Source organism: Rhizobium sp. J15 (assembly GCF_002531825.1).
Taxonomy (GTDB): domain Bacteria; phylum Pseudomonadota; class Alphaproteobacteria; order Rhizobiales; family Rhizobiaceae; genus Rhizobium.
In genome coordinates this window covers 1-56666 of record NZ_NWSX01000014.1, presented here as the reverse complement: position 1 = coordinate 56666, position 56666 = coordinate 1, and the positions used below count along the sequence as shown (strand labels likewise).

The 56666-nt window shown below is 61.7% G+C and carries 52 protein-coding genes and 2 pseudogenes (1 of these 54 running past the window's edge); 23 read left to right on the top strand and 31 right to left on the bottom strand.

The window, feature by feature from the left end:
* From CO670_RS14660 to CO670_RS14630, 7 genes are all read left to right on the top strand, one after another.
* Positions 1-375, top strand: partial view of an exo-alpha-sialidase gene (locus tag CO670_RS14660; RefSeq protein ID WP_097590890.1) — the end only. It extends 813 nt beyond the left edge of the window; 375 of the gene's 1188 nt are visible here — the last part of the coding sequence; its start codon lies off the left edge, out of view; its stop codon occupies positions 373-375.
* A 357-nt stretch (positions 376-732) separates the two neighbouring features.
* A complete protein-coding gene (locus CO670_RS14655) occupies positions 733-1866 on the top strand; it encodes an iron-containing alcohol dehydrogenase (RefSeq protein ID WP_097590889.1) in 1134 nt (377 codons plus the stop codon).
* A 143-nt stretch (positions 1867-2009) separates the two neighbouring features.
* On the top strand, positions 2010-2996 hold the full coding sequence (gene pdxA, locus CO670_RS14650) for a 4-hydroxythreonine-4-phosphate dehydrogenase PdxA (RefSeq protein ID WP_097590961.1): 987 nt from the start codon (positions 2010-2012) through the stop codon (positions 2994-2996).
* Positions 2997-3320: 324 nt separating this feature from the next.
* A complete protein-coding gene (locus tag CO670_RS14645) occupies positions 3321-4334 on the top strand; it encodes a sugar ABC transporter substrate-binding protein (protein WP_097590888.1) in 1014 nt (337 codons plus the stop codon).
* Between the two features lie 62 nt (positions 4335-4396).
* A complete protein-coding gene (locus CO670_RS14640) occupies positions 4397-5947 on the top strand; it encodes a sugar ABC transporter ATP-binding protein (RefSeq protein ID WP_097590887.1) in 1551 nt (516 codons plus the stop codon).
* Positions 5937-6956 (top strand): ABC transporter permease, encoded by a 1020-nt coding sequence (locus tag CO670_RS14635; RefSeq protein WP_097590886.1) that lies wholly within the window; start codon positions 5937-5939, stop codon positions 6954-6956. The genes CO670_RS14640 and CO670_RS14635 overlap by 11 nt, the downstream gene beginning before the upstream one ends.
* Before the next feature lie 2 nt (positions 6957-6958).
* A complete protein-coding gene (locus CO670_RS14630; RefSeq protein ID WP_097590885.1) occupies positions 6959-7960 on the top strand; it encodes an ABC transporter permease in 1002 nt (333 codons plus the stop codon).
* A 24-nt stretch (positions 7961-7984) separates the two neighbouring features.
* Here the strand turns inward: CO670_RS14630 and glpK are convergent, their stop codons facing one another.
* The 10 genes from glpK to CO670_RS14580 all read right to left on the bottom strand — a co-directional run bounded on the left by glpK (position 7985) and on the right by CO670_RS14580 (position 19066).
* Positions 7985-9487: a glycerol kinase GlpK gene (glpK, locus tag CO670_RS14625; RefSeq protein WP_097590884.1), complete on the bottom strand. Its 1503-nt coding sequence runs from the start codon at positions 9485-9487 to the stop codon at positions 7985-7987.
* A gap of 149 nt (positions 9488-9636) precedes the next feature.
* Positions 9637-11358: an ABC transporter substrate-binding protein gene (locus CO670_RS14620; RefSeq protein ID WP_088678086.1), complete on the bottom strand. Its 1722-nt coding sequence runs from the start codon at positions 11356-11358 to the stop codon at positions 9637-9639.
* Positions 11359-11437: 79 nt separating this feature from the next.
* The gene (locus tag CO670_RS14615) at positions 11438-11719 is read right to left on the bottom strand and encodes a DUF2160 domain-containing protein (protein WP_097590883.1); all 282 of its coding nucleotides are present in this window, start codon (positions 11717-11719) and stop codon (positions 11438-11440) included.
* A gap of 13 nt (positions 11720-11732) precedes the next feature.
* A complete protein-coding gene (locus tag CO670_RS14610; RefSeq protein ID WP_010027958.1) occupies positions 11733-12554 on the bottom strand; it encodes a carbohydrate ABC transporter permease in 822 nt (273 codons plus the stop codon).
* A gap of 14 nt (positions 12555-12568) precedes the next feature.
* The gene (locus CO670_RS14605) at positions 12569-13432 is read right to left on the bottom strand and encodes a sugar ABC transporter permease (protein WP_088678084.1); all 864 of its coding nucleotides are present in this window, start codon (positions 13430-13432) and stop codon (positions 12569-12571) included.
* Between the two features lie 3 nt (positions 13433-13435).
* Positions 13436-14506, bottom strand: coding sequence for an ABC transporter ATP-binding protein (locus CO670_RS14600; protein WP_097590882.1), 1071 nt, complete (start codon positions 14504-14506; stop codon positions 13436-13438).
* Between the two features lie 9 nt (positions 14507-14515).
* Positions 14516-15595 carry an ABC transporter ATP-binding protein gene (locus CO670_RS14595; RefSeq protein WP_097590881.1) on the bottom strand — a complete coding sequence of 360 codons (1080 nt, stop codon included), beginning with the start codon at positions 15593-15595 and terminating at the stop codon, positions 14516-14518.
* Positions 15596-15637: 42 nt separating this feature from the next.
* On the bottom strand, positions 15638-17152 hold the full coding sequence (gene glpD / locus CO670_RS14590; protein ID WP_097590880.1) for a glycerol-3-phosphate dehydrogenase: 1515 nt from the start codon (positions 17150-17152) through the stop codon (positions 15638-15640).
* Positions 17153-17263: 111 nt separating this feature from the next.
* Positions 17264-18037 (bottom strand): DeoR/GlpR family DNA-binding transcription regulator, encoded by a 774-nt coding sequence (locus CO670_RS14585; protein WP_097590879.1) that lies wholly within the window; start codon positions 18035-18037, stop codon positions 17264-17266.
* 111 nt (positions 18038-18148) lie between these two features.
* A complete protein-coding gene (locus CO670_RS14580) occupies positions 18149-19066 on the bottom strand; it encodes a DMT family transporter (RefSeq protein ID WP_097590878.1) in 918 nt (305 codons plus the stop codon).
* 73 nt (positions 19067-19139) lie between these two features.
* Between CO670_RS14580 and CO670_RS14575 the strand changes: the two genes are divergently transcribed.
* A complete protein-coding gene (locus CO670_RS14575; RefSeq protein ID WP_097590877.1) occupies positions 19140-20069 on the top strand; it encodes a LysR substrate-binding domain-containing protein in 930 nt (309 codons plus the stop codon).
* 14 nt (positions 20070-20083) lie between these two features.
* Here the strand turns inward: CO670_RS14575 and CO670_RS14570 are convergent, their stop codons facing one another.
* On the bottom strand, positions 20084-20551 hold the full coding sequence (locus CO670_RS14570) for a GNAT family N-acetyltransferase (protein WP_097590876.1): 468 nt from the start codon (positions 20549-20551) through the stop codon (positions 20084-20086).
* Between the two features lie 87 nt (positions 20552-20638).
* The gene (locus CO670_RS14565; protein ID WP_097590875.1) at positions 20639-21160 is read right to left on the bottom strand and encodes a DUF992 domain-containing protein; all 522 of its coding nucleotides are present in this window, start codon (positions 21158-21160) and stop codon (positions 20639-20641) included.
* 551 nt (positions 21161-21711) lie between these two features.
* Between CO670_RS14565 and CO670_RS14560 the strand changes: the two genes are divergently transcribed.
* Complete coding sequence (locus CO670_RS14560; RefSeq protein ID WP_097590874.1) at positions 21712-21957, top strand: hypothetical protein; 246 nt, start codon at positions 21712-21714, stop codon at positions 21955-21957.
* 16 nt (positions 21958-21973) lie between these two features.
* On the top strand, positions 21974-22324 hold the full coding sequence (locus tag CO670_RS14555; protein WP_097590873.1) for a hypothetical protein: 351 nt from the start codon (positions 21974-21976) through the stop codon (positions 22322-22324).
* 51 nt (positions 22325-22375) lie between these two features.
* Here the strand turns inward: CO670_RS14555 and CO670_RS14550 are convergent, their stop codons facing one another.
* The 3 genes and pseudogenes from CO670_RS14550 to CO670_RS14540 form a co-directional block, all read right to left on the bottom strand.
* A complete protein-coding gene (locus CO670_RS14550; RefSeq protein WP_003571841.1) occupies positions 22376-22540 on the bottom strand; it encodes a DUF1328 domain-containing protein in 165 nt (54 codons plus the stop codon).
* Between the two features lie 100 nt (positions 22541-22640).
* Positions 22641-23227 (bottom strand): annotated as a pseudogene (locus tag CO670_RS14545) (hypothetical protein).
* A gap of 109 nt (positions 23228-23336) precedes the next feature.
* A complete protein-coding gene (locus CO670_RS14540) occupies positions 23337-24959 on the bottom strand; it encodes an ABC-F family ATP-binding cassette domain-containing protein (protein WP_097590960.1) in 1623 nt (540 codons plus the stop codon).
* A 139-nt stretch (positions 24960-25098) separates the two neighbouring features.
* Here CO670_RS14540 and CO670_RS14535 point away from each other — a divergent pair, with 139 nt between their 5' ends.
* Entirely contained in the window at positions 25099-25428 is a 330-nt protein-coding gene (locus tag CO670_RS14535) for a DUF6665 family protein (RefSeq protein WP_097590871.1), read from the top strand.
* A gap of 32 nt (positions 25429-25460) precedes the next feature.
* On the opposite strand, the gene CO670_RS14530 is transcribed toward CO670_RS14535, so the two are convergent.
* The 7 genes from CO670_RS14530 to CO670_RS14500 form a co-directional block, all read right to left on the bottom strand.
* Positions 25461-26915: a M20 family metallopeptidase gene (locus CO670_RS14530; RefSeq protein ID WP_097590959.1), complete on the bottom strand. Its 1455-nt coding sequence runs from the start codon at positions 26913-26915 to the stop codon at positions 25461-25463.
* A gap of 139 nt (positions 26916-27054) precedes the next feature.
* Positions 27055-28599, bottom strand: coding sequence for an ABC transporter substrate-binding protein (locus CO670_RS14525; RefSeq protein ID WP_097590870.1), 1545 nt, complete (start codon positions 28597-28599; stop codon positions 27055-27057).
* 29 nt (positions 28600-28628) lie between these two features.
* Positions 28629-29411, bottom strand: a complete 783-nt coding sequence (locus tag CO670_RS14520; RefSeq protein WP_097590958.1) for a serine hydrolase — start codon at positions 29409-29411, stop codon at positions 28629-28631.
* 82 nt (positions 29412-29493) lie between these two features.
* Positions 29494-31122: an ABC transporter ATP-binding protein gene (locus CO670_RS14515; RefSeq protein ID WP_097590869.1), complete on the bottom strand. Its 1629-nt coding sequence runs from the start codon at positions 31120-31122 to the stop codon at positions 29494-29496.
* Positions 31119-31937, bottom strand: a complete 819-nt coding sequence (locus CO670_RS14510) for an ABC transporter permease (RefSeq protein ID WP_097590868.1) — start codon at positions 31935-31937, stop codon at positions 31119-31121. Before CO670_RS14510 ends, CO670_RS14515 begins: the two co-directional genes overlap by 4 nt.
* Positions 31934-32878: an ABC transporter permease gene (locus CO670_RS14505; RefSeq protein WP_097590867.1), complete on the bottom strand. Its 945-nt coding sequence runs from the start codon at positions 32876-32878 to the stop codon at positions 31934-31936. The genes CO670_RS14510 and CO670_RS14505 overlap by 4 nt, the downstream gene beginning before the upstream one ends.
* 184 nt (positions 32879-33062) lie before the next feature.
* Entirely contained in the window at positions 33063-33965 is a 903-nt protein-coding gene (locus CO670_RS14500) for a LysR family transcriptional regulator (protein WP_088678067.1), read from the bottom strand.
* 214 nt (positions 33966-34179) lie between these two features.
* Here CO670_RS14500 and CO670_RS14495 point away from each other — a divergent pair, with 214 nt between their 5' ends.
* Positions 34180-35046 (top strand): aldose 1-epimerase family protein, encoded by an 867-nt coding sequence (locus CO670_RS14495; RefSeq protein ID WP_097590866.1) that lies wholly within the window; start codon positions 34180-34182, stop codon positions 35044-35046.
* Between the two features lie 36 nt (positions 35047-35082).
* Here the strand turns inward: CO670_RS14495 and uxuA are convergent, their stop codons facing one another.
* The gene (gene uxuA / locus CO670_RS14490) at positions 35083-36270 is read right to left on the bottom strand and encodes a mannonate dehydratase (protein ID WP_097590865.1); all 1188 of its coding nucleotides are present in this window, start codon (positions 36268-36270) and stop codon (positions 35083-35085) included.
* A gap of 42 nt (positions 36271-36312) precedes the next feature.
* Positions 36313-37035, bottom strand: coding sequence for a GntR family transcriptional regulator (locus tag CO670_RS14485; protein ID WP_097590864.1), 723 nt, complete (start codon positions 37033-37035; stop codon positions 36313-36315).
* 155 nt (positions 37036-37190) lie between these two features.
* Here CO670_RS14485 and CO670_RS14480 point away from each other — a divergent pair, with 155 nt between their 5' ends.
* From CO670_RS14480 to CO670_RS14470, 3 genes are all read left to right on the top strand, one after another.
* Positions 37191-37592: a DUF2934 domain-containing protein gene (locus CO670_RS14480; protein ID WP_097590957.1), complete on the top strand. Its 402-nt coding sequence runs from the start codon at positions 37191-37193 to the stop codon at positions 37590-37592.
* Positions 37593-37629: 37 nt separating this feature from the next.
* Entirely contained in the window at positions 37630-37881 is a 252-nt protein-coding gene (locus CO670_RS14475) for a hypothetical protein (protein WP_097590863.1), read from the top strand.
* 326 nt (positions 37882-38207) lie between these two features.
* Entirely contained in the window at positions 38208-39482 is a 1275-nt protein-coding gene (locus CO670_RS14470) for an O-antigen ligase family protein (RefSeq protein WP_097590862.1), read from the top strand.
* Positions 39483-39510: 28 nt separating this feature from the next.
* Here CO670_RS14470 and CO670_RS14465 read toward each other — a convergent pair whose 3' ends face one another.
* Both CO670_RS14465 and CO670_RS14460 read right to left on the bottom strand, forming a co-directional pair.
* A complete protein-coding gene (locus CO670_RS14465) occupies positions 39511-41505 on the bottom strand; it encodes a nucleoside-diphosphate sugar epimerase/dehydratase (protein WP_097590861.1) in 1995 nt (664 codons plus the stop codon).
* 121 nt (positions 41506-41626) lie between these two features.
* Positions 41627-42193: a sugar transferase gene (locus tag CO670_RS14460; protein ID WP_097590860.1), complete on the bottom strand. Its 567-nt coding sequence runs from the start codon at positions 42191-42193 to the stop codon at positions 41627-41629.
* A gap of 686 nt (positions 42194-42879) precedes the next feature.
* Between CO670_RS14460 and CO670_RS14450 the strand changes: the two genes are divergently transcribed.
* Entirely contained in the window at positions 42880-43383 is a 504-nt protein-coding gene (locus CO670_RS14450) for a GNAT family N-acetyltransferase (RefSeq protein WP_097590858.1), read from the top strand.
* Between the two features lie 117 nt (positions 43384-43500).
* Here CO670_RS14450 and repC read toward each other — a convergent pair whose 3' ends face one another.
* The 4 genes from repC to CO670_RS14430 all read right to left on the bottom strand — a co-directional run bounded on the left by repC (position 43501) and on the right by CO670_RS14430 (position 48079).
* A complete protein-coding gene (gene repC / locus CO670_RS14445) occupies positions 43501-44793 on the bottom strand; it encodes a plasmid replication protein RepC (protein WP_097590857.1) in 1293 nt (430 codons plus the stop codon).
* A gap of 149 nt (positions 44794-44942) precedes the next feature.
* Positions 44943-45992, bottom strand: coding sequence for a plasmid partitioning protein RepB (gene repB, locus CO670_RS14440; RefSeq protein ID WP_097590856.1), 1050 nt, complete (start codon positions 45990-45992; stop codon positions 44943-44945).
* 42 nt (positions 45993-46034) lie between these two features.
* Positions 46035-47249, bottom strand: a complete 1215-nt coding sequence (repA, locus tag CO670_RS14435) for a plasmid partitioning protein RepA (protein ID WP_097590855.1) — start codon at positions 47247-47249, stop codon at positions 46035-46037.
* Positions 47250-47620: 371 nt separating this feature from the next.
* Positions 47621-48079 (bottom strand): helix-turn-helix domain-containing protein, encoded by a 459-nt coding sequence (locus CO670_RS14430; protein WP_097590854.1) that lies wholly within the window; start codon positions 48077-48079, stop codon positions 47621-47623.
* A gap of 349 nt (positions 48080-48428) precedes the next feature.
* Between CO670_RS14430 and CO670_RS14425 the strand changes: the two genes are divergently transcribed.
* The 6 genes from CO670_RS14425 (at position 48429) to scpA (ending at position 55581) form a co-directional block, all read left to right on the top strand.
* Positions 48429-49631 carry an MFS transporter gene (locus CO670_RS14425; RefSeq protein WP_097590853.1) on the top strand — a complete coding sequence of 401 codons (1203 nt, stop codon included), beginning with the start codon at positions 48429-48431 and terminating at the stop codon, positions 49629-49631.
* A 223-nt stretch (positions 49632-49854) separates the two neighbouring features.
* Complete coding sequence (msuE, locus tag CO670_RS14420) at positions 49855-50415, top strand: FMN reductase (RefSeq protein ID WP_097590852.1); 561 nt, start codon at positions 49855-49857, stop codon at positions 50413-50415.
* 244 nt (positions 50416-50659) lie between these two features.
* The gene (locus tag CO670_RS14415; RefSeq protein ID WP_097590851.1) at positions 50660-51499 is read left to right on the top strand and encodes a MetQ/NlpA family lipoprotein; all 840 of its coding nucleotides are present in this window, start codon (positions 50660-50662) and stop codon (positions 51497-51499) included.
* Between the two features lie 89 nt (positions 51500-51588).
* Positions 51589-52677 (top strand): methionine ABC transporter ATP-binding protein, encoded by a 1089-nt coding sequence (locus CO670_RS14410; RefSeq protein ID WP_097590850.1) that lies wholly within the window; start codon positions 51589-51591, stop codon positions 52675-52677.
* Entirely contained in the window at positions 52658-53311 is a 654-nt protein-coding gene (locus CO670_RS14405; RefSeq protein ID WP_097590849.1) for a methionine ABC transporter permease, read from the top strand. Before CO670_RS14410 ends, CO670_RS14405 begins: the two co-directional genes overlap by 20 nt.
* 131 nt (positions 53312-53442) lie before the next feature.
* Positions 53443-55581: a methylmalonyl-CoA mutase gene (gene scpA / locus CO670_RS14400; protein ID WP_097590848.1), complete on the top strand. Its 2139-nt coding sequence runs from the start codon at positions 53443-53445 to the stop codon at positions 55579-55581.
* A gap of 59 nt (positions 55582-55640) precedes the next feature.
* Here scpA and CO670_RS14395 read toward each other — a convergent pair whose 3' ends face one another.
* Complete coding sequence (locus CO670_RS14395; RefSeq protein WP_245425820.1) at positions 55641-56222, bottom strand: hypothetical protein; 582 nt, start codon at positions 56220-56222, stop codon at positions 55641-55643.
* An 84-nt stretch (positions 56223-56306) separates the two neighbouring features.
* On the opposite strand from CO670_RS14395, the pseudogene CO670_RS14390 reads away from it, so the two are divergent.
* Positions 56307-56666 (top strand): annotated as a pseudogene (locus tag CO670_RS14390) (IS630 family transposase); the annotation flags it as partial.

Genomic DNA, 56666 nt, shown 5'->3' with positions numbered 1-56666 from the left:
GCAATGGTTTACAACCATTCGAACGCCGCTATGTCGGATGCGCGGCGCCTGTCTCTCTATGACGAAATCGAGGGCGACGACGCCGGCGAGACGGCTACCGCCGTTGCCGATATCCGCCGGAAAGCGATCTGGGGTGTTCCGCGTGCGCCGCTGAGCCTCGCAATATCGAGGGATGGCGGCAGGAGCTTCCCGTATCGGATCGATCTCGATACCGGCGACGGCCACTGCCTCAGCAACAATTCCAAGGATTCGCTGAACCGCGAATTCTCCTATCCCTCGGTCATCCAAAGCGGCGACGGCACGCTCCATGTCGCCTATACCTACTATCGGCGCGCCATCAAATATGTGCGCCTCGAACCGAACGCCCTGCCATAAGCAAGGCAGCGGCCAGCCAATTGTAAACCTGCGTCCGATCAAGACCGAAAGGACGCAGGTAGAGTGGTTTTGACCGACTGAACAGCTGGGAATTGACAACAGGCCCGGCTGGTTGACTGCCAGCGCGATGGACTCCGCTTTTCCTAGGCCAAATGCCCACCCCATTCGGCGAAATTCATATATCTCATTGTTTTATCTAAAAAATAATCGCTAAGACTTTATTTAAGAACTCGCTCAGACAGATATCGAGCGACAAAATTTCAGGCTCTCGGGAATGTCGGCTTGACTTTGACATTACAACTTTACAATAAAGAGAGCGACACTATTGCCGCAAGATCCTGCAGGGAGGACTGGTTCATGGCCAGCTTGGGTTCGCCAATCACGATAATTCGGCCGCATCAGATCGAATTCGGCATCGGCACGGCAGGGAAGCTCGGCAAATGGGCCAGCGAAAGAGGCTATCGCCGCACGCTTGTCATCTCGGATGCTTTCAACGCTTCGCGCATCGACGTGCTCGAACTCAAGGGCGAGGTGACGGTCTTCTCCGAAGTGACGCCGGAGCCGGATACGGCCAATCTCGACAAGGTGCTGGCTGCGGCCAATGCCGCCGATGCGGAGCTGATCGTCGGTTTCGGCGGCGGCAGCGCCATGGATCTGGCAAAGCTTGCCGCCGTTCTTGCCGGCTCGGCGCAGACGCTGCATGAGGTCGTCGGCCCCAACAAGGTGCATGGACCGCGCAAGGCCGGTCTCGCCCAGGTGCCGACAACCTCGGGCACCGGTAGCGAAGCCGGCATCCGCGCGCTGGTCACCGATCCCAAGACGATGGCGAAACTTGCCGTCGAAAGCCTGCATATGCTCGCCGACATCGCCGTCATCGATCCGGCCCTGACCTTCACCGTGCCGGCCCGCACCACGGCTGCCACCGGCGTCGATGCGATGGCCCATTGCGTCGAAGCCTTCACCAACCGCAAGGCCCACCCGATGGTCGATATCTATGCGATCGAGGGAACGCGGCTGGTCGGCAGATATCTCGCCCGCGCCGTCAAGGACGGCAGCGACGCGGAAGCGCGCGCCGGACTGTCGCTCGCCTCGCTTTACGGCGGCTTCTGTCTCGGCCCGGTCAACACCGCCGGCGGCCACGCGCTTGCCTATCCCCTCGGCACGCGCTGGCATGTGGCGCATGGCGCGGCAAATGCGCTGATCTTCCCGCATGTTCTCGCCTTCAACGCGCCCTCGGCTCCGGAGAAGACGAAGGCGGTGATGGCGGCGCTCGGTTATGAGGCTTCGGGCAATACGGCATCCGTCTTCGATGCGGCTTACGCTTTCTGCGCCGAACTCGGCATCGAGATGAAGCTCTCCGGCCTCGGCGTGCCGGAAAGCGATCTCGACGCCATGGCCGACGACGCCTTTGCCATTCGCCGGCTGCTCGATAACAATCCGCGCGATCTCACCCGCGCCGACATTCGCTCGATTTACGCGGCCGCCTTCTAGAACAGGATGATTTTAGGCCAGGTCGGCCTAAAATCTGAATCCTGTTCTAAATTAAAGAGTTAGAGCATGATGTCGCCCGAAAACCGCCTACACTTTTCGGCATCATGCTCTAGGCGACACGGTTTTCAGAAGGGACTTTGATGATGGACAGGAATGCAAAAGTCGCCGTGACGCTCGGTGATCCCTCTGGCGTCGGCCCCGAAGTGATCGTCAAGGCGCTGGCCGCCCTTCCGAACGAAGAGCGCGGCGATTTCGTCGTCGTTGGCAATGTGGAAGCGCTGGAGCGGGCCGACCGCGTCAGCGGCACGGGCCTGAAATTTGCGCCTGCCGACGCCGCCGGCGAGGGCAGGATCGCCGTCGACGAAGTTCTGCTGGGCGCGGCCCTCCCCGAGATCGGCAAGGTCAGCCCGGTCGCGGGCGACGCGTCGGTGCGCTATATCACCCGCGCCGTCGATCTCGCCATGTCTGGCGAAGCCGATGTCATCGTCACCGCGCCGATCAACAAGGAGGCGATGAACCTTGCCGGCCATCACCATGACGGCCATACCGGGCTTCTCGCGCATCTCACAGGCTCGAAAAGCTCCTTCATGCTGCTTGCCTCCGAACGGCTGAACACCATCCATGTCTCGACCCATATCTCGCTGAAGGGCGCGATCGAACGCGCCAAGACGGAGCGGGTGCTGGCGACCATCGAAGCCGGGCACAAGCATTTTCTGCGCCTCGGCAAGAAGGCCCGCATCGCCGTTGCCGGCCTTAACCCGCATTGTGGCGAAAACGGCCTGTTCGGCACCGAAGACACGGAATTCCTGGCGCCCGCCGTCGAGCAGGCGCAGGCCAAGGGCATCGACGTCGTCGGGCCGATCTCGGCCGATACCGTGTTCGCCCGCGCCTATAACGGCGCCTTCGATCTCGTCATCGCCCAATATCACGACCAGGGCCACATTCCGATCAAGCTCGTCGCCTTCGAAACGGCGGTCAACGTCTCGCTCGGTCTGCCGATCGACCGCGTATCGGTCGATCACGGCACCGCCTTCGACATAGCCGGCACCGGCAAGGCCAACCATGTCAACATGCTCTCGGCCATCGCCTATGCCCGGCTGATGGCCCGCTCGCCGCGCCAGAAGGCGTAATGCACAATCTGCGAGGAGCGACTAAAGCACGTCGCGACCTTCCAGATTCGCTTGCCGCGCTTTAAGTTTCGTTTTTACGCGTGTCGTTATCGCGACACGCTTTAGCCGCCGCTCCTCGCGGCAAATATCTTTGCCGCCGCCATGCACGCCGAACAGGCAATCTCTGACGGGCGGCGGGATGCTTCCGGGAAAACCGGCAGCCAGGAATGCGTTTTCGCTCCGTCCACTCTTTTCCTCTGACAGCATCTTTTTGGAAATTCATTTCTCCTCATTTCTATTAGTCCATTTAATTTATAGATATAAGTCAATTTTGAGAGAGCGGTCATGAGCATCGAAAAGTCCGGAAGCGGCCTCGGAAAACGGGATCTGCTGAAATTGTCCGTAGCGGCCGGGGTCGCCGTCGCCGGCGCTTCGCTGATCGGGCGGAAGCCTGTTTTGGCAGCCGATGAAGAATTGTCGCTGAAGGGCAAGCGCATCGCCATCAGCGCGACCGGCACCGATCATTTCTTCGACCTGCAGGCCTATAATGCCCAGATCGAAGAAGTGAAACGTCTCGGCGGCGAGCCGATCGCCGTCGATGCCGGACGCAATGACGGCAAGCTGGTCTCGCAGTTGCAGACCTTGATCGCGCAGAAGCCGGATGCGATCGTTCAAATCCTCGGCACGCTGAGCGTCATCGATCCCTGGCTGAAGAAGGCCCGCGATGCCGGTATTCCGGTCTTGACCGTCGATGTCGGCTCGACCAATTCGATCAACAACACGACGTCGGACAATTGGGGCATCGGTAAGGATCTCGCGCTCCAGCTCGTCTCGGATATCGGCGGCGAAGGCAATATCGTCGTCTTCAACGGCTTCTATGGCGTTACCCCCTGCGCCATCCGCTACGACCAGCTGGTCAACGTCGTCAAATATTTCCCGAAGGTGAAAATCCTCCAGCCGGAGCTGCGCGACGTCATCCCGAATACTGTGCAGGATGCCTTCACCCAGATCACGGCAATCCTCAACAAATATCCGGAAAAGGGGTCGATCAAGGCGATCTGGTCGGCCTGGGATATTCCCCAGCTTGGCGCCACCCAGGCGCTGACGGCAGCGGGGCGGACGGAAATCCGCACCTACGGCGTCGATGGCAGCCCCGAAGTGCTGCAGCTTGTCGCCGATCCGAATTCGCCCGCCGGCGCCGACGTCGCCCAGCAGCCGGCGGAAATCGGCCGGACCGCCATCCGCAACGTCGCGAGGCTCCTCTCCGGCCAGACGCTGCCGCGCGAGACCTATGTGCCGGCGCTCCTCGCCAACAAGGCCAATGTCGGCGAAGTCACCAAGAAGCTCGGCATCGGCTGACGCTCGCCGATGGGCGATCCGGCATGGCCGGATCGCCCGGGCAAGATGACCGGAGAGATCCTATGACGGCCATTTCCTTGGAGCAGCCGGTGACGGCGGGCGACGATATCATTCGCTTCGAAGGCATCGTCAAGCGCTTCGGCGGCGCGCAGGCACTGGCAGGCGCATCGCTGTTCGTCAAGCGCGGCACCGTCCACGGTCTCGTCGGCCAGAACGGCGCCGGCAAGTCGACGCTGATCAAGCTGCTTGCCGGTCTTCACCAGCCGGATGACGGCCGGATCGAGATCGAAGGGCGGACATTCGACAGGCTGACGCCACATCTCGCCGAAGAGCTGGGCATCCACTTCATTCACCAGGACCGGCTGCTGGTGCCGACCTTCACCGTCGGCGAGGCCCTGTTCCTCGGGCGGGAACCGCGCATATCGGGCACGCCCTTTCTCGACCGGCGGCTGATGCAGCGCCGCGCCTCCGATATTCTCAACGATTATTTCGGCCTCCGCTTGCCGAACACCGCCCTGATCGGCGAATTGTCGACCGCCGAAAAGCAGATCGTGCAGATCACCCGCGCCCTCCTCAACCAGCCGAAGGTGCTGGTCTTCGACGAGCCGACGGCCGCGCTGGTGGCTCGCGAGGCCGATATCCTCTTCCGGTTGATCCGCCGCCTGCGCGATGAAGGCGTGACAGTCATCTACATCTCGCATTATCTGAACGAAATCGAGGAACTCTGCGATCATGTCACCGTGCTGCGCAACGGGCTCACCGTCGCTTCGGTGCCGATCGGAGAGACTTCGGCCGCCGCAATCGCCCGGCTGATGGTCGAGCGCGACATCAAGGAGATGTTTCCGAAGCCGCAGGTCACATCAGGTGAGGAAATCCTCAAGGTCGAGCAGTTGTCGTCGCCGGGGAAATACAGCGACATCAGCTTCTCGCTTCACCGTGGCGAGGTGCTTGGCCTCACCGGCCTGCTCGGCTCCGGCGCCAAGGAACTGGTGCGCACCCTCTTCGGGCTCGAGACGCCGGCTTCCGGCAGCATCGAGATCAACGGCAAAGCTGCCCGTTTCGCCAATCCGAAGCAGGCGGCCGGTCACGAGATCGCGCTGGTGCCGGAGGACCGGCGCAGCCATGGCGTTGCGCTCGACCTCAGCGTTGCGGAAAATACCAGCCTTTCCAGCCTCGACCGGTTCACGCGTTTCGGCTTTCTCGATCGCAAGCGCGAACAGCGTGAGATCGATGCCCTGATCACACGGCTGCAGGTGAAGGCCAGCGGCCGGAACGCGCTTCTGCGCACCCTGTCTGGTGGCAATCAGCAGAAGGTGGCGATCGCCAAGTGGCTGAGCCGCCATTCCGAGATCTATCTCCTCGATGAGCCGACGGTCGGCGTCGATATCGGCTCTAAGGTCGAAATCTATACGCTGATCGGCGAGCTTGCGGCGCGGGGTGCGGCCGTCATCGTGCTGTCCTCGGACCTGCCCGAGCTCGTCGGCATCACCGATCGCATCCTCGTGCTCTTCCGCGGCCGCGTGGCGCGGGAATTCATATCGTCTGAGACCACTGCAGATGCCGTGCTGGCGGAATCGACCGGATCGCCGGAGGGTAAGCGTCATGTCGGCTGAAGTGGAATTCGCACCTGCCGGATTTTCGGCGATAGAACCGCCTCCCCGGCCGGCCGGCAACATCGCCGCTGGCGTCTTGCGCTTCGGATCATTGATCGCGTTTGCGGCCATTCTGATCGTCTTCTCGCTCACCGCGCCTTATTTCTTGAGCGTCGGCAATATCGGCAACGTGCTTGGCCAATCCGCCATATCGGGCGTGCTGACCATCGGACTGACGGTCGTTCTGATTGCCGGCGGCTCCAATGTCGTCACCGGCGGCATCGACCTGTCGCTGGCGGCCAATATGGGCCTCAGCGCCGCCGTCTATGCCAGCCTGACACAGCTCGGCTACGGCGATGCGACGGCCATCACCGCCTCGATCCTGACCGGGGCGCTGATCGGCACGGTCAATGCCGTTGCCGTCGTCTATGCCGGCATCGTGCCGCTGCTTGCCACGCTTGCAGTGATGAACATCGTCGCCGGGCTGGAACTGGTGCTGACCCAGAATACCGTCTTGCCGGCCTCCACACCGTTCCTCTCGGCGCTTTCGGCGTCGGATCCCCTCGGCCTGCCGGTTCTCGCCTATGTGCTCATCGGCTTCACGGCGATCGCTACGGCGATCGTGCAATATACGCCTCTCGGCCTGCGTCTTTCTGCCGTCGGCGAATTCCCGGATGCGGCGCGCGCCGCCGGCCTGCCGCTTCGCCGACTACTATCAGGCGCGTTCGTCGCCAGCGGCATATCCGGCGGCATCGCCGGCATCCTGTCCGTCTCCTATCTCAGCGGCAGCACGACCGGCTCCGGCGAGATGCTGCTGCCCGTCGTCGTGATCGCCCTGCTCGGCTCGGTCTTTTCGCGCCGGCTGGTTCCGACGGTCACCGGCACATTTCTTTCGGCCCTGCTGATCGGTTTCCTGACCAACGGCTTCCAGCTGCTCAACATTTCGAGCACGATGGTCAGTGGGGTCCAGGGTGTGCTCATTCTGATCGTGGTCTCCGCGACCACGCTGTTGCGCCGGCAGGAGGCCTGATCATGTCGCTCCAGACTTCGACGCCCGCCGCCGCCAACCTGCCGCGCCTCATCGCCGCCGGCGCGGTGCGATACGGGCTGATCCTCGCGCTCGTGGCAGTGTCCGCGATCTTCTCCGCGGCAACGCCGACTTTCCTGACGCCAGCGAACCTCCAGAGCATACTGGTCAACAACTTCACGCTGCTCGCCATCGTCTCCATCGCCATGACCTTCGCCGTCTCGTCGGGCGGCATCGATCTTTCTGTCGGAACGGCGATGGATTTTGCGAGCTTCTCCTTCGTCTCCCTCGTGCTCGCCGGACAGCCGGTGGCAATCGCCGCTCTTGCCGGATTGGCGGCCGGGGCGCTCGTCGGCGCCTTCAACGCGCTGCTGATATCAGGGATCGGCGTGTCGCCTTTCCTTGCCACGCTCGGCACGCTGTTCATCGGCCGCAGCGTGCAGCAATTGCTGACCAATGGCGGCAATCCCGTCTACCTGCCGCCGAGCGGCGTGCCCGAGGCTTTCCGTTTTCTCGGCCATGGCACGATCGCCGGCCTCCCCGTGCCGCTTGCAGCCGCCATCGCAATCATCGCCGCCGCAGCGGTCGTCTTTGCCCGCACCCGGTTCGGCCGCGTCATCCTCTCGATCGGCATCCAGCCAGCGGTCGTGCGCTATTCCGGCATCGGAACATCTGCCCACATCGCAGTGACCTTCATCATCGTCGGCTTGATCGCAGCCGTCGCCGGGCTGATCCTGACGGCGACCGTCACCGTCTATATCCCGTCCTCCGGCAATGCCTTCCTGCTGAATGCGATCGGCGCCACCTTCATCGGCACGACGCTCAGCCCGCTCGGGCGGCCGAATGTCGGCGGCACCGTGCTTGGCGTGCTGCTGCTCAGCATCGTCGCCAACGGGCTGCTGCTGACCGACCTGAATTTCTACTGGCAGCAGGTCGGCACGGGCACGCTGATCTTCGCCGTGCTCGCGCTCAGCTTCATCAACAGGAATGCCGCCGGCCGCGTGTAAGGCGAGCCGCATCCCGGCAATGCGTCAGCCGGCCGAGGTGTCTGAGATCATGCGCGATACGGCATTCTTCCAGCCGATGATCTTCCCCTGCCGCTCGGTCTCTTCCATTGCCGGGCTGAAGCGGCGGTCGCAGGCCCAGGCCTCGGCAAATTCGCGCTTGCCGGGCCAGATGCCGGCTTTCGATCCGGCAAGCCAGGCTGCCCCGAGCGCCGTCGTCTCGCGGATCGCCGAGCGGTCGACGGGATTTCCCGTGATGTCGGCCAGGCACTGCATCGTCCAATCCGAAGCCGCCATGCCGCCATCGACGCGCAGCACCGTTTCCAGCTGATTGGCGCCCCAGTCCTTTTTCATCGCCACCAGCAGGTCGAGCGTCTGATAGGCGACGGATTCGAGAACGGCGCGGGCAAATTCCGCCGGGCCGCTGTTTCGCGTCAGACCGAAGATCGCGCCGCGCGCGGCCGGATCCCAATAGGGCGCGCCGAGGCCGGTGAAGGCAGGAACGATGTAGACCTGCTGTCCGGGATCGGCCTTGGTCGCCAGAATCCCCGCTTCGGATGCCTGATTGATGATGCCGAGGCCGTCGCGCAGCCATTGCACGGCGGCACCGGCGATGAAGATCGAGCCTTCGAGCGCATAGGTCGTCTCACCGTCGAGCCGGCAGGCAATCGTCGTCAGCATACGGTTGGAAGAGGAAACGCGATCCCTGCCGGTATTGAGCAGCGCAAAACAGCCGGTGCCGTAGGTGGATTTCATCATGCCGGGCTCGAAGCAGGCATTGCCCACAGCCGCCGCCTGCTGGTCGCCGGCCACCCCGAGGATCGGCAGGGCAGCGCCGAACAGCGCCTCATCGACCCGGCCGAAATCATCGGCGCATTCCCTCACCTCGGGAAGCATGACGGCCGGGATGCCGAGAATGCCGAGAAGCTCCTCGTCCCATTCACCGTCGTCGATATTGTAGAGCAGCGTCCGCGACGCATTGGTCGCATCGGTGGCATGCACGCGACCATCAGTCAGCTTGTAGATCAGCCAGCTGTCGATCGTGCCGAAACAGACTTCGCCCGCCTCCGCCTTCTCGCGCAGGCCATCGACATTATCGAGCAGCCAGCGCAGTTTCGTTCCGGAGAAATAGGGGTCGAGCAGCAGGCCGGTTTTGGCGCTGAACAGTTTTTCATATCCGTCGGCCTTCAGGCTGTCGCACATTTCGGCAGTACGCCTGTCCTGCCAGACGATCGCCCGGTGAAGCGGTGTTCCGGACCGGCGGTCCCAGACGACCGCCGTCTCGCGCTGATTGGTGATGCCGATCGCGGCGATCGCGGCGGCGTTCAAGCCGGCATCGGCGATTGCCCCGCGCACGGTATCGATGACGGACTGCCAGATTTCGGCGGCGTCGTGCTCCACCCAGCCGGGCTGCGGATAATATTGAGTGATCTCCGCCTGCGCCGAGCCGGCCATTTTCATGTCGCCATCGAAGATGATGGCGCGCGAAGACGTCGTGCCCTGGTCGATCGAAAGAATATAGCCGCTCATATCCGTCTCCGGCTCACGCGAAACCGCTCCGCCTGCCGGAAACGGCAGGACGCGGACGTCTCATGAGAAAGATTGTGGGGTGCCACCGGCATGCAGCCGGTGGCGGGAAGTGATGGCCGGAAGCCTCGTCGCTTCCGGCCGGGTCCGCCTTACTTCTGCCAGCTCTTGACGAGTTCGTCGTAGTTGACGGTAAGCGGCTTTTCCTTCTCGTTCTCGATCTTCAGCTGCGGCGCAAGGTTGCCCTTCTTCACCGCATCCGCGTTCCAATAAGCGAGATCATGCTCTTCGGCGAGTTTCGGGCCGATATCGCCCTGGACCTTGGCCCGCTCCAGACGCTGGAGCACCTTTTCCTGCTCGGAGCACAGCGAGTCCATCGCTTCCTGCGCCGTCTTCGCGCCGGAAGAGGCGTCGCCGATCGCCTGCCACCAAAGCTGTGCCAGCTTCGGATAGTCGGGAACGTTCGTACCGGTCGGCGACCACTGCAGGCGGGCCGGCGAACGGTAGAATTCGACGAGGCCGCCAAGCTTCGGCGCGCGGTCGGTGAAGGACTTGTGATCAAGCGTCGACTGGCGGATGAAGGTCAAGCCGACATGGCTCTTCTTCACGTCGACAGTCTTCGACGTCACGAACTGGGCATAGAGCCAAGCCGCCTTGGCGCGATCGTCCGGCGTGGACTTCATCAGCGTCCAGGAGCCGGCGTCCTGATAGCCGAGCTTCATGCCGTCCTTCCAGTAGACACCATGCGGGCTCGGTGCGAAACGCCATTTCGGCGTACCGTCCGCATTGACGACCGGCAGGCCTTCCTTGACGAAGTCGGCGGTGAAGGCCGTGTAGGTGAACATCTGCTGGGCGACTTCACCCTGAGACGGGACCGGGCCGGATTCGGAGAAGGTCATGCCCTGGGCGGCTGCCGGTGCATAGGCCTTCATCCAGTCCAGATATTTCTGGATGGAGTAGACTGCGGCCGGGCCGTTGGTGTCGCCGCCGCGCGCGACGCACGAACCGACGGGACGGGAGTTCTCGTCGACCTTGATACCCCATTCATCGACCGGCTTGCCGTTCGGGATGCCCTTATCGCCGTTGCCGGCCATCGACAGCCAGGCGTCGGTGAAGCGCCAGCCGAGCGACGGGTCCTTCTTGCCGTAGTCCATATGGCCGTAGACCTTCTTGCCGTCGATCTCGCGGCCGGTGAAGAACTCGGCAATATCCTCATAGGCCGACCAGTTGACCGGCACGCCGAGATCGTAACCGTACTTCGCCTTGAAGTCGGCCTTGTTCTTCTCGTCGTTGAACCAGTCGTAGCGGAACCAATAGAGGTTCGCGAACTGCTGGTCGGGCAGCTGGTAGAGCTTGCCGTCAGGCGCCGTGGTGAAGGACTTGCCGATGAAGTCGTCGATGTCGAGGCCGGGATTGGTGACATCCTTGCCTTCGTTGGCCATCCAGTCGGTCAGCGAGCGGGCCTGCTGATAGCGCCAATGGGTGCCGATCAGGTCCGAGTCGTTGATATAGGCGTCATAGATGTTTTCGCCCGACTGCATCTGCGTCTGCAGCTTTTCGACGACGTCGCCTTCGCCGATCAGGTCGTGGGTGATCTTGATGCCGGTGATGGCGGTGAAGGCCGGGGCCAGCACCTTGGATTCATATTCGTGTGTCGCGATCGTTTCGGAAACGACCTTGATGTCCATGCCGGCGAAGGGTTTCGCTGCATCGACGAACCACTGCATTTCCTTTTCCTGGTCAGCGCGGGGAAGCGTCGAGAGATCGCCAACTTCCTTGTCGAGGAAGGTCTTCGCCTCGTCCATGCCGGCATAGGCCGATGCGGTCATTGCCAGCAGCAGACCTGCTGTCGTCGTCAATAAGTGCCGTCGCATAATATCCTCCCAGGGTTTGCGATTGCAGTCACATACTCAGGCGGCCAAGGACCCCCGGCCATCTGTCTTCACTTTGCCGTCACACGTAGCGGAACACGCCGATGGCGTAGACCACGGAGATGGCAAGAGCCCACCACAGGTTGGGCCCAGCGAGCCCAAGCCATGCAAGATGAATGAAAGCGCTGCCCAGCAGCGAAACGAAGAGCCGGTCGCCACGCGTCGTCTCGAAGCGCAGCACGCCCATGCGCGGCGAGCCGCCCGGCGAAAAATATTCCCAAACGCTCATGGCGATCAGAAGCGCCAGGATCGTCAGGAAGAACAGCGCCGTCGGCAGCGTCCAGGCCATCCAGGAAAAATTCATGACCGTCTCCTCCTCAAACGCGCCCGAGCGCGAAGCCCTTGGCGATGTAGTTGCGGACGAAATAGATGACGAGTGCGCCCGGAATGATGGTGAGCACGCCGGCCGCCGCCAGCACGCCCCAATCCATGCCGGAGGCGGAGACCGTTCGCGTCATGATCGCCGAGATCGGCTTTGCCGCCGTCGTCGTCAGCGTGCGGGCAAGCAGCAGTTCGACCCAGGAAAACATGAAGCAGAAGAATGCCGCCACGCCAACACCGCTTGCGATCAGCGGAATGAAGATCCTGATGAAGAAGCGCGGGAAGGAATAACCGTCGATATAGGCGGTCTCGTCGATCTCCTTCGGCACGCCGGACATGAAACCTTCAAGGATCCAGACGGCGAGCGGCACGTTGAACAGGCAGTGGGCAAGCGCCACGGCGATATGGGTGTCGATCAGGCCGAAGGCCGAATAGAGCTGGAAGAAGGGCAGTGCGAAGACCGCCGGCGGCGCCATGCGGTTGGTCAGCAGCCAGAAGAACAGATGCTTGTCGCCGAGGAAACGGTAGCGCGAGAAGGCGTAAGCCGCCGGCAGCGCCGCAGCCACCGAGATCACCGTGTTCATCACCACGTAGATGATCGAGTTGATGTAGCCGTTATACCAGGACGGATCGGTGAAGATGACCGTGTAGTTGCGCAGCGTCGGGTTCGTCGGCCAGAGCGAGAAGGCGCCGGTGATCTCGGCGTTCTCCTTGAAGCTCATATTGACGAGCCAGTAGATCGGCAGGATCAGGAAGATGATGTAGATCGTCGGGACGAGCCAGGAGAGGCTGCCTGCAGGTTTGAATTTATTGGTCATGATTGCCCTCCCCCTTAGCTCGCGTCGCTGCTGGTCATCACGGTGTAGAACACCCAGGAGAGCAGCAGGATGATGAGGAAATAGATGATCGACATTGCCGCCGCCGGGCCGAGATCGAACTGGCCGACCGCCATCTTCACAAGGTCGATGGAGAGGAAGGTCGTCGAGTTGCCGGGGCCGCCGCCGGTGACGACGAAGGGCTCGGTGTAGATCATGAAGCTGTCCATGAAGCGCAGGAGCACGGCGATCAGCAGTACCCGCTTCATCTTCGGAAGCTGGATGTAGCGGAACACGGACCAGCGCGAGGCGCCGTCGATCTTGGCGGCCTGATAATAGGCGTCGGGGATCGAGACGAGGCCGGCATAGCAGAGCAGCACGACAAGGCTCGTCCAGTGCCAGACGTCCATGACGATGACGGTGACCCAGGCGTCAATCGGATCGCGGACATAGTTGTAGTCGAGGCCAATCGCTTCGAGGGTATGGCCGAGCAGGCCGATATCGACGCGCCCGAAGACCTGCCAGATGGTGCCGACGACATTCCACGGGATGAGCAGCGGCAGCGCCATCAACACCAGGCAGACGGGAACGCCCGGCCCTGATTTCGGCATGTTGAGCGCAATAAAGATCCCGAGCGGAATTTCCAACGCCAGGATGATGAAGGAGAACAGCAGGTTGCGCTGCAGCGCTTCCCAGAAGCGGTCGGAATGCAGCGTCTGGATGAACCAGTCGGTGCCGGCCCAGAAGAATTCGTTGTTACCGAACGTATCCTGGACCGAATAGTTGACGACGGTCATCAGCGGGATGACGGCCGAAAAGGCGACGAGCAGCAGCACCGGCAACACCAGAAACCAGGCTTTGTTGTTCCAAGTCTTCTGCATGGCTCAGGCCTCCCTGCCGACACGCCAGCTGTCGGCGTAGATGCTGATAGCGGACGGATCGAAGGTGACGCGGGCATCCGCGGGGATATCGGCATCTTCGGGCACAACGATCGCGAGCGGCTGGCCGGCGAAACGGGCCCGCACGATCTTCTGCCGGCCGATATCTTCGACCTTGCTGATCGTGACCGGCATACCCTCGCGTCCGAGACGGATGAATTCCGGGCGGATACCGAGCTCGGTTTTGACCGAACCGGCGGTCTTCGGCGCGTAATCGAGCGTCAGCACCTCGTCCCCGACCTTGACGGCGCTGCCGTCGACCTGAGCCGGCATGACGTTCATACCGGGCGAACCGATGAAATAGCCGACGAAGGTGTGGCTCGGCCGCTCGAAGAGCTCGGCCGGCGTGCCGATCTGAACGATCTGGCCGTCATACATGACGACGACCTTCTCGGCGAAAGTCAGCGCCTCGGTCTGGTCGTGGGTGACGTAGACCATGGTGAAACCGAACTGCTTGTGCAGCCGTTTCAGCTGCGAGCGCAGCACCCATTTCATGTGCGGATCGATGACGGTCAGCGGCTCGTCGAACAGGATGGCGTTGACGTCGTTGCGAACCAGGCCGCGGCCGAGAGAGATCTTCTGCTTCTGATCCGCCGTCAGCCCCTGCGCCTTGCGCTTGGCCCAGCCGGCAAGGTCGATCATTTCGAGAATGTCGCGGACGCGCCGGTCGACATCGGCTTCCGCCACGCCGCGATTGCGCAGGGGGAAGGCGAGATTGTCGTACACGGTCATCGTGTCGTAGATGACGGGGAACTGGAAGACCTGCGCGATGTTGCGGCTCTGCGTCGAAAGATTCGTCACATCCTTGCCGTCGAAGAGGATGCGGCCATGCGAAGGCTGCAGCAGACCGGAGATGATGTTGAGCAGCGTGGTCTTGCCGCAGCCGGAAGGACCGAGCAGCGCATAGGCGCCGCCGTCGTTCCACTCGTGGTCGACTTCCTTCAGCGAATAATCATTCTCCGTCTGCGGATTGGCTCCGTAGGCGTGGCGGATATGGTCGAGCGTAATGCGTGCCATTGTGCTCTCCTATGCCTTCTTTTCGGCTGCAGCGATGGCGCGGCCGTCGGCGCCGAACGCCAAGAGGTGGCGCGTGTCGAGGAAGGCCTCGATCTCCATGTCGGGATCGATATCGTGAATCCCGTGCGCCAGCATCACCCAGCGCACGCCGTCATATTCCAGGTGGACGAAGCTCTCAGAACCGGTGATCTCCGAAACCAGCGTGCGCGCCTGCAGGCGGGCCGCGTCACCCGTCTGCGGCTTGAAGCCGAGATGATGCGGGTGAAAAGCGATGGTCACAGGCCCCTCCGGCACGGCAGCCAGATGCGGGGGAACTGGAAGCCCCGCCCCGCCCGGACGCGTAAAGACATTGCCGGATTTGGTGACGTCGAGCGTGTTCAGCGGCGGGTCGGCGAAGATGCCGGCGGTGGCGAGGTCGGCAGGCCGGCGGTAAACGTCGATCGTCGGCCCGAACTGGGTGACCCGGCCCTCATTCAGCGTCGCCGTGTTGCCGCCGAGCAGGAGTGCCTCGGACGGTTCGGTGGTCGCATAGACGAAGATCGCGCCGGACTGGGCGAAGATCTTCGGCAGTTCCTCACGCAGTTCCTCGCGCAGCTTGTAATCGAGGTTGGCAAGCGGCTCGTCCATCAGCACGAGACTGGCATTCTTGACGAGCGCGCGCGCAAGCGCGGTGCGCTGCTGCTGGCCGCCGGAGAGATTGAGCGGCGTGCGGTCGAGATAGGGCGTGAGCTTCAGAAGCTCGGCCGCCTTGCGCACCTCGCGGTCGATGGCGGCGGCATCCTTGCCCGATATGCGCATCGGCGAGGCGATGTTCTCATAGACGGTCAACGCCGGGTAGTTGATGAATTGCTGGTAGACCATGGCGACATTGCGCTTCTGCACCGGCATGCCGGTGACGTCGGCGCCGTCGAAATGGACGGAGCCTGCGGTCGGACGGTCGAGCCCGGCCATCAGCCGCATCAGCGACGTCTTGCCCGACAGCGTCGGCCCGAGCAGGACGTTCAGCGTGCCGCGCTCGAGGACCAGATCGGTCGGATAGATATGATAGTCCGCCCCCACCATCTTGGCGGCGTTTCGCAGTTCCAGCATTCCGATTCCCCTGCCTCCACGCAGCGGGGACCACACGCCGCCTTATCCGGCCATCGCCGGTATGGCAGCCATGTACTCCTCCAGTGACTGAGCCTGCTCCTTCGAAAGGCGCAGACCATCCTTTGTTCTCCTCCACAGCACGTCTTCGGCGTGCCGGGCCCATTCATGTTCGACGAGATATCTGACCTCGGCCTCGTAAAGATCGCCACCGAACAGCCGTCCGAGATCCTCGATGCCGCGGGCATCGCCGAGCAGCGTCTCGGCCCTGGTGCCGTAACGGCGCACCAGCCGGCGCGCATGCGGATCGGCAAGGAAGGGATAGCGGCTTTTCAGCTTGGCGACCTCGGCCTCATAACCCTTGACGGCGAAGTTGCCGCCGGGCAGATGGCTCTTCGCCGTCCAGGGAGCGCCCTTGACGCCGATCGCCGCACCGATCTTTTCCAGCGCATGTTCAGAAAGCCGGCGATAGGTGGTGAGCTTGCCGCCGAAGACGTTGAGCAGCGGCGCGGCGCCGCCTTCACCCTCGAGCTTCAGCACATAGTCGCGCGTCGCCTCCTGCGCCTTCGAGGCGCCGTCGTCATAAAGCGGCCGCACCGCCGAATAGGTCCAGACGATATCCTCCGGCTTGACCGGCTCCTTGAAATATTCCGATGCCGCATTGCAGAGGTAGACGGTCTCCTCCTCGGAGATCCGGACATCCTTGGGATCGGCGGTGTAATCGCGGTCGGTCGTGCCGATCAGGGTGAAGTCGCCCTCATAGGGAATGGCGAAGATGATGCGGTTGTCGGGATTCTGGAAGAAATAGGCGCGCGGGTCGTCGAACTTCTTCTTGACGACGATATGGCTGCCCTGGACGAGGCGAACGTGGCGGGCCTCGTTCTGACCGAAAGCGGAGCGGATGACGTGATCGACCCAGGGGCCGGCGGCATTGACCAGCATGCGGGCCTGATGGCTGCCGTTGCGGCCGGTGACGGTATCGATCGTCTCGATATGCCAAACGCCGTTCTCGCGCCTTGCCGACACCACTTTGGTGCGAGGCATGATCGCGGCACCCTTGTCGGCGGCGTCGCGGGCGTTCAGCACGACCATGCGGGCATCGTCGACCCAGCCGTCGGAATATTCGAATGCTCTCGTAAACAACGCTTTCAGCGGCTTGCCGGCCGGGTCCTTGCGCATGTCGAGCACCGAGGTCGCCGGCAGCAGCTTGCGGCCGCCGAGATGGTCGTAGAGGAAAAGGCCGAGCCGGATCAGCCATGCCGGGCGGATACCGCCCTTATGATAAGGTAATACGAAGCGCAGCGGCCAGATGATGTGCGGCGCCATCGCCCAGAGGATCTCGCGCTCCATCAGCGATTCACGCACCAGGCGGAATTCGTAATGCTCGAGATAACGCAGGCCGCCATGGATCAGCTTGGTGGCGCCGGATGAGGTGCCGGAGGCGAAATCGTTCATCTCCGCCAGCGCGACGGAATAGCCGCGCCCGACGGCATCGCGCGCGATGCCGCAGCCGTTAATGCCGCCGCCAATGACGAAAATGTCGTATATCTCCCGGCCCAATTGCCCCTCCGAGCCTGCTGCTGATTTCGCATCGCACAAAACTTGCGCGATTGCGAAAGTGACATCAGTTAAAACGAAAGAAATACGAATGTCAAACGAATGTTGGCGGATCTATCGCGATCTGCTGCCCGTTTCGATCAGTTTCACATTGTTTTCCAGGCAAAGATTTCGGATCGACGGCACCGGACAGTGGTCGGTGATGAAGGTATGAACCTGGGAAAGCTGACCGATCCGGACCGGTGCGGTGCGTTCGAACTTCGTCGAATCGGCAACGAGAATGACGTGGCGGGCATTGGCGATGATCGCCTGCGCGACCTTCACCTCGCGAAAATCATAGTCGAGAAGCGCGCCGTCGATATCGATCGCCGAGGCGCCGATCACGGCATAATCGACCTTGAACTGGCGGATGAAATCGACCGCCGCTTCGCCGACGATCCCGCCGTCCGAACCGCGCACGACCCCGCCGGCGATCACCACCTCGATTGCCGGGAAGAGACGCAACCTGTTGGCAACGTTGATATTATTGGTGATCACCATCAGCTCGTGATGATTGGCGAGCGCCTCGCCCACCGCCTCGGTCGTCGTGCCGATATTGATGAAGAGCGAGGCTCCGCTCGGGATCAACTCGACGGCCGCAACGCCGATCGCCTGTTTCTCCGAAGCGGCGATCTGGCGGCGCGCCTCGTATTTGACGTTCTCCGTTCCGCTCGGGAATGTCGCGCCGCCATGGATGCGCGTCAGCACCTGCGCATCGCAGAGATCGTTCAGATCCTTGCGGATGGTTTGCGGCGTCACCGAGAAGCGGGAGGCAAGCTCCTCGACCAGAACCCTGCCGCTCGATTTCGCGATCGCCACGATTTCAGTCTGTCGGTCGGTCAAGAACATCGGCGCCCCCTTTCGATCTGCTTTCGTTTTTAAAGAAAGCGAACGGCGGCGCAACGCCTATTTATCGGCGGCGAACTTTCGCCGCCGAATTTGGTGGTAGCGGCACGGCCGTTACCGTTTCCGCATGAGGTTGACCACGAGCACGCCGAGGATCGCCATGACGCCGCCGATCGCCCCGAGTGCCGTCGGCGTCTCGCCGAGCCAGACGAAGCCGATCAGCGTTGCGACTGGCGGGACGCCGTAAAGAAAATTCGAGGCGCGCGCGGCCGTCAGCCGCTTCAATGCGATCGCCCAGGTGAGATAGCCGATCGCCGTCGGGAAGATGACGAGATAGGCGACGCCCCAATTGACCTCGGCCGGGGCGGCAGCCAGCGCGCGGATCGTCGCCGGGACGGCCGGAAACAGCGGCACGGAGCCGATCAACAGGATCCAGGCGGTGACCGCAAGTGCCGGCAGGCGGCCGAGCAGCGGCTTCTGCAGCACGCTGGCGATCGCCGAGCAGAGCGCTGCGCCGAGGATCAGCACGGCGTTGGGATCGAGCTTGAAGCCGCCGTCCGAGGAGACCGCAATCAGCGCCACGCCGCCGAAGGAAACCGCGGTGCCCGCCCAGCCCCAACGGCCGAAGCGCTCGCCGAGCGCGAATGTGGCGATGAGGGCGGTGAAGACAGGCATGGTATTGATGATGAAGCTTGCCGGTCCCGCCGCCACGGTCTGCTCGCCGGTGTTCAACAGAACCGCATAGGCGGCGATGAAGAGCACGGCAGCGACGGAAAGGCGGAAGAAATCGCGCTTTTCCGGCATCGGCCGGTAGATGGCGAGGTAGACGAGGGCGAGGACGCCGGCCGCCACATAACGCGCCGTCGCCAGTTCGATCGGCGTCAGCGGCCCGAGGCAGATGCGGATCACCACGAAGGAGGAAGCCCAGAACAGAATGGTGACGACGATCGCCGCAAAGGCCACCAGATCGAATGCGCCTTGCTGTTTCGCCGGGACCGGTGTGCTTGCCGCCATGCTCATTTTCGCCTCCATCTGTGCGTGTGAGAATGAATTAGGCTTTCGATGCATGCTTGAAAAGCACCGCAATCGATGATCAAATGTGCGCATGGTTCACAGCTCACCAGTCCTGCCGCCGCTCGATACGCTCGAGACCTTTGCCCGCGCCGCCCGGCTTGGATCTTTTTCGGCCGCGGCCGAGGAAAGCGGTCTCACCCATGGCGCAGTGTCGCGCCAGGTTTCGCGGCTCGAGCGCTGGATGGGCGTGCGCCTCTTTGCGCGCGAAGCGCGCGGCGTGCGGCTGACGCCGGAGGGCATGCGGTTTTTCGCGCGTGCCGAGGAAGCGCTTTCCCTGCTCGGCAACAGCGGCGAGCGCTGGCTGCCCCGGCCGAACAAGGCGGTGGTGCGCCTTTCGGTGACGCCTTCGGTAGCCTCATTGTGGCTGTTTCCGCGGCTGGCGAAGCTCGAAGGAAACGAGCTGCATGTCGAACTGACACTAGAACATCGGCTGGCGGATTTCGGCGAAGGCACGGATCTCGCCATCCGTTGCGGCAAGGGTCCCTGGGCCGGTGTGCGCGCCCTGCCGCTCTGGCGGGAGAAATCCTTTCCCATTGCCGCCCCCGAACTGGCGAAGCAGCTCGGGCAACGCTCGGACGCCCTTTCGCTGCTCGACCTGCCGATCATTCACGATTCGAATATCGAAGGCTGGCGCCGCTGGCTCTCGCGCGAAGGTATCGATTATACGCCGCGCGGCCAGGACCGGCGCTTCGAGGACTATAATCTGGTGATGGATGCCTGTGCCCAGGGGCTCGGCATCGCGCTGGCCCGCCCTCCCCTATCGGATGCGGCGCTGGCCGCCGGGCGTGTCGTCGCAGTGTCGGAACGTACGCTCGATTCGCACGTGGCCTTCCACCTGATCCGGCCGGACGACGCACTGCGGAGCCCGGCCATCGAATTTGCCGGCCGCTTTCTGCGCGAGGCGGGCCACAACGAGGAGACGATCGCCGCCTTCACCGCACCTGGCCGGGCGAAAGGCTAGCGAGACTGCGCCTGCTACTCCTCCACAAGCTTCATGCGCATCTCCTTGGCTATTTCGAAACCGACAGCCCGGTAAACCGGTTCGCCGGCATCCGAGGCATGGATGACAGCCGTCGTGCAGCCGATCGATTTCAGGTAGCCGACAGCCTCTTTGGTCAGCGCCAGCGCGATGCCGCGCCTGCGGAAGGCATCCGCGACATAGACGGACCAGATATAACCAAGCAGCCGCTGCTCCTCCCGGATGACCTCGGGAAAAGGCGATTGGTGCAGCTGGCAGGATACGGAACCGGCGATTTCACCGTCGACGACGGCGAGGAACGAGGCGAGGCTCCGCTCCGCCCGGCCGCTTCTGAGGAAAGACAAGATCCGCGCCGCCGCATCCACGCTGTAATGTTCCGGCGGCGTGCCGTAACTGTCCCAGATCTTCAGATAGTGCCCGGCCAGGATCTCGTCCTCCTCGGGCGTTGCCATTCGAATATCCATTGGCGATCCGGTTTGGGCGTGGGAGGGAACCAATTTCAAGAAGGGGACGCCCCCGCCGCGTCGCGGCAGGGACGCGTCAAAGGCCTGTCAATTCGCCGGGGTGAGCGTCATCGATGCGCTGCCGGCGGCAACGTTGAGGCCGAGCTGGCCGGTGAGGCTGACCGTCTGCAGATGGATCGAGCCGGACGTGCCGCCGATCAGGAGATTGGCGCCGACACCGGCACCGACCGTCGCTTCGGCGCTGGCGCCGACATAGAGGCCGGCAAGCGATCCGCGGTGATAGCCGGCGGTCGGCGCGAAGACGGCCCAAATCAGGCGGCTGCGCGTGGTGAAACCGAGATCGATGCCGAGCTTTCTGACTTCGCCGGTATAGTGATCGACGAGCTCGTTGCCGACGATCGACTGGAAGACGCAATCGGCTTCCTTGGACGAACCGAGCACGTAGCCCGTGCCGCCGCTGATATCGCAGGTGAGATAGCCGATCTTCACGCCATTGCGCAGATCCGGCTCTTCATATGTCCTGGTGACGGGATCGGCGGCACCAGCCACCCCCGCGCCGACAAACGTCAACGATACCGCGGCAAAGGCCGTCGCAAGAGTTTTGTTCATAAGTCTCTCCTTCTCAAATCGTGACGGGAATACCCGGCTGCCGGCACCGGATAACGGATGGGACCGTAAACGATCCCAGATCGGCGCCGTTTTCGCGTCGCGGGTCAAAGCGCGCGGGACGCGCAAGCGACAGGCCTACGGTTCAGCCCCATTGGGACATTTCGAAGGCACCATGCTACCCCCATGCGCCATTTCACGATCTTGTCAGGAATGGTTGCAGGAAAGGCACATGCTGATTTTGCCGAAACTGCACCGGGCAGCATCGACCTCGATGTTGCGGTGACCGCATAGGTTGCCACAGCCCATGTATAGCTGTAGTATTCCTGAAATTTCCTGCTGCACAGCAACAAATAAGAAGAATCGAAATACCGATTCCCGGCATGACAACAGAATGTCCGCACGCTCTTCCGGCATTCTGTTTCTGCTTTTAAGCAGCAATGCCGGCTGAAATTCGAGATGCATGTCAGATGATTATTTTGCCGGGGCCGGCTAACGGCACGCCCGCCGATTTCTATTGGAAATGGCGGCGCAGAGTTCATCGGGAGGGAAAAATGCGCAAACACACCACCATCATGCTCGCAGGATGCCTTGCGGTATCCGCCTGTCAGTCCAGGACCACGTCTCAATCCGTCTCGGACCGGAATTCCGAATTCGGCTGTATTGCCGGCACCGTCGGCGGCGCGATCGTCGGCGGCTTGATCGGCAGCACCATCGGGGCCGGCACCGGCCAGGTTCTCGCCATCGGCGCCGGTATCGGCGGCGGCGGTTTCGTGGGCAATCGCCTGGCTTGCAAATAATCGAGGGGGTATAGCGATGAAGATCTTGGCTTTCGTGACGGCAGTCGCCCTGTTCCAACCCACCGGCGTGCTCGCCCAACAGGCCGCCTCGATGTATCAGGGGCAGATGGACAAGCTTGACGTCAATTCCAGCAAGACGGTCGATCGTTCCGAATACGAAGCCTTCATGGGCACGGCCTTCGGAAATCTCGACAAGAACAAGGACGGCAGCCTGCAAAGCGACGAGACGGTGCAGATCCTGACCGTCGAGCAATTCACCCTGACGGACGCCAACAAGGACGGCCGCATCAACAGGAGCGAATTCATACAGCGGGTGATGGCGGATTTCGCAACGGCCGATCGCGATCGGGACGGCAACCTTCAGTAAAGAAAAACCCGGCGATGGTTTCGCCGGGTTTTTATACTCGATCCGTCGGCACTATACTCTGCGCATGAAGCGCATGACGAGCGATACGACGAACAGCACCAGGAAAATGAAGAACAGAACCTGGGCAATGGAAGCTGAAGCCCCGGCGATGCCGCCAAATCCAAGGACGCCGGCAATCAAGGCCACAACGAGAAATACCAAAGCGTAATAAAGCATCGCGATCTCCTCTTACGTTGCTGCTGGCATAACGGAGACCGCCGGCTTTTGGTTCCCTGCCCGCTCACGGACGGCGCAGGGAGCGCCGCATCGGCTTTGTTCAGCCGAAATGGAAAACGCCGTTATACATCCGGTCGCCCTCGTTCGGCTCCGGAGGTTCGGCCGCTTCGAGATAGGCCTTGAGCGGGCCGGTCAACACGAACCAGACGCTCGCGCCCAGCATGAAGCAGGCCCCGACGGGATCATCGATCCGTGCGACGAAGGGGAGGCAGGCGGATGCGAACAGGACGACCAACCGCACCGACCACTCCGCCTCGCGTTTGGTGACGGCGCGCGCACGCAGCGACTTATATTCCCGCGCGCCATAGGCGCTGCTGCCAGCCTTCATCGCCGAAAACAGCTTTCGCGCGGAAGGCAGCGCCAGCATGACCAGCGCGACGACGCTGAGCGCGAAAGCCCTGCCCGCCATAAATTGTCCGCTCGCGACGAGGAGGAAGGAGAGCACGGCCAGATTCCACGTCGGCTCCAGCAGCTCCGGCGGCTGGCGCGTCCGAATGTGCCAAGCCCGCAGCAAGCCCGCGGCGCCGTTCAATAACGGCTGATCGATATAGCGATTGATCCAGTCCATGCTGCGCCCGCCCTGATTGCCCCAAGAGGGCTCGCAACACCACGGAAATAGGTCATCATCGTGGCAAGCGACCGCAATATCGGCCGAACTTGCCCCTCGCTGCAGGAACCGGCCGCGGCTAGCTCAGTTCCCGCGCGACTTCCCAGACATGGCCCGGGAAGAAGATCGTCAGCTTCGCAGGCCGGGCGCCTCGTGGCCGGTGCGCGCCACATATTCCGTGTAGCCGCCGCCATATTGGTGGATGCCATCCGGCGTCAGCTCCAGCACGCGGTTGGAAAGCGCGGCGAGGAAATGCCGGTCGTGCGAGACGAAGAGCATGGTGCCCTCATATTGCGAGAGCGCCTTGATCAGCATTTCCTTGGTGTCGAGATCGAGGTGGTTCGTCGGCTCGTCGAGCACCAGCAGGTTCGGCGGATCGAAGAGCATCATCGCCATGACCAGACGGGCCTTCTCGCCGCCGGAAAGCACGCGGCAGCGTTTCTCGACATCGTCGCCGGAAAAGCCGAAACATCCGGCGAGCGCGCGCAAAGGCCCTTGCCCTGCCTGCGGGAACCGGTCTTCCAGAGATTGGAAGACGGTGCGCTCGCCGTCGAGGATATCCATGGCGTGCTGGGCGAAATAGCCCATCTTGACGCTGGCGCCGAGAGCGACGCTGCCCTGGTCAGGCGTGGTCGTGCCCGTCACCAGCTTCAAAAGCGTTGATTTGCCGGCGCCGTTAATGCCCATGATGCACCAGCGCTCGCGCCGCCGCACCATGAAATCCAGTCCCTCATAAATGCTTCGGCTGCCATATTTCTTATGGACGTTCTTCAGGCTGACCACGTCCTCGCCGGAGCGCGGTGCGGCCTGGAACTCGAAAGCGACCGACTGGCGGCGCTTGGGCGGCTCCACCCGGTCGATCTTCTCCAGCTTCTTCACCCGGCTCTGCACCTGCGAGGCATGCGAGGCGCGCGCCTTGAACCGCTCGATGAACTTGATTTCCTTGGCGAGCATCGCCTGCTGGCGCTCGAACTGAGCCTGCTGCTGCTTCTCGTTCTGCGCCCGCTGCTGCTCGTAGAATTCATAGTCGCCGGAATAGGTCGTCAGTCCGCCGCCGTCGATCTCGAGGATCTTGTTGACGATGCGGTTCATGAACTCGCGGTCGTGCGAGGTCATCAAGAGGGCGCCCTCATAGCCCTTCAGGAACTCTTCGAGCCAGATCAGGCTTTCGAGATCGAGATGGTTGCTCGGTTCGTCGAGCAGCATGACGTCGGGCCGCATCAGCAGGATGCGGGCGAGCGCGACGCGCATCTTCCAGCCGCCCGACAGCGCGCCGACGTCGCCGTCCATCATTTCCTGGCTGAAGCTGAGGCCCGCAAGCACTTCGCGGGCGCGCCCATCGAGCGCATAGCCGTCCAACTCCTCGTAACGTGCCTGCACCTCGCCGTAACGCTCGATGATCTCTTCCATGTCGCCCGCCCTGTCAGGGTCGGCCATGGCGGCTTCGAGCTCGCGCAACTCGGCGGCAACGATGCTGACCGGCCCAGCGCCGTTCATCACTTCGGCGACGGCGCTGTGGCCCGCCATTTCGCCGACATCCTGGTTGAAATAGCCGATGGTGACGCCCTTTTCGCAGGACACCTGTCCTTCGTCGGGCTGCTCTTCGCCGTTGATCATCCGGAAGATCGTCGTCTTGCCGGCGCCGTTCGGGCCGACGAGGCCGATCTTCTCGCCTCTGTTGAGCGCTGCCGACGCCTCGATGAAGAGGATCCGGTGGCTGAGTTGCTTGCTGATATTCTCGATACGAATCATGATGTGCGCGCAGGACCTGGAAAAATTACCGCGCCCCTTACCACGCATGGAAACGGCGGGGTAGGCCCGTCCGACCCTCTCGATCTCCGCCGCCGGATTGGATAATGTCGATGCCTGCGCCGAAAAGGAATTCGTGCCCATGAGCGTTCGTCCGCCGCAATCCTTCAGACAGCACCAGCAGAATGCCAACGGCTTCAACGTGCTCGAATACGAGCTGATGTCGGAACGCGCCGATGCGCTCGGGCGTCACGGGCTGAAAGTCGAAGCGGCACTCGCCAGCCTGAAATCCTGGTCCGCCGAGCGCCAGAGCGCCGCGGAGCGCGAGCGGCTCGTCAACGAAGCCTCCGACGCCGTCTGGGCATTCTTCATCCAGCGCGAGATCTGCGGATTGCGGAACAACCGCGATGCCATTCAGCGCTACGGCATCCCGAACGAGGTGCTCGCGCGCTTGGGTGCGGTGCGGAAATAACCCGTCGCGGTATTGCTACCGCCTATGTCACCTCACCCGCGAGCATGCGCCTTTCCCGGCTTCACCGCCGCCGGTATCGGGCAGATATAGGCTCCTCCCTTCGTCTTGTCGCGCCATTCGGCCTTGGCCCGCGCCAGCAGGTCGGGAGAGGTCAGCAGTGACAAACCGGTCGCCGCCAGCGTCTTTGCCGCATGCACCATCGCCTTGTGGGCGGCGCGGCTGCGCCCCTGCGCCACCACCTGCCAGGTATGCGGATTGGTGCCGATCGCCCAGGCGGGCGTCCAGCATTGCGCGGTCGGCACCACCCAGCTGACATCGCCGACATCCGTGGAGCCGGCGCGGAAATGCGACTGGCCCTCAAAATCGCGAAGACCGAGATGCAGCGGTGTCGAGCCGTCGATCGCCTGGTTGGAAAAGACGTCGCCTTTGATCTGGTAAAGACGGATGCTGCTTTTGATCGCCTCTTCGGTGAAGGTGTTCTGGATCTTCTGCGCGAAGTCGATATCGGCCTCGTCGAAGGGCACGGGCCCGAGCGTCACCATGTTCTCGTGCATCGCGCCTTCGAGCGTCAGATTGGGGAGAAGATTGGTGGAGGCGGTATCGAAGACGACCTCCACCTCGGTCTCGGTCATCATCGCCGCACCGCGCGCCACCTTCTCGACGCGTTCGGCAAGAGCCATGGCCTGCGGCATCTCGGGCGCGCGGATGAGATAAAGGGCTTCGGCCCTGGCCTGGACGACATTTGCCGCCCGGCCGCCGGTGTCGGTGATCGCATAATGCACGCGGCAGTCCGCAGGCATATGCTCACGGAGGAAATTGACGCCGACATTCATAAGCTCGACCGCATCGAGGGCCGAACGGCCGAGATGGGCGCTGTTCGAAGCGTGCGCGGCCAGCCCCTTGAACCGATAGTAATATTCGAGCACGGCAAGATTGTTGGTGGAACGCACGCCGTTGAAGGGCGCCGGATGCCAGGTCAGCGCCGCATCGACATCGTCGAAGGCGCCGGCGCGCACCATGAAAGTCTTGCCGGAGCCGCCCTCTTCGCCCGGGCAGCCGTAATAACGCACGGTCCCCGGCAGACCCTTCTCTTCGAGATGCCTGGCAAGCGCGATCGCCGCGAGCAGCGAGCCGACGCCGAGAAGATTGTGGCCGCAGCCGTGACCGCTCTCATCCGGGGCGATCGGCCTGGCCTCGGCCACGTCGGCGACCTGGCTCATGCCGGCCAGCGCATCGAATTCGCCGAGAAAAGCGATCACCGGCCGGCCGCTGCCGTATTCACCGATGAAGGCCGTCTCCATCCCGGCGATCCCGCGTCGGACATGAAAGCCGTTTTCTTCCAGCGTCGCCGCAAGCAGTTTGCTGGAACGGTATTCGTCGAATTTCAGCTCGGCGAAATCCCATATCTGATCGCTCAGCGCCGTGAATTCGGGCTTCATGCCGTCGATCACGGAGGCAAGGGTCAAAATAGCTTCTCTGTCGGGCATGGCATGTCCTTGATGCATCGCCGCTTCCCGCGGCGTCAAACTATCTGCTGCCGTCGGACCGAAGCCCGGCGGCATTGTTGAATTCTTTGGTTTTTCAGCGTGTCGTCACCAGAACCGCGGCACGCTCTGGGCAACAGGCTCAGTCGTCGAGCGAGACTTCCCAAAGGCGGGCGTTCGACTGCCAGACGGGCTGGCCCTTCAGCTTCTTCGTCGCGCCCCAGACATCGACCATGTCGTAGAGAAAGATGCCGGGCATATCCTCAAGCATCAGCGTATGGAACTGATCGAAGATCGCCTGCCGCTTTTCCGGATCGATTTCGGCGTAGGCGGCGTTCCGCAGTTCAATCGCCTTCGGATTGTCCCACATCAGCGATGCGTTCTTATCCTTGTCGCCGACATAGAAACTGTAGGCCAGAGCAGGGTCGAGACGCGGCGTCACCGACTGCGAGATGACCTGGTAGTTGCCGGACCGGCGGCGATCGACCTGCGTTGCATAGTCGAGGACCTCGATCTGCACATTGAGGCCCACCTGCTGCATCATGGCCTGCGCCATGACGGCTGCCGGGAAGCTCGGCACATTGCCGCGCTTGTTGGCGATGATGGTGATCGGCTCACCCTTGTAGCCGGCCTCGGCAAGCTCCTTCTTCGCGGCTTCGAGATCGTAGGGAAGGCGCTTCTTCTGCGTCTCGCTGAAATAGACCGAGTCCGTCGGCACCATGGAGCCATTGGCTTCGCCGGTCCCATTCGAGGCCGCCGCCACGAGTTCGTCGAGATCAAGCGCCTGCGCCATGGCGCGGCGCACGCCCGGCTTGCCGAGGACCGGATCGCGGGTCTGGATGTAGAACAGGTTCTTGCCGTTGTTGCGGGCGATGATCAGCTGAACCTTGTCGCTCGCCTTGAATTCCGGGATCAGGTCCGGCGAGATCTCCGCCGTGTCGAGCACACCGGATTCGAGACCTGCCTTGACGGTCGAGGCATCGGGAATGACCATGAACTTGATGCCGTCGACCAGCGGCCGCTTGGAACCGACCGCGCCGTCGGGCTTGCCGTCATTCGCCGGCGAGACGTAGTCGGCGAACTTCGTCAGATGAATATATTCGGCCTTCTTCCACTCATCCCATTTGAAGGGGCCGGTACCGATCGGCGCGACGAAGGTACCGTCGGCGGCAACGGAGTCTTTCGAAATGATGCCGGTGTAGCCGCATTCCGGGCGCGACATCAGGCCGAGGAAAACCGCCGAAGGCTTCTCCAACACCATCTCGACGGTCAAGGCGTCGACGGCCTTGATGCCGGTGACGTGCACGACGCCGCTGCCGTTGAAATCGTTGATGCAGGTCCACTTGGTCTTCGGGTCCATGTACCGGTTCCAGCTCCAGACGACGTCATCGGCGCTCAGCACCTTGCCATTGTGGAACTTCACGCCGTCGCGCAGCTTGAACGTATAGGTCAGGCCGTCGGCCGACATGTCGACGGTCTTGGCGAGAAGCGGCTTGACCTCGCCATTGTTGGCATAGCCGACGAGGCCTTCGACGATATGCAGGATGACATTGTCGGTGTTGCCGTCGCGGTTGACGCCGGGATTGCTGCTGCGCAGGTCCGAGCTTTGCGCCACGACGATATCGCGGGCTGCCGCCGTGCCGGCCATCACCAGCAAAATGGTGCTTGCAAGCAGGATTTTTCTCATTGTTCTACCCTCTTTCTGTTCTCTGTCGATTATGATTGGAACTCTTCCCAGCAGGCCCGGGCGAGCCTGCCGATGGTTTCGAGTGCGATCGTGTAACCTGGCGTTCCGTCTTCCATCACCTGAGGAACCTGGTCGGTATAGGCGGCGAGGATGTAGAACGGCGCCCCATCCCGGAAGACGATGCCGGCATCCATGCGCCCGCGCTTGCCGCGGCCGCCCTTGCTGGCGACGATCGTTTCGAACGGCAGCCGCGAGGGAATGCCGTAGCGCAGCACCTGGTTTTTCAGCGTCTGGAGCGCGAAGGCGCAGAGCGCCCGCGAGCAGCCGAGCCTAGCTGTCGCATCTTCCGAAATTTGCGCATCCAGGATGGTCTGCAGCAGCAAGACTTGATCGGCCGCGGTCGTCGTCGTGACCGCACCGAGCGCATGATCGGGCGACAGCGCCAGCGGCGGAATCAGGAAGCGATGGTGCGTGCCGCTCATGCCCAGCGCCTTGCAGTAGCTGTCGACTTCCTCGAGCGTCAGGCGTTCGAACACCATCTTGGTGCAGACATTATCGCTCAGCACCATCATGCCGGTGATGGCATCGCGCAGCGAAATGACGATACCGGGGGTCATATAGCGGAAGATGCCGCTCGCCACTTCCTCGGCAAGACGCTTCTCGTAAACGATCTGCTCGTCGAGATCGAGGCGGCCGTCCTCGACCGCCTTCAATGCCGCCATCATGATCGAGGTCTTGCGCGTGCTTGCCGACGGCGTCTCCTCATCGGCGCCGCGGCCGATCGTTTCGCCGGTCCGAAGATTGCGCGCCATGAAGCGCGTAACGAAGGGCTGCGCATCGCAGATCGCATTCAGCCGCTTGGCGGCCCCGCTTGAATTCGTGCCCGTGTCCAACTCAGTTCTCCAGACGCCATTTCAGTTTCACGCCGCCCTGCTCGTTCTGATCGAGAGCGGGAATTGCCGAAAGGAGGCGGCGCGTATAGGCCTCCTTCGGACTGTCGAAGATCGTGTCGCGGTCGCCCTCTTCGATGATCCGGCCGTCCTGCATGACGACCACACGGTCGGCGATCTGTTCGACCACGCCGAGATCATGGCTGATGAAGAGACAGGAGAAGCCGTAGCGCTTCTGCAAATTCGAGAAGAGATCGAGCACCTGCGCGCGCACCGTCACGTCGAGTGCGGAAACCGGCTCGTCGGCGATCAGGAATTTCGGCCGGCGGGCAATGGCGCGGGCGATCGCCACGCGCTGACGCTGGCCGCCCGACAGCTCATGCGGATACCGCAAGGCATAATCGGCGCCGAGGCCGACTTCCTCCAATGTTTCCAGTGCGCGTTTTTTCTTCGCCGCGCCGTCGATGCCCGGCACCAGCCGCAGCGCCTCTTCAACGAGGGCTGCGATCGTCATGCGCGGATCGAGCGAGGAATAGGGATCCTGGAACACCATCTGGCAATTCAGCCGATAGTCGCGCCAGTCTGCATCACGCTCGCGGCCCTGGAAGAGGATCTGGCCTGCGCTCTGATCGACGAGACCGGCAATCGTGCGCCCGAGCGTCGTTTTGCCGGAGCCGGAACCGCCGACGAGCGCGACGACCTCGCCCTCGCGGATGTCGATGCTGACGCCATGCAGCGCACGTTTCGGCGCCGCTTTCTTCAACAGCGATTTCCGGCCGGCATAATCGACGACGATATCGCGCGCCGACACCATCGGCGCGGCTGTGAGGTCGATCGCGCGGGTCTCACCGCGGAAGGGCAGCGAGGAGAGCAATTTCTTCGTATAGGGGTGGCGCGGCGCCTCGAGCAGTTGCTCGGTGGTTCCCTGTTCGACGATCGCGCCCTTTTCCATCACGACGATCCGGCTGGTGTAACGCGCCACCATCGGCAGATCGTGGCTGATGAGCAGGACGGCGGTGCCTTCGGCCCGCGTCAGCTCGACCATCAGTTCCATGACGTCGCGCTGGATGACGGCGTCGAGTGCCGTCGTCGGCTCGTCGGCGATCAGGAGCGCCGGCTTCAGCAGCATCACCGAAGCCAGCATGATGCGTTGGCGCATGCCGCCGGAGAATTCATGCGGATAGGCCGGCAGCGCCCCTTCGGGATCGCGGATGCCGACGCGGGCGAGCATATCGAGAATGCGGCTGCGGCGTTCCTCCGGCGGCATCTTCGTATGGAGGATCAGCCCTTCCTCAAGCTGCCGGCCGATCGTCATCGACGGATTGAGCGAGGTCATCGGTTCCTGAAAGACGACGCCGATTTCGGCGCCGCGCAGTTGCCGCAGCGCGCTGTCGCTCATCGCCAGCACATTGCGCCCCTTGTAGCTGACCGTGCCGCCCGTGACCCTGACGGCTGGCGGCAGGAGCGAGATCAGAGCGCGGGTCGCCAGCGTCTTGCCGGAGCCGCTTTCGCCGACGATGCCGAAGATTTCCCCGGCTTCGATATCGAAGCTGACATCCCTGACGACATCGATGCCGCGATGGGCGACCTGGAGCGACAGGCTGCGGACGCTGAGAAGGCTTTCCTTGGTCATTTCAGGCCTCTCATACGCGGATCGAGCTTGTCGCGGAGCGCGTCGCCCAGAAGGTTGATGCCGAGAAGGGTGAGCGCGATGCAGAGACCGGGGAAGAGCCCGAGCCAGACCGCCTGCTCGATGAAGGGCCGGCCGGCGGCCAGCATGTTGCCCCAGGTCGGCGCCGGCGGCGGCACGCCGAGGCCGAGGAAGCTGAGCGCGCTTTCGGAAAGGATCGCCCAGCCGAACATCGACGTGGAGAGAACCGTGATCGGCGCCAGGCAGTTCGGCAGGATATGGCGGACCATCGTATAGATCTCGCCATTGCCCATCACCTTGGATGCCTCGATGAATTCGCGTTCGCGTAGCGACAGCACGGCGCCGCGCACCACGCGCGCCATCGACGGCGTATAGGCGATGCCGAGCGCGAAGATGATGCCGTATTGGTTGGCGCCGAAGACGGCGAGCAGGCCGAGCGCCAGCAGGATGCCGGGAAAGGCCAGCAACGCGTTGTTGATCGCCATGATGGCGGCATCGACCCAGCCGCGCGCATAGCCGCTGATGATGCCGATCACCGTTCCGCAGACTGCAGCGAAGGCGACTGTCAGGAAGCCGATCCAGACGCTGGCGCGGGCGCCGACCATCAGGCGGCTCAGTACGTCGCGGCCGAATTCATCGGTGCCGAGCCAATGGGCCGCGTCGGGAGCGGCAAGACGGGCGGTGAAGCTCAGCTTCATCGGATCGTAAGGGGTCCAGAAGAGACCGAGCGCGGCGGTGGCAAGAAGCGCGGCGATCAGCAGGCCGCCGATGAGGCCGTTCAGAGTGAGGTTTCTCATTCTGCCACCACGCGCGGATCGAAGAGCGGATAGAGCAGGTCGACAATCAGGTTGACCAGCACATAGGAGATCGCGACGAAAAGCAGGCAGCCCTGGATGACCGGGTAGTCACGGGCGAAAATGCTGTCGACCATTAGCCGGCCGAGACCCGGAATGGTGAAAACCGTTTCGATGACGGCGATGCCGCCGAGCAGATTGCCGAGAATGAGCCCGATCATCGTCCAGGTCGGGCCGAATGCATTCTTGAACGCGTGTTTCCAGAGCACGGCGCTTTCCGACAGCCCCTTGGCGCGGGCATGGGTGATGTAATCGAGCCGCAGCACTTCCAGCGTCGAGGCGCGCGCCATCCGGATGAGCACGCCCATCTCATGGATGACGAGCGTCATGATCGGCAGGACGAGATAGATCAAGCCGCCCCAGAAATTACTGCCGATCGAGACGTAGCCCAGCACCGGCAGCCAGCCGAGCTTCAAACCGAACAGCAGAAGCAGCAGCAGGCCGAGCCAGAAGGTCGGGATCGACAGCAGCACGGTCGCCGTGCCCACCAGCGCGAGATCGGTGATGCTGTTCTGCCGCCAGGCGGCGATGACGCCGGCGGGAACGGCAATGAGGCTCGCAAGCGCAACGGCGATCAGGACGATCTCGGCGCTGATCATGAAACGCGCGGCAACCAGCGGCAGGACCGGCTCGTTATTGACGATCGACCGGCCGAAATCGCCGGTCAGCACGTTCTCCCCCCAGATGAGGAATTGCTGCGGGATCGACTTGTCGAGCCCGAGTTCGGAGCGCATGGCGGCGATCTGTTCCGGCTCGGCCATATCGCCGAGCATCAGCGCGGCGGGATCGCCGGGAATGAAACGAATGAGCGCGAAGACGGTGATCGAAACGATCACCACTGTCGGCAGCGCCATGAGAAGGCGGTTGATAATGAATCTGAGCATCAGTTCCCCTGGAACATGGTTGGCGGCGATCCGCCGCTTTCATGCGTTTATTTTGCGAGAACTATGATGGATTTGAGAAATACCTGCAATATTATGCAGTTTCGTCATACTCCTATGCAGAAGCGGACGAAGCATTTCGGCTCCGCAGCTTGTGCGGACGAAGCTTATCCCACTCGTTTTGCTGTTATTTCTGCGATAGGGCGATCTGGCGTTTCAACGCGTCCATCAGCGCTTGCGCGGCAAGCGACGGCGGCTGGCCGGCCGGCTTGGCCAGACCGAACTCCTGCGTCGACTGCGGCACGAAGGGCCGCTGGACGACCGGCAGGTGACGGTAAAGGTTGGCGTAGAAGCTGCTGAGGATGGCGACGCCCAGGCCGTGGGCGGCATAGGCGCAGGCCGAACTGTTGGTATGCGTCTCGATCTTGACGTTCTGTTTCACCCCTGCCCGTTTGAAGACCTGGTCGAGCAGCATGCGCGTCGGCCGCTGGCGGCCGATCAGGATCAGCGGAATATTGCGCAGATCCTTCGGCGCGATCTCGTTCAGTTCCGCGAGAGGGTGGTCCTTCTGGATGACACAGACGCTGACACCGGTGGCGACCGGCTCCATCTCGATGCCCGGTCCCGTTTCGCCTTCATAACGCAGGAAACCGAAATCGATGATGCGCTGCTCCACCAGCCTTGTGATCGCAGTCGTCGTCTCAAAGAAGGTTTCGATGCGGACGCCGGGAAAATCCTTCGCGTAATCGACGAGCATTGCCGGGGCGAAATCCTCCCACATGCTGCTCGGCAGGCCGATCCTGACGACCTCAGGACCGGCCGCGCCGGTGCGTAGATCCTCTGCCAGACCGGAGAAGCGGTCGATACCGAGAAGTATGTTCTCGGCGTCCCGCGCGAGAATCAGCGCTTCCGGCGTCGGAATCAGCCGTCCTTTTTCACGCGCGAAAAGCGTGAGCGAAAGATCGGTTTCGAGTTGCTGCAGAAGGCGGCTGACGCCGGACTGGCTGAGCCCCATGCTCTTTGCCGCGGCAATCGTCGATCCGGTCGCCAGCAACGTTCGCAGCACCTCCAATTGTCTGAAATTCGTCAAACACGCCGCCTTTCGAAACGATGATCACCGATATGGTTAGTTGCCCGATCGGCATATGAAAAGCACAAAACCTTCATTCGCTTCCGGGCCGCAAGACCTGGAGCGGGCCGGAGAAAGATTGAGGCCGTGACCGCCCGCCTTTCCCTAACGAGTGGAAATTCCCAACGCGGAAAGATATGGCTTTGGTACCGAACCAGCGTGAAGGGAAATTGCGATGCCAAGCTCAATCCGGATCGGCAATCAGGATCTCACCGTAGACGTTTCCTCTCTCGGCGCCGAGATGCAAGCGCTCACCACCAGCGACGGACGCTCCTGGCTATGGACGGGCGACGCGGCCTTTTGGACAGGGCGATCGCCGATCCTGTTTCCGATCGTCGGCAAGGCACCCGACGACAAGGTCGCGATCGACGGCACGGTCTACCCGATGGCGCAGCACGGTTTTGCCCGGCGCAGCGAATTTACCCTTGCAAGCTCCACGGCGACTGCATGCCGGCACGAGTTGGCCGCATCTGAAGCCACCCGGGCAGTCTATCCGTTCGATTTTCTCCTCGCCGTCGAATATGCAATCGAGGGCCACGCCTTGACGGTCACGGCGGAAGTCACCAATCGCGACCAGAAACCGATGCCCTTCGGGTTCGGCTTCCATCCGGCTTTCGTCTGGCCGCTGCCTGATGCTTCCGGGCGCGCCCACACGGTCATGCTGGACAACGAGGGTGAGCCGGAGCTCGTGCGGCTGGAGGGCGGTCTCATCGATCCGGCGCCGCTGCCCTCGCCCTTCGACAGCGGCCGGCTGGTGCTGGATCACGCCATGTTCGAGAAGGATGCGATGATCTTTCCGAAAGGGGCGGGCGAAGGGCTGCGCTACGGCGCCGAAGGCGGGCCGAGCCTGCGGTTCCGTTTCGACAACCTACCCAATCTTGCCTTGTGGACCAAGCCGGGTGCGCCCTTCATCTGCATCGAGCCGTGGCATGGGACGGCCGCGGAAGCCGGCGCCTCGAGCGAGCTCTCGCGCCGGCCGTTTACCAACATATTGTCGCCCGGCGCGACGGCGCGCTTCGGCTTCACTGTCGAGATTTCGTAGCAGCGCCAGCGGCTGGCGCGCCGCGCTCCGGGACCGTCAGGTCGGCGGGGCGCCGAGCGCATGCATGATGCCGCGAAGCTCCGCAAGGCCGCGCATGCGGCCGATGGCGGGGTAGCCGGGCGTGACTGTCTTGTCGAGATCGTCGAGCATGCGGTGGCCATGATCCGAGCGGAAGACGATGGTGTCTTCGGGACCGCGGCGGCCATCTTCGGCAACGAGTTCCCTGAGAACCGCGACCATGTCGACGTCGCCTTCCAGATGCGCGCTTTCATGGAAGGTCCGGCCGTCGCCCTCGCGGGTCGTGGCGCGCAGATGGGCGAAGTGGATGCGCGACGCGAAGCGCCGGGCGATTGCCGGCAGGTCGTTGTCGGCCCGCACGCCCAGGCTGCCAGTGCAGTAACACATGCCGTTTGCCACCGACGGCACCGCATCGAAGAGAGCCGCGTAGTCCTCGGCGGTCGAAGCGATGCGGGGAAGGCCGAACAGCGAACGCGGCGGATCGTCGGGATGCAGCGTCAGCTTGACGCCGCGCGCTTCGGCAGCCGGCGTCACCGCCTCCAGGAATTCGATCAGATGCTGCCGCAGCCTCGCGCCATCGATGCCGCTATATGCGACCAGTTTCTCCCGGAAGGCCGGAATGGTCAGGGGTTCGGTGGTCGAACCAGGCAGAGCCGAGGTGATGATGCGGGTGATCTCGGCGATCTCCTCCTCCGACATGGTCTCGAAGACGGCCCGCGCCCGCTCACGGTCTTCCTCGGAATATTGCCGGGCTGCATCCGGCCGTTCCAGAATGAAGAGATCGAAGGCCGCGAAACGCTCATGATCGAAGCGCATGGCGGTGGCACCTGTCGGCGTCACGAAATCGAGTTCGGTGCGCGTCCAGTCCACGACTGGCATGAAATTATAGCAGACGATCGGAATGCCGCAGGCGGCGACCGCTTCGAGGCTGGCGATCCACGCCTCGATTTCCGCCTTCGCCTCCCCGCCCTTGCGCTTGACCGCGTCAGGAATCGGGATGCTTTCCACGACCGACCAGATAAGCGGCGAACGACCGGCAGGCGTCGTCTCGATCAACGACTGCCGCTCGCGCACTTCCTTCTCGGTCCAGGCTCTGCCGATCGGCACCTGGTGCAGCGACGACACGATGTTGGTGGCGCCCGTCTGGCGGACGTCATCCAGCGTTACCGGCGCTTCCGGCCCGAACCATCTCCAACCTTGCCTCATCCTTCTTCTTCCTCGCCTTGTCGTTTCGTATTTGGCCTGCCGTCAGCAGAAATAATCGGGGTAGCGCGAGCGCAATTCATCGACGTCAGGGATGACGGCGCTCAAATGATGGATCATCGCCTCGCGTGCCGCCGCCGCATCATGTGCGACGAGCGCATCGCGGATGATGGTGTGTTCGTGCACCACATTGCCCATGCGTCCAAGCGCCGGCAGCGCCAGCCGCCGCGCCCGGTCGATCTGCACCTTGACTGTCTTCAGGAGCCCCCAAATGCCGGGATAGCCCGATATCTGCGCGATTGCCTCGTGAAAGGCCTCATCCTCCTCATGGAAGCTCACGACATCGTCGGCCGCGGCATGCGCACGCTGACGGGCGATGATAGCATCAAGGCGGGCGATATCGGCAGGGGTGGCAGCTCGAGCCGCCATCTCGACGGTCGTGCCTTCGAGCGCCTTGCGCACGACGACCGCTTCGGGGATCACTGAGACCGGCACCCGCGATACGACGGTGCCCGATTGCGGAAAGATATCGACCAGTCCGCCTTCGGAAAGCCTGAGCAGCGCCTCGCGCACCGGCGTGCGGCTGACGCCGAATTCTTCCGCGATCCGCTTTTCCTGCAAGAGCATACCGGGTGGCATCCGGAGCGAGACGATATCGGCATGCAAGCGCTCGTAGATGGCGCCAGCCGCCGTGACGCGGCGCAGTCGGCCGCCAATCTCTTGAGAGGAGGTGGGTACGAAGACTTCGGTTTCTGCTGTCTGCCGCATGAGGATACCGGGACGCCGACGCTTTCTGGCATACTAGTATATCAGTTATGGCGCCTTGCCAAGGCCTACGGCGCTCGCCGTCGCCGCGGCGGAAAAGCATTCTTATAGGGAACTTAGATCAGCGGACTTGGTTGTATTTTTCCAAGGAGATGTTCATGAAAACCCCAGCACGACGCAAGACGAACGGAAATGCGACCAACGGCGCCGAGGCGCAAACTTCAGCCGCGACGGAGGCACGCAGACCAAAGACGGCGCGGCGAACCGCGAGCGTCGCCGACGATCGGAGCCGGCCGCAGACCACCAGCCGCGAGGACGAAATCCGGAAACGCGCCTATTCCCTATGGGAAAAGGAAGGCAGGCCGGAGGGAAGACAGGCGCATCACTGGAGCGTGGCTGAACATGAGCTCGATGCGCAGTGGAGCGAAGCCGATAATCCTCCAAAGCTCGAAGCCCTGCGAGAGGCCTCGCGCCAGCATGCCGATACGTTCCTCGTGAAGACGGATCTCGAAGACGCAGATCAGCGCGAAGCCTCGCCCGGCACGCGCGAGCAAGATTGAAACTTCCTCCCCGAACCAATTCAGGAAAGGTCCCGGCATGGCTGAGAAGCAAGATTTGAACGCGGGATTCACCGGCACACCCGTCGAGCAGCCGGAGGGACTGGCCAAGGCTGCCCAACCGGCGGCCAGCGGGGTGAAACGTGAGGTCTATGCGGTCACCTCCGGCGCTAGAGACCACCCGCACACCGCAAGCGCATTGCTGCTCAGTATCGGCATTGTCGCATTCGGCCTCGGCTATCTCCTGGGCCGATCATCAGCGGAAAGCCCAGCGCGCGCCTATTGGCGATAACGGCAGGCACCAAGAAGCGCCTGTGCGGTTGGCTGGCGTATCGCTCTCCCACCATGCGCGAACGACGTTTTTCCGAACACAGAACCACGACGCTCGACGAGAAAGTTGCTCAGCAAGCTCGCACCTCAAACGTGTTTTCTGGTCATGTCGGCTTCACCGTCGCAGGGCATTGCGGCTGCTCATCGGGTGAAGCGAGGAGCAGCCGGCTTTGCTGTTGCCGGAATACGACAGTGAGCAAAGCACGGGTTTCGCCCGCCCTCACAGCTTGACAGCGGTGACAACGGTCCTTAGCGAGGCTGGATCAGCGACACCTCAGGATCAGCAAAGTGAATTACTTCAGGCAACTCGTGATTGCGATGCTTCACCCCGGGAACGGGTCGGGAAGCACGCTTGATCGAACCAACGGCATTACGGTCTTTCTCTTTGCAATCCTGCCCGGACTTTCGCCCAATTTTAACTCGTTCATCCTCCTCGGGTCGATGATATCGGGCCTCTACCTTCTAGCGAAAGCTCGCTTTCCTCTTAACCTCTCTAAGTCCGACCGGCTGGTCGCCATTTGCATGACGATCTACCCGGTGGTGATGATCGTCAGCATCTTCGTCAATCCGCCTTTCTCCGAAGAACTGGATTGGATCTTCCGTCTCCTGCCCTTCTTTTCGATCTGGCTGATCTTGCCGCGTATGCGCCAATCTCCCGATGGCCGCCTCGTGCCGCTCTTTATCCTCGGCGCCGGCCTCGGCATGATCGTGACCTTTCTTTTCAGCCTGCTTCAGGTCTTGTTCCTGATGCCCAGGGCAGAAGCCGGGACCTCGAACGCCGCCCTCCTCGGCGTTATCGGCGTTCTTTTCGGCAGCGTCGCGCTTCTCAACATCCAGTCGCCCAAAAGCATGGAGCAGAAAATCGCGATCCTGGGATATGCCGCAGGCCTGGGCTGCGCGCTGCTTTCCGGAACGCGCTCGGCCTGGCTGGTCATTCCCGTGCACGTCGCGATCTTCCTGTGGTATTTTCCCAAGCACCGCTTTCATGTGAGTTTGCGCAGCGTCGCCATCACCGGTACCGTGCTGTTGCTGGGGCTTCTTGCTCTCGGCAGCGACCAGGTCGTCTATCGCGTCCGCGAACTCCAGAACAATTTTTCGTCGCTTGAAAGCGCTCATGGCGATATTACGTCGCTCAGCGCGCGGGTCGCCCTCTACAAAGGCGCTCTATCGGCCATCATCAAGGATCCTTTTACCGGCTACGGTCCGCAGAACCGGATGGCGGCGGTGCTGGCCGAGGTCCCTGAAAACATAAGGCCGCAGCTTCCCTATTCGCATGTCCATAACGGCTTTTTGACCGCGGGAATTGACGCAGGCGTCGTCGGCATCGCCGCACTTTCGCTGCTTCTGCTGACGCCCTTGATCGCTGCCTGGAAAAAGGAGCCCGGGCCGGGCCGCGATCTCGCCATCGCAATCGCTCTTCTGCTGATCAGCAGCTACGTCATAACGGGCAGTTTCGGCATCATGTTCAACCAAAAGGCATTGGATCCGATCTTCGCCTATATGGTCGCGCTCATTTGCGCGGATCGCGGCAGCACGCGCTTTTCGCCCGTCGTTCGAAGCTGATGTCCGCCAACTGGGCGTCGGCGGAGTTTCAGGCCGCCGTAATGGTTTCGGCGCCGGTAAAAGCCAGATCCGAAACCTCGCCCGTCGAAGAATAGCCGGACACGAGTTCCGCCAAGGCCGCGCGCGCCGCGATCATATCGTTGCGATCCAGCGCCGCATTGAGCGAGCTCAGCCTCTTTGAAAGCTCCGGCCAGGACAGAAAATCCTCGCGCGCCTTCATGATCCGGGGATGTTCCGTCGTTTCAGGATTATCGCCGATCAGCAGTTCTTCATAGAGCTTCTCGCCGGGCCTGAGGCCGGTAACGGCAAGCTCGATATCCCCTTCGGGATTATCCTCGTGGCGCACGGTCAGGCCGGAAAGCTCCACCATCTTGCGGGCAAGATCGGCGATGCGGACAGGCTCTCCCATATCGAGCAGGAAAACATCCCCGCCGTCCGCCATCGCGCCCGCCTGGATGACGAGCTGCGAGGCCTCCGAAATGGTCATGAAATAGCGGGTGATATCGGGATGCGTCAGCGTCACCGGACCGCCATCCTTGATCTGCTGCCGGAACAGCGGCACGACGGATCCGGAGGAGCCGAGGACGTTTCCGAAACGAACCATGGAGAAATTCGTCCGCACTCCGCCGGCGGCCGGCTCCGCCGCGAGCGCCTGCAGAACCATCTCGGCCAGTCTCTTGCTGGCGCCCATCACATTCGTCGGACGCACGGCTTTGTCGGTGCTGATCAGCACGAAATTCGAGACGCCGCATTTGTTCGCCGCGCGGGCGGTGATCAGCGTCCCCATGACATTGTTCTTGATGCCTTCCACCGCATTGTGTTCGACAAGAGGCACATGCTTGTAAGCAGCAGCATGATAGAGCGTCTGCGGCCGCCAGCTCTGCATGATATGTTCCATGCGGTCATGGTCGCGGACGGAACAGAGAATGGGAACGATCTGCAGGCTTGCATATTTGTACAGCTCGGCCAGCTTCAGCAATTCGGCATGGATATTGTAGAGCGCGAACTCGTTCTGATCGACGAGGATGAGGCTCGAAGGCGCGTTGCGCAGAATCTGGCGGCATAATTCGCCGCCGATGGAGCCGCCGGCGCCGGTGACCATCACCACCTTGTTGCGCATCGCCTTGTCGAGCAGCTCTTGCCGCGGCGCAACCGCTTCCCTTCCCAGCAGGTCTTCAATCTCCAGCTCACGAATGTCGGAGACGGCGACCCGCCCCTGCGCCAGAGCCGTGAGGTCAGGCAATGTCCGGACGTTCACCCTGGCTTTGCGAATGCGCTCGAGGATTTCATTGCGGCGCTGCCGCGATGCGGATGGAAGGGCAAGAAGCACGTTGTGCACGCCGAGAGTTCCGGCAAGCTCCGGAAGATCCGACGGGTCATAGATCGGCAAACCGCCCATGATGCCGCCCTTGAGACGCGGATCGTCGTCCAGGTAACCGACGACATTGAGCTCGGCGCTGTTCGTCAACGCGCCTGCGAGCTGACGTCCGGCATTGCCGGCCCCATAGATCAGCACCTTGGCGAGCGTATTCTGGTGGAGGATGCGCTGATAGGTATCCCCCAGCCAATAACGGATGCTCAAGCGCGAGAGGCCGATGGCAATCAGCAGCAGGAAGGGCTGGAGAATGCCGACGGTTCTCGGAACGCCGGGGACGCTGAGCGCGGTGAATATCGTCATGAAGGCGACGCCGTAGATCGCGATGGCCTTCAGGACGGCAATGAAGGCAGCAAGGCCGGCATAACGAAAGATCGCCCGGTACATGCCCATGACGACAAAGATCGGAAGCGCCATGCACAGCGAAACAAAGACCGGCAGCCACTGCACGCCGGTCAGCATCGTCCATTCATTGAGGCGGAAGCAATAAGCCAGCCAGATCGTCAGGACGCAAAAGCCGGAATCCACCAGCAATGCCAAGGCGCGTTTGGCACCGCGCGGCATCGCAAGCAGAGGGGCGACGAGCGCCTGCATCGGCACTAAGAACCATCCCGAGCGTGGCGTCTCAGTGGGGGTATTTTCAGGCATTGCTTACCGGCGTCTCGCGATCAAATGGACAACACCTTCTTGTCATTTTCTGCAACGAGCGCAACTGAAATAATCGGAATGAGCGGCCTTTCGAACCGCTTATCTATCTGAGGTAGGCAAGTTAATGCGTGATTCCCTTTCGGCGGATCACCTTTTCCGCGGTGAGAAACAGGATGCGCATATCGAAGCCGAACGAGCGACGCTCGAGATATTCGACATCGAATTTCACCTTCTCGGGGATCGGCAATTCATCTCGTCCGTTGATCTGCGCCCATCCCGTCAATCCCGGCAGGAGCTTGTCGACGCCGTGGGCCGTCCGCAATTCGATCAGATCATACTGATTATAGAGCGCCGGGCGCGGTCCGACGAAACTCATCTTCCCCGCCAGAATGCACCAGAGCTGCGGTAACTCATCGAGGCTGGATTTGCGCAGAAACGAGCCGATGGGCGTCAGAAACTGGTCCGGATTGTCGAGGAGATGCGTGGCCACAGTCGGCGTGTCGATGCGCATGCTGCGAAATTTCGGCATCAGGAATATCTGATTGAAACGGCCGACACGCTTTGACCAATAGAGGACCGGTCCCGGCGAGGTAAGGCGAACACAAAGGGCGACGACGAGGCTCGGAACGAGCAGGACCAGCGAAGCAATGACCGCCAGGAAAAAATCCACCGCCCGTTTCAAACGCATGCTCCCCTGCTTCTCCCATTGCCAAGCGGCGCCTTTCCGCTACCCTGCCCTATCGTCAAAAAGCGGTTTAGCGTCAACTGTGGATCGAATATCATACGTCGATCAAAAGCCGGCGCGTAGGCGCTCAATGCCGGACAAGTACGGTCTTGAAGCCGATCAAAAAACGATATTCATCGCGACGCTGCAGTTCATCCAAAGTTTCGACCGCGGGAAGAGCTCTTACTCTGGAGAGATGGAGGATCAGGTTTTCGCCAACACAGAGTCCCACGTGCGCTCCGAAACTTTTCGGTTCGCGATGTACGAGTAGCAAGTCGAAGGGCTCCAACTTTTGCGAAACTCGAGTGTGGAGCGTATCCTCCCAAAGGTCGCTGGACCGAAGGTCTGGAATTTCAAAACCATTGTGCCGTAAGATCGAATAAGCGTACTGCTGGCAGTTTGCGCCACCGTCCACTCCATTAACGCCAGGAGCCCCGGGATAGCGGTCTGCATTGTATCGCACCTCCCAGAATTTCCGCGGAATATCCACTGTTGAGTGGCGAAGATCCAGTCTGTCAGTTGTCATGCGACGAAGTCTATAATGAGAAAGCTGACATATCGAGAGGAGAGCAAACGAAGCGAATCCATGATCGCTTGTGCTCTCCTGACGCCATCGCTACGCTCGCGGTCCAACACGAGATAGGAAAGACATGCTTATTCGAAGAGCGGTATCCGCCGACGCGGAGGAGCTGTGCAGCCTCCTGAACGAGATCATCGTGGCGGGTGGAACAACCGCGCTCGAGACGCCTCTTTCGGCTTCGGAGTTCGCGGATTGGTTCATCGACGGCGAATTCCCCCTCGTCTGCCATGTCGCCGAGCAGGATCGGTCGCTTGCCGGTTTCCAGTCGCTCAGCCTTTATGGCGACCCGCCGAAAGGATATGCCGATATCGCGACATTTGCCCGGATCGATCCGAAGCTCCGCGGCGTCGGCCGGGCGCTTTTCCCCACAACTCGGGCAGCAGCCGAAGAGTTCGGCCTCGACTTCATCAATGCCACCATTCGCGCCGACAATGTCAGCGGTCTCGCCTATTACGCAAAAATGGGCTTCGAGCCCTATGACAGGCTTGTGCAGGTTCCGCTGCTGGGTGGAACACCCGTCGACAGGATCAAAAAGCGCTTCAGGCTCGGCAGCACACCCCGTACCGCCGTCTGAAAATTTCTAACCTGCTGATACAAAACCGGGAAACTGGCAACCAGAAGCCGTCTTATCCTTCACTTTCGTCACACTTCGTTAACCATAATAACGTTCGTCAGGACCGAGGAAGCAAATTCATCCCGTCCTCCCGCTGACCGGTGAATTGCTTCGGGCAAGCGCCATCAACATCGGTCCTATAGCGAATTCCCCTCTTTCGGCGCGGCGCGTCAGGTCGCGCAGATAACCGCCGGCGGAGTTGATGTGCCCTGCCCTTTCGAGAACGCAGGCCATGACGGTGGCGGCATTTTCCGGACCCATGATCTCGCAGGCCTGCTCATAGGCCGATGGGCTGACGCCGAGCATCGAGCGGACGACCACAGCCGCCGCCATCAGGTCCCGCCACGTGCCGACCGAGCCTTGCGGCCCATAGGCTGCGATTTCGGGGCAGGCCTGCAGTACGAGCCCCAGCGGGAAGGATTTCAGCCTGTCGTTGGCGGAGGAGGCTGAATTTGTGGTCGCGGTCTTCCCGCCCCGCTCTTCGTTTTTGGGTATTCGTGTTATCGGCTCGGCACTGCCTGCCGATCGATCATCCGCGGCTGCGCCCTGCTTCGTTTCGAAGCCTGGTTCAAGTTCAATAATGGGTTTTGGATTTGAATTCTGTATGTGCCGCTCAAAATGTTGGGCATTGCCGCTTTCATTTTGAGCTTTAACCTGCATTTCCAATTGATTGACGATTTCTTCGCGCAGCAACTCCAGCTCATCAAGGGTGGTGGCCACTTGATCGGCGGAAGGTGACCGTGGCAGTCGGTCGATGACGGCGCGAAAATGCAGATGGATCTTGTTCCAATCGCCGGCACCCCCCTCCTCCAAAGCCATCTCGATGAGCTTGGAGATATCACGGCGGCAAAGCGTCAGGCGTTCCCGCAGCCGCTGCAACTGCAGCCGTTCGGCCGCCACCTCGGCCGCCAGCCGTTCGATCTCCTCGGCTCGCACGAGCAACGGGGCCAGCGAGAAGCCGAACGCCTCGCGGATCTCCCCGCCCTGCTCCTTGCGCGCATAGCGCTTGCCGTTCGGGCTGTCCTTGCGGATGAGCAAGCCCGCCTCGATGAGCGCCGCGAGATGCCGGCGAATGGTCTGCTCCGCCATGCCATGCGCGCGCAGCGAGAGCTGTGCATTGGATGGGAACACGACGAGTCCGTTTTCCCCCGAGAGTTCGCCCTTGGGATAAAAGCTCAGCAAGGCGTTCAGCACGGCGAGCGCCCGATCGGTGACCCCAAGCAAAGGCTTGGCCTCGCACAGGGCGCGGTAAAGTTTCCACTTGTCGATTGATTGGCCGGGCTCGATCTTTCGGACAGACGCTTGGCTTGCCAACATGCCAAGCGTCATCGGCCGCCGCCCAAAGGGCGTCGTCACACTTCCGCTTTCCATTCTCTTCGCCTTCTTCAAGGCAAAAGATCACGGCTCACCAAATTCGGTGCCAAAGACTCTTGACTATGATTCGCGGAAATGTGATTCTCTGGGTGTCTAGATCAGAGAGGGCTTCCGCGACGGCAACGTTCGGGGGCCTTTTCTTTTGCTTATTGATCTCCGTTCTTCGTCAAATCCTGTGTCTTCTCGAACGCCTCGTAGAGACGGTCCAGATTACTGGCGATATAGGCTCCAAAGGCAGATGCCTTCTCGGCTTTCAGCGCGATGGTGAACTGTTTTCCGTCATCCTTGATTTTCGCCTTGACCGCGCCGTCCTGACGCTGCCAGGCGTGAACCGGCTTCGGGGCCGCTATGGACGAGGGTTGCTGCGGCCTTCTGCTGATAAAGGCAACGAGCATGTCGAAACGGGTGTCCGGCTCCGCCGTCTCGAATTCCTGCGACCTGGTGAATTCGATCGCACGAGCGCCGATATTCTCGGTCTCGAACCGCACCGACAAATCGTGCCAGCGATCACGGCCGGTTGTCTTGGCCGCGCCGATGGCGGCCAGAACCTCTGCCGGAATTCGCTTGGTGACGGACAGCATCTTGGACACCGTCGTCTTGTCGGCGCTGAGCGCGGACATGATCGTTTCCCTGTCGAAACCCAGCGTGTCGAGCTTGTCGGCGAACATCGTCCTTTCGATGAAGGAAAGATCGGCGCGCGCCGAATTTTCCTGCCCCTGGGCGATGACGTGGTCGCGATCGTCGAGCTTCTTGACCACGGCGCGAACGGGCCGGCCGAGTTCCTTGGCGGCCCGGGCGCGGCGATGGCCGAAGGCGATCTGATACCGGCCGTCCCTTTCGGGATGCGGACGCACGAGGATCGGCGAATCCTGGCCGCGCAGCCGGATTGCTTCGACCAATTCGCGGAACTGCTCGTCGGTATGGGCCAGCCTGTCGGTAACGAAGGAATCCTCGATCAGGGCGGGATCGAGATCGATCACCGTCTCTCCCGTCGCCAGCTTCGCTTCGATCGCCTTGGCCGCGTCGGCCTTGGCAGCCAGCGCGTCGATACTGCGCGTCACGGCGCCGAGAGCGCCGATCCCCTTATAGGTAATCTGCTGTTTCTCGTCCTTGTGAAGCGGCTCGTCCTCGCTGTTTACCGCAGTAAACTTCTTGGAATCGTCCATCAGCCCCGAGAGGAGATTCTTACGCGCCATTGGCCCGCTCCGTGTTGGAGTTTACCGCAGTAAACTTCCCGGTCATTTCCGCCCCCAAGCCTTGTGGATGAGATCGGAGATCTCGACGTTGACGGCATCCATTGCTTCCATCGCCCGGTCATAGGTCGCGCGGGTAAACTGGCTGCGCTCGACCTCGTAAAGCGTCTGGTTGGTCATCGCGGCATCGGAGATCGCGACGCTGCGCAGCATCGGATTGGTCAGCACATGGTTCTTGAACATCGATCGCATGAAGGCGACCATCTGCGTCTGCGGTCCGTCCTGTGGATCGTAGCGGGTCACGAGGTAACGCAGCCAATCGAGGTTCATGTTGCCGCCGGCGCCCTTCAGCGTGTTCAGCACTTCGCCGAGCATCTGCAGAAACTGGCACATCGACATGACATCGAGCATCTGCGGGTGGACGGTGATCAGAACCGCCGTCGCGCCGCAGATGGCGCTCATGGTGAGAAAACCGAGCTGGGGAGGGCAGTCGATGATGACGATATCGTAATCGTCTGCCACCGAGGAGAGCGCATCGTCCAGCCGCGCGAAGAAGACGCGTCCATAGTCGCCCGTCTTCCCCTGGGCGAGGACGCGCGGCGTATCATGCTCGAATTCCATCAGTTCGAGATTGCCCGGCACAAGATGAAGGTTCGGGAAGTTCGTCGGCCGGATGACTTCTCTCAGCGGCCGCCGCTGATCATCGTAGCGAATGGCGGCGTAGAGCGTCTCATTTTCGTTGACGTCGAATTCCGGCTGGAAGCCATGGATGGCGGAGAGGGAAGCCTGCGGGTCGAGGTCGACGGCGAGGACGCGATGACCGGTAAGCGCAAGGTGCTGGGCAAGATGCGCGGCAGTCGTCGTCTTGCCGCTGCCGCCCTTGAAGTTGACGACCGCCACGACCTGCAGATGTTCGTTGCCGCGGCGATGGGGCAGATAATGTGTTCCTGCACGCGCATGATGCTCCAGGAAAGTCCGCATCTCTCCCATCTGCTCCGCCGTATAGGAGCGGCGGCCCGAGGGCGTGACCTGGGGAAGGGTGCCCTTGCCTTCCAGCGATAAATTGCGAAGATAGCCGCTGGTGACGCCGAGGAAGCGCGCGACTTCGGCCAACTGAAATTGCCGCAGGCCCTTCAGCGCGCGCGGCGGAAACATTTCGAGCCGATGCTGCTTGAGCTTGTCGGACAGTTCCTGCGCCTGACCAATGATCAGTTGGTCGACATCAGAAATTGCCTTTTCTATCTGCGGCGCCATATTCATGGAAATCTCGAAAATGCGATTTAAAAGCCCTGCACACTATGAAAGCGCATTTAGCGCCGATTCTGAACGAGTCGCAAGGCAAATAGGGTTAACAAGACCCTATCGCGAGGTTGTCCAATCTTTTTCAATGGCTTGAACCGGTCGACGGGCCGCGGTTCGGCGGGTAGCTTCGCATGCACCAGCCGACTCGCCTGAGCCGCATGCCGGCATCATAACCGATCACAATGCGTCGGAACCGAAACATCGAGAGCCGTGATTACCGCTGCGGGGCTCGCAGCAGGTGGCGCCCGTTGCGGCCAAGTGCATCTGCACGACGCCAGCAGCGGGCGAGGGGGGCCGGAATCGCCCGCAGCGCCCCAGAATCTTCTCGGTTATCTACCAAGCGGATGGGCGCCATCCGTTAAAGAAGCCCCAAACGTTGCGCCGTTGTTTTCCGCCTGCGCCATAGCATTTACCAGCGCGATGATCGTTTCACGGATATTCTGGTCGGCGATCTTCAGGAAGGCCCGGTTGAGCACCAAGCCCTCTTTCGTCCGGAGGAAATCCGTCACCGGATCTCCATTCGCCGGCAGGTCCAGCCCCTGCCGCGTCAGCGGTTCGGAATCGCCCTGTTCGAAGAAGAAGCTCGGCGAGGTGTGAAGCACTTCGGCAATCCGCTGCAGGCGGCTCGCGCCGATGCGGTTGATGCCCTTCTCGTATTTCTGAACCTGCTGAAAGGTCACCCCGATTTGATCGGCAAGCCGTTCCTGGCTCATTCCGAGCAATTGCCGGCGCATTCTTATGCGGGCGCCGACATAGCTGTCTATTGCATTGGGTGTCTTGACGTTCATCGCGTGTTTTCAGCCTCGATCGCATTTTCAATCGGCGCAGCTGTAGTATCCCCCGCGCTGCTTTTCCATGGCTGTTTTCACATAGCATATCCGATATGCGATTGATCGCGACGGACTGTGATATGAAAACCGCCATCCGAGACTGGAACTCAGCAAAATCCGATCGGCGGAAGAATAAATCGAACAAATGCGTACCGATACTGTTAAAACTGGGCTGTGCTTGCCGTCCGGCTTGCGTTAAATCCACTGAAGCGACCGCCGCTCGAGTGTCTCCCGGCCCCGATCGCCCGAAAATCCGAAAAAAATGACGCGGCACGGCACCGAACGTGCCTGTGCAGGAGGAATATTCATGGCAACAGTTGCCGAGAGCGCGCCTCGTTTCGAAAAGACAACCATGTCTATTCTGATGGCGGTCAGCTTCTGTCATATGCTGAACGATATCATGCAGTCGTTGCTCGCCTCGCTCTATCCGCTGTTCAAGGCGAACTACGATCTCGATTTCGTTCAGATCGGCCTCCTCACCATGACGTTCCAGGTCACAGCCTCGCTGCTGCAGCCGCTGGTCGGCATCGTTACCGACCGCTGGCCGATGCCCTATTCGCTGCCGGTCGGCATGGCGAGCACGTTTTGCGGCCTCATTCTCCTCGGCAATGCCGGCAATTTTGCGCTGCTGCTGGTGGCCGCAAGCCTGATCGGCTTCGGCTCGGCGGTCTTCCATCCGGAATCCTCGCGCGTCGCCCGCCTCGCCTCCGGCGGCCGTCACGGCTTTGCGCAGTCCTTCTTTCAGGTCGGCGGCAATGCCGGCCAGGCGATCGGCCCGCTGCTCGCAGCCTTCATCGTGCTGCCGCTCGGCCAGCACAGCGTCTCCTGGTTCTCCGCCATCGCCATGGTCGGCATGATCGTGCTGAGCTGGGTCGGAAACTGGTACATGAGCCACAGGCGTCAGAACGCCAGCAAGCCCGCGGTAAGCAAAGCCCTGCCGCTGCCGCAGAACAGGGTCGTCTGGGCGCTGCTGATCCTTGTGCTGCTGACGGCGACAAAGAACGTCTACATGGCGAGCGTGTCGAGCTACTTCACCTTCTACGTCATCGACAAGTTCCAACTCAGCGTGCAGCAGGCGCAGCTGATGCTCTTCCTCTTTTTGGGCTCGGTCGCCGTCGGCACTTTCCTCGGCGGGCCGATCGGCGATCGCTTCGGCGCCCGTTTCGTCATCTGGTTCTCGATCCTCGGCGTCATTCCCTTTGCCCTGCTCCTGCCTTATGCCAATCTTTTCTGGACGGGCGTGCTCAGCATCGTGATCGGCCTGATCTTCGCTTCGGCCTTCTCGGCGATCGTCGTCTTCGCGCAGGAACTGGTGCCCGGTCGAGTCGGGCTGATAGCCGGCGTCTTCTTCGGCTTCGCATTCGGGGCAGGGGGGCTCGGCGCCGCATTGCTCGGCGATTTCGCCGATACCCACGGCATCGATTTCGTCTACCGGATCTGCTCCTACCTGCCGCTGCTCGGCCTCCTGACCTTCTTCCTGCCGCGCATTCCCAAGCAGAAGCCGGCCTGAGGCGATATCGCCCGCAGAGAACGGTGCGTTCACGCCCGGAGTATCCCCGATATTCCGGGCTCCATGCCTCCGAGATTTCACCCACCGGGCTGCTGACGGGACGCACGTATTTTTCCTCTCCCATCGAGAAGAGGGATCGCCATTCCTTTAATCCACTATTTTTATAGATAATATTCGTGCCAACAATGACGTCGGTCCCGGTACGATATTGGAAGGAAATGGCATGTCTGCTCTGAAACTGGTCGGTCTCGCCGGTAGCTTCAACCGCCCCTCGAAGACTTTCGCACTCGTCGAAAACGTCGCCGGCCTCGCTGCTGAAAGATACGGCTTCGAGAACACTCTCTATGACCTGACCGACGTCGGCCCTTCACTCGGCCAGGCGCTGCGACGAGACGATCTCGACAGCCGCGCCAAAGAGGTCATCGACGACATCGTCAATGCTGATATCCTGGTCATCGGAGCGCCGACCTACAAGGGCAGCTATCCCGGACTTTTCAAGCATTTGATCGACCTGATCGACCCGCACGAGCTGCGCGCCAAGCCGATCGTCATCACCGCGACCGGCGGCGGCGAGCGGCATGCGCTGATGGTCGAGCATCAGCTGCGCCCGCTCTTCGGCTTCTTCATGTCCCACACGCTGCCGACCGCAGTCTATGCTTCCGACCGCGATTTCACCGATTATCGCGTCTCATCCGATCCGCTTTCGAAGCGCATCGGAGAGGTCATCAGCGAGCTGTCGGCCTTCTTTCCCATCCAAAATCGAGCGCTTATCGCTGCCGAGTGAAGAATGCCCAAAAGAGGTCCGAGCGGCGCCCCGGAGGCGCCGTTTCATTTTTTAGACTATGCTTACAAGCCGCAATTAATCCACAAATTTGATGGAAATTTATCCTGCCGATATCGATGCGGCGGCAAGAGTTTTTCCGACCTTTCCACTACATCGGACTTTCGTGCTTCGCTCGCGATCGACGCATTTGCAATGATCAGCCTGCTCGGGGCGTTCGGCCTCATTCAGTCAGACGGGATATACAATGACCAAGAACAAAAAACTTCACGGCTTCCACTTTTCGCGTCGCGCCGCTCTTGCAGCCGTTGCCGTTTCCGCTGCCGCGCTTTTCACCTTTGCAGGACCTGCTCCTTCCTTTGCCGAGGACAAGTTGATCAAGGTCGGCATCATGGCCGGTGAGGACGAGGATGTATGGCGGGTGGTCACCAGCGAGGCGGCCAAGAAGGGCCTCAAGATCGAAACCGTCATTTTCAACGATTACACGCAGCCGAACGAAGCGCTGGAGCGCGGCGAAATCGATGCCAACGCCTTCCAGCACCAGCCCTATCTCGACAACCAGGTCAAGCAGCACGGCTATCATATTACTCCCGTCGGCTATACCGGCGTCTGGCCGATCGGCCTCTACACCAAGAAGTACAAGTCCGTTGCCGAAATCCCTGACGGCGCCGTGATCGGCGTTCCGAACGACCCTTCGAACGAAGGCCGGGCGCTCCGGGTTCTCCAGAATGAGGGCCTCATCAAGCTCAGCGAAGATGCCGGAATTCTCGCGACGGTCGCCGACGTTACGGAGAACCCGAAGAAGATCGAGATCAAGGAGCTCGATGCCGGCATCGTCGGCCGCTCGATCGATGATCTTGATGCCGGTGTGGTCAATACCGACTGGGCGCTAAAGAGCGGTCTTTCGCCGGCCGAGCGCATTGCACAAGAACCGATCGCCGACAATCCGTACCGCAACTTCATCGCGGTCAAGGAAGAGAACAAGGATGCCGACTGGGTCAAGACGCTGGTGTCTTCCTATCAGAACGACACCGTGAAGGCTGAATTCGACAAGGTTTACAAGGGAACGGGTCTCAGCGCCTATTGATCCGAGATAAGGCCGGGGTTAAGGCCTGCCGAAAGGCGGCCCGGGCGTTTCTTGCCCGGGCCGCCTTCGGTGTTTGTAAGGAAAAGCACATGAATTCGTTTGTTTCCACCACCGAGGTCGAGGCGCAGCCGCAAACTGGCGCAGCCGAAGAAGTGGTGAGACTGACCGACGTCAAGCGCCGGTTCGGAGCCACGGCTGCACTCGACGGCATTTCGCTGCAGGTGAAGAGGGGCGAGATCCTCGGCATCATCGGCCGCAGCGGCGCCGGCAAATCGACCCTGATCCGCTGCCTGAACGGGCTGGAGCGCGCCGACAGCGGCGAGATCCGCATCGAAGGCCGCGATATCACCGGCCTTCAGGAACAGGAATTGCAGCCGCTGCGCCGCCGCATCGGCATGATTTTCCAGCATTTCAACCTGCTGTCCGCCAAGACCGTCGAAGACAATGTCGCGCTGCCGCTGAAGATCGAGGGCGTTGCCAAGGCCGAGCGCCTGAAGCGGGCGCATGAGCTGCTCGATCTCGTCGGGCTTGCCGACAAGGCGAAGGCCTATCCCACGTCGCTCTCCGGCGGCCAAAAGCAGCGCGTCGGCATCGCCCGGGCACTGGCGGCACGCCCGGCGCTCCTACTGTCCGACGAGGCGACATCGGCGCTCGATCCTGAGACGACCCGGTCGATCCTGGCGCTGCTGAAGGACATCAACCGTAAGCTCGGACTGACGATCCTGCTGATCACGCATGAGATGGAAGTGGTGCGCGGCATTGCCGATCGCGTCGCCGTCATCGATGCCGGGCGGATCGTCGAGGAAGGGCAGGTCTGGTCGGTCTTCGCCAATCCGGAGCAAGCGATCACCAGGAGCCTGCTCGGCGGTATCCGCCCGCAGCTCCCTGTCCATATTGCCGGCCGGCTTTCGGCAACGGGAGGAAGCGAGGCGATCCTCAGCATCGATCTTGCCGGACCTGAAGCCCAAGGCGCTCTTTTTGCCGATCTTTCAGCTGCGCTACCCCGTTCCTTCCGCCTCGTTCACGGTGGAATCGACCACATTCAGAACCAGCCGGTGGCGCGGTTCTTCATTGCCGTTCCCACCCGCGATCCCACGCTCGCCGGGAAGGTCGAACAATTCCTGACGTCCCGGTCGGCCCGGGTAGAGGTGCTTGGTTATGACACCGATCATGTTTGAACTGCTGCTCCGCTCCCTTTGGGAGACGGTTCTGATGACCGTCGCCTCAGGCGTGATCTCGCTCGTCGCCGGGCTGCCGCTCGGCCTTGCGCTTGTCGTCACGGCCCGCGGCGGCATCGCCGAGAACCTCTGGATCAATCGCGCGCTCGGCGCCGTCATCAACGGCTTCCGTTCGGTGCCTTTCATCATCCTGCTGGTGGCGCTGATCCCGCTGACGCGGCTGATCGTCGGCACGGCGCTCGGCACCTGGGCGGCCATCGTGCCGCTCGCCATCGCCGCGACACCCTACTATGCGCGCATCGCCGAAGTGTCGCTGCGCGAGGTCGACCGCGGGCTGATCGATGCCGTGCGGGCCATGGGCGGCAATCGCTGGACGATCGTGCGCGAAGTGCTCGTGCCCGAAGCGCTGCCCGGCATCGTCGCCGGCTTCACCGTCACGCTGGTCACTCTGATCGGCGCTTCGGCCATGGCAGGCGCGATCGGCGCCGGCGGCCTCGGCGATCTCGCCATCCGCTACGGCTATCAACGCTTCGAAACCAATGTGATGATCGCGGTCGTGGCCGTCCTCATCGTCCTCGTCTGCGGCATCCAGTGGCTCGGCGACCGCCTGGTCGCGAAACTGGATCATAAATAGATCGAGGCCGGAAGCGTGCGGCGAACGCGTGGCGCGCCGTGAATGCTTTGCTGCGCGAATTGTCCTATGGCTGTATCGCATCAAGCGCCTGTGAAATGATAAGGTGCGGATGAAAAAGCCGGAGGAGACGCATGACGAAGAAGACGCTGTCGGATTGGGCGGAACTTGCGCAGAAGGAATTGCGCGCCGCGCCCGAAACGCTGACCTGGCAAACTCCGGAAGGCATTGCCGTCAAGCCGCTCTATACGGCCGAGGATATCGACGGCGCTGAACATCTCGGCTCGCTGCCGGGCTTTGCGCCCTTTACCCGCGGCCCGCGCGCAACGATGTATGCAGGGCGCCCCTGGACGATCCGCCAATATGCCGGCTTCTCCACCGCCGAAGCCTCCAACGCCTTCTATCGCAAGGCGCTGGCCGCCGGCCAGCAGGGCGTCTCCGTCGCCTTCGATCTCGCCACCCATCGCGGCTATGACAGCGACCACCCACGTGTCGAAGGCGATGTCGGCAAGGCGGGTGTGGCCATCGACAGTGTCGAGGACATGAAGATCCTGTTCGACGGCATTCCGCTGGAGAGGATTTCCGTCTCCATGACCATGAATGGCGCGGTCATCCCGATCCTCGCCTCCTTCATCGTCGCCGGCGAAGAGCAGGGCGTTGCCAAGGCCGAACTCTCCGGCACGATCCAGAACGATATCCTCAAGGAGTTCATGGTCCGCAACACCTATATCTATCCGCCCGAACCCTCGATGCGGATCGTTGCCGACATCATCGAATATACGGCAAGGGAGATGCCGAAGTTCAACTCGATCTCCATTTCCGGCTATCACATGCAGGAGGCCGGAGCGACACTGGTGCAGGAACTCGCCTTCACGCTGGCCGACGGCCGCGAATATGTCAGGGCCGCCATCGCCAAGGGCCTCGATGTCGACGATTTCGCCGGCAGGCTCTCCTTCTTCTTCGCGATCGGCATGAGCTTCTTCATGGAAGCCGCGAAACTGCGCGCCGCCCGGCTGCTCTGGACCCGCATCATGGAGGAGTTCCAGCCGAAGAAGGCATCCTCGCTCATGCTGCGCACCCATTGCCAGACCTCCGGCGTCTCGCTGCAGGAACAGGACCCCTATAACAACATCATCCGCACCGCCTTCGAGGCGATGTCGGCCGTGCTTGGCGGGACGCAGTCGCTGCATACCAATTCCTTCGACGAGGCGATCGCGCTGCCGACGGAATTTTCCGCCCGCATCGCCCGCAACACGCAGCTGATCCTTCAGCACGAAACCGGCGTGACGAAGGTGGTCGATCCGCTGGCCGGCTCCTATTATGTCGAGAGCCTGACGAAGGAACTTGCCGACAAGGCCTGGGCGCTGATCGAGGAAGTCGAGGCGCTCGGCGGCATGACGAAGGCCGTCAACGAGGGCTTGCCGAAACGGCTGATCGAGGAGGCCGCGACCCGCCGCCAGGCGGCGGTCGACAAGGGCGAGGAGGTCATCGTCGGCGTCAACAAATACCGTCTGGAGACCGAGCAGGAGATCGACATCCTGGCGATCGACAACGCCGCCGTGCGCAGCGCGCAGGTCAGGCGGATCGAGGACACCAAGCGGCGGCGCGATAGCGCAAAGGCCGCCGATGCGCTTGCCGCACTTTCCGAGGTTGCCCGCAGCGGCAAGGGCAACCTGCTTGCCGCCGCCGTCGAGGCGGCGCGCGCCCGCGCCACTGTCGGCGAAATCTCCGACGCAATGCGGCAGGCCTTCGGCGATCATGCGGCAACGCCCGAGGTGATCAAGGATGTCTATGGCGATGCCTATAGAAGCGAGCCGGAACTTGCCGTGCTGAAGACCCGCATGGCGGAGGTGACGGATGCCATGGGGCATCGGCCGAAAATCATGGTCGCCAAGCTCGGCCAGGACGGCCACGATCGCGGCGCCAAGGTGATCGCCTCGGCCTTCGGCGATATCGGTTTCGACGTGCTTGCCGGACCGCTGTTCCAGACGCCTGATGAGGCCGCCCAGATGGCGCTTGGTCAAAAGGTCAACGTCGTCGGTGTTTCATCGCTCGCAGCCGGCCACAAAACGCTGCTGCCGCAACTGATCGACAGCCTGAAGGAGCAGGGCGGCGGCGATATTATCGTCGTCTGCGGCGGCGTCATTCCGCGGCAGGATTATGAATTCCTGCAGGAGCACGGCGTTGCCGCCGTGTTCGGGCCGGGAACCAACGTTCTGGAAGCCGCGAACTCCGTGCTCGATCTGCTGCAGGGCAGGCGGCGAAATCAGTAAGAGGGCCTACCGTTGTTTTCCAGCTATACAACGCTAATGGAGAACGAAGGGGAAAGCGTTTATGCGCCCTCATCAGATAGCCAGATCCGCAATTGGCCGACGGGCTTGAAACCCAGCTTTTTCATTTCGTCTAGGGCTTCACCGCGATCATATCCGACAAGGGGCGAATCGACTGAAAAGGCGATAGTGGCCAATGAAATTGCATCCTGGAAGGCCTGCGGCGTACCAGCCAAACTAAAAATATTGGAGATCCCTACAACCTGCGTCGATCGATTTGCGATGCATCCCGCATCAAAGCCGTCGCCGGCCAATCGACCGTAGATGTGCATGTTGGGATCGGAAAGCAGGGCAGGAGTGAAGACGTTGGCATTGGTCGGGCTACCAGATTTTTTCCAGGAACGTTCCCAGTGATCCAGCGCTGCCACCTCTCGAACGCGTACCCAACCTTGAGGCGCACTCAATAAACTTTTATGTGGTTCAGCCCAAATCCATGATGCGGAAAACAACAACCGAAACCCGTTGTTGTTAAGATCTAGCTTGGAAAAGCTGTCTTTGATTCCAGGTCGCCGTCCTAGCCGATCTGTTAGCCGATCGATTTCAATCAGCTGCTCCTCCGTTGCATCCCGGTCGAGGGTCGTCATGTTAAAGCGCGTCGCAGTCTTTCTGATTCAGGATTCCCTTGGCGATGGATTTATGATTCCATGGCCATGGAAGGGAGATCTGCCATGGGTAAGCCGCATCCGGTAGAGTTGCGAGTGCGTGTGGTTGCGTTTGTAGAGGAAGGCAACAGCCATCGGGAAGCCGCCCGGCATTTCCGGGTATCTCCGAGATTTATCAACAATATGATGATCCTCCATCGGACTTCCGGTTCTCTAGTGCCGGCCCGACAGGGACATGCCCCGAGTGGGGGCAAGTTGGCGGCACACGGCAAATGGATTGCCGAACGTGTTGCCGACAATGGCGAGATCACGCTGGATGAACTGTGCATCGAATTGGCCGGACGCGATGTGATAGTCCATCGCGCCACGGTCGGCCGATTTCTCCACAGGCTTGGACTGAGCAATAAAAAAAAGTCTCAGGGCAAG

Excerpts from the sequence above, each read along its gene's own strand:
- CO670_RS14560 (WP_097590874.1), top strand. The coding sequence starts at position 21,712 with ATGCGCAAACACACCACCATCATGCTCGCAGGATGCCTTGCGGTATCC.
- CO670_RS14565 (WP_097590875.1), bottom strand. The coding sequence starts at position 21,160 with ATGAACAAAACTCTTGCGACGGCCTTTGCCGCGGTATCGTTGACGTTT.
- CO670_RS14640 (WP_097590887.1), top strand. The coding sequence starts at position 4,397 with ATGACGGCCATTTCCTTGGAGCAGCCGGTGACGGCGGGCGACGATATC.
- CO670_RS14480 (WP_097590957.1), top strand. The coding sequence starts at position 37,191 with ATGAAAACCCCAGCACGACGCAAGACGAACGGAAATGCGACCAACGGC.
- CO670_RS14620 (WP_088678086.1), bottom strand. The coding sequence starts at position 11,358 with ATGCGACGGCACTTATTGACGACGACAGCAGGTCTGCTGCTGGCAATG.
- uxuA (WP_097590865.1), bottom strand. The coding sequence starts at position 36,270 with ATGAGGCAAGGTTGGAGATGGTTCGGGCCGGAAGCGCCGGTAACGCTG.
- CO670_RS14530 (WP_097590959.1), bottom strand. The coding sequence starts at position 26,915 with ATGCCCGACAGAGAAGCTATTTTGACCCTTGCCTCCGTGATCGACGGC.
- CO670_RS14405 (WP_097590849.1), top strand. The coding sequence starts at position 52,658 with ATGACACCGATCATGTTTGAACTGCTGCTCCGCTCCCTTTGGGAGACG.
- CO670_RS14585 (WP_097590879.1), bottom strand. The coding sequence starts at position 18,037 with ATGTTCTTGACCGACCGACAGACTGAAATCGTGGCGATCGCGAAATCG.
- CO670_RS14395 (WP_245425820.1), bottom strand. The coding sequence starts at position 56,222 with ATGACGACCCTCGACCGGGATGCAACGGAGGAGCAGCTGATTGAAATC.
- CO670_RS14425 (WP_097590853.1), top strand. The coding sequence starts at position 48,429 with ATGGCAACAGTTGCCGAGAGCGCGCCTCGTTTCGAAAAGACAACCATG.
- repA (WP_097590855.1), bottom strand. The coding sequence starts at position 47,249 with ATGAATATGGCGCCGCAGATAGAAAAGGCAATTTCTGATGTCGACCAA.
- CO670_RS14595 (WP_097590881.1), bottom strand. The coding sequence starts at position 15,595 with ATGCTGGAACTGCGAAACGCCGCCAAGATGGTGGGGGCGGACTATCAT.
- CO670_RS14410 (WP_097590850.1), top strand. The coding sequence starts at position 51,589 with ATGAATTCGTTTGTTTCCACCACCGAGGTCGAGGCGCAGCCGCAAACT.
- CO670_RS14430 (WP_097590854.1), bottom strand. The coding sequence starts at position 48,079 with ATGAACGTCAAGACACCCAATGCAATAGACAGCTATGTCGGCGCCCGC.
- CO670_RS14555 (WP_097590873.1), top strand. The coding sequence starts at position 21,974 with ATGAAGATCTTGGCTTTCGTGACGGCAGTCGCCCTGTTCCAACCCACC.
- CO670_RS14610 (WP_010027958.1), bottom strand. The coding sequence starts at position 12,554 with ATGACCAATAAATTCAAACCTGCAGGCAGCCTCTCCTGGCTCGTCCCG.
- scpA (WP_097590848.1), top strand. The coding sequence starts at position 53,443 with ATGACGAAGAAGACGCTGTCGGATTGGGCGGAACTTGCGCAGAAGGAA.
- CO670_RS14655 (WP_097590889.1), top strand. The coding sequence starts at position 733 with ATGGCCAGCTTGGGTTCGCCAATCACGATAATTCGGCCGCATCAGATC.
- CO670_RS14550 (WP_003571841.1), bottom strand. The coding sequence starts at position 22,540 with ATGCTTTATTACGCTTTGGTATTTCTCGTTGTGGCCTTGATTGCCGGC.
- CO670_RS14570 (WP_097590876.1), bottom strand. The coding sequence starts at position 20,551 with ATGGATATTCGAATGGCAACGCCCGAGGAGGACGAGATCCTGGCCGGG.
- msuE (WP_097590852.1), top strand. The coding sequence starts at position 49,855 with ATGTCTGCTCTGAAACTGGTCGGTCTCGCCGGTAGCTTCAACCGCCCC.
- CO670_RS14580 (WP_097590878.1), bottom strand. The coding sequence starts at position 19,066 with ATGGAGGCGAAAATGAGCATGGCGGCAAGCACACCGGTCCCGGCGAAA.
- CO670_RS14520 (WP_097590958.1), bottom strand. The coding sequence starts at position 29,411 with ATGGCGCGCAATCTTCGGACCGGCGAAACGATCGGCCGCGGCGCCGAT.
- CO670_RS14525 (WP_097590870.1), bottom strand. The coding sequence starts at position 28,599 with ATGAGAAAAATCCTGCTTGCAAGCACCATTTTGCTGGTGATGGCCGGC.
- glpK (WP_097590884.1), bottom strand. The coding sequence starts at position 9,487 with ATGAGCGGCTATATTCTTTCGATCGACCAGGGCACGACGTCTTCGCGC.
- CO670_RS14630 (WP_097590885.1), top strand. The coding sequence starts at position 6,959 with ATGTCGCTCCAGACTTCGACGCCCGCCGCCGCCAACCTGCCGCGCCTC.
- CO670_RS14535 (WP_097590871.1), top strand. The coding sequence starts at position 25,099 with ATGAGCGTTCGTCCGCCGCAATCCTTCAGACAGCACCAGCAGAATGCC.
- CO670_RS14615 (WP_097590883.1), bottom strand. The coding sequence starts at position 11,719 with ATGAATTTTTCCTGGATGGCCTGGACGCTGCCGACGGCGCTGTTCTTC.
- CO670_RS14510 (WP_097590868.1), bottom strand. The coding sequence starts at position 31,937 with ATGAGAAACCTCACTCTGAACGGCCTCATCGGCGGCCTGCTGATCGCC.
- CO670_RS14635 (WP_097590886.1), top strand. The coding sequence starts at position 5,937 with ATGTCGGCTGAAGTGGAATTCGCACCTGCCGGATTTTCGGCGATAGAA.
- CO670_RS14515 (WP_097590869.1), bottom strand. The coding sequence starts at position 31,122 with ATGACCAAGGAAAGCCTTCTCAGCGTCCGCAGCCTGTCGCTCCAGGTC.
- CO670_RS14465 (WP_097590861.1), bottom strand. The coding sequence starts at position 41,505 with ATGCCTGAAAATACCCCCACTGAGACGCCACGCTCGGGATGGTTCTTA.
- CO670_RS14475 (WP_097590863.1), top strand. The coding sequence starts at position 37,630 with ATGGCTGAGAAGCAAGATTTGAACGCGGGATTCACCGGCACACCCGTC.
- CO670_RS14460 (WP_097590860.1), bottom strand. The coding sequence starts at position 42,193 with ATGCGTTTGAAACGGGCGGTGGATTTTTTCCTGGCGGTCATTGCTTCG.
- CO670_RS14645 (WP_097590888.1), top strand. The coding sequence starts at position 3,321 with ATGAGCATCGAAAAGTCCGGAAGCGGCCTCGGAAAACGGGATCTGCTG.
- CO670_RS14505 (WP_097590867.1), bottom strand. The coding sequence starts at position 32,878 with ATGCTCAGATTCATTATCAACCGCCTTCTCATGGCGCTGCCGACAGTG.
- CO670_RS14485 (WP_097590864.1), bottom strand. The coding sequence starts at position 37,035 with ATGCGGCAGACAGCAGAAACCGAAGTCTTCGTACCCACCTCCTCTCAA.
- repC (WP_097590857.1), bottom strand. The coding sequence starts at position 44,793 with ATGGAAAGCGGAAGTGTGACGACGCCCTTTGGGCGGCGGCCGATGACG.
- repB (WP_097590856.1), bottom strand. The coding sequence starts at position 45,992 with ATGGCGCGTAAGAATCTCCTCTCGGGGCTGATGGACGATTCCAAGAAG.
- CO670_RS14495 (WP_097590866.1), top strand. The coding sequence starts at position 34,180 with ATGCCAAGCTCAATCCGGATCGGCAATCAGGATCTCACCGTAGACGTT.
- pdxA (WP_097590961.1), top strand. The coding sequence starts at position 2,010 with ATGGACAGGAATGCAAAAGTCGCCGTGACGCTCGGTGATCCCTCTGGC.
- CO670_RS14540 (WP_097590960.1), bottom strand. The coding sequence starts at position 24,959 with ATGATTCGTATCGAGAATATCAGCAAGCAACTCAGCCACCGGATCCTC.
- CO670_RS14575 (WP_097590877.1), top strand. The coding sequence starts at position 19,140 with ATGGTTCACAGCTCACCAGTCCTGCCGCCGCTCGATACGCTCGAGACC.
- CO670_RS14605 (WP_088678084.1), bottom strand. The coding sequence starts at position 13,432 with ATGCAGAAGACTTGGAACAACAAAGCCTGGTTTCTGGTGTTGCCGGTG.
- CO670_RS14600 (WP_097590882.1), bottom strand. The coding sequence starts at position 14,506 with ATGGCACGCATTACGCTCGACCATATCCGCCACGCCTACGGAGCCAAT.
- CO670_RS14450 (WP_097590858.1), top strand. The coding sequence starts at position 42,880 with ATGCTTATTCGAAGAGCGGTATCCGCCGACGCGGAGGAGCTGTGCAGC.
- CO670_RS14415 (WP_097590851.1), top strand. The coding sequence starts at position 50,660 with ATGACCAAGAACAAAAAACTTCACGGCTTCCACTTTTCGCGTCGCGCC.